55 protein-coding genes and 8 tRNA genes (2 of these 63 cut by a window edge) are annotated in these 57,671 nt (G+C 40.9%); 32 read left to right on the top strand and 31 right to left on the bottom strand.

The annotated features are described in order from the left end of the window. The 3 genes from rpsR to HWV03_RS01870 all read right to left on the bottom strand — a co-directional run. On the bottom strand, window positions 1–76 hold the 5' end (the start) of the coding sequence (rpsR, locus tag HWV03_RS01880) for a 30S ribosomal protein S18 (protein ID WP_006030173.1). It extends 152 nt beyond the left edge of the window; 76 of the gene's 228 nt are visible here — the first part of the coding sequence; the start codon lies at window positions 74–76; the stop codon falls past the left edge of the window. Window positions 77–158: 82 nt separating this feature from the next. Then, complete coding sequence (gene rpsF, locus HWV03_RS01875; protein ID WP_211678238.1) at window positions 159–527, bottom strand: 30S ribosomal protein S6; 369 nt, start codon at window positions 525–527, stop codon at window positions 159–161. Window positions 528–734: 207 nt separating this feature from the next. Next, on the bottom strand, window positions 735–1,211 hold the full coding sequence (locus tag HWV03_RS01870) for a GNAT family N-acetyltransferase (protein ID WP_211678237.1): 477 nt from the start codon (window positions 1,209–1,211) through the stop codon (window positions 735–737). A gap of 173 nt (window positions 1,212–1,384) precedes the next feature. On the opposite strand from HWV03_RS01870, the gene HWV03_RS01865 reads away from it, so the two are divergent. Further along, window positions 1,385–1,951: an RDD family protein gene (locus HWV03_RS01865; RefSeq protein WP_211678236.1), complete on the top strand. Its 567-nt coding sequence runs from the start codon at window positions 1,385–1,387 to the stop codon at window positions 1,949–1,951. Between the two features lie 201 nt (window positions 1,952–2,152). On the opposite strand, the gene rlmB is transcribed toward HWV03_RS01865, so the two are convergent. From rlmB to artP, 8 genes are all read right to left on the bottom strand, one after another. Beyond that, window positions 2,153–2,905, bottom strand: coding sequence for a 23S rRNA (guanosine(2251)-2'-O)-methyltransferase RlmB (rlmB, locus tag HWV03_RS01860; RefSeq protein WP_045111999.1), 753 nt, complete (start codon window positions 2,903–2,905; stop codon window positions 2,153–2,155). A gap of 35 nt (window positions 2,906–2,940) precedes the next feature. Next, a complete protein-coding gene (rnr, locus tag HWV03_RS01855; RefSeq protein ID WP_211678235.1) occupies window positions 2,941–5,460 on the bottom strand; it encodes a ribonuclease R in 2,520 nt (839 codons plus the stop codon). 184 nt (window positions 5,461–5,644) lie between these two features. Then, window positions 5,645–6,442: a tetratricopeptide repeat protein gene (locus tag HWV03_RS01850; protein ID WP_211678234.1), complete on the bottom strand. Its 798-nt coding sequence runs from the start codon at window positions 6,440–6,442 to the stop codon at window positions 5,645–5,647. Between the two features lie 155 nt (window positions 6,443–6,597). After that, window positions 6,598–7,536: a malate dehydrogenase gene (gene mdh, locus HWV03_RS01845; RefSeq protein WP_211678233.1), complete on the bottom strand. Its 939-nt coding sequence runs from the start codon at window positions 7,534–7,536 to the stop codon at window positions 6,598–6,600. 251 nt (window positions 7,537–7,787) lie between these two features. Continuing rightward, entirely contained in the window at window positions 7,788–8,453 is a 666-nt protein-coding gene (artM, locus tag HWV03_RS01840; protein WP_211678232.1) for an arginine ABC transporter permease ArtM, read from the bottom strand. After that, window positions 8,450–9,124 (bottom strand): arginine ABC transporter permease ArtQ, encoded by a 675-nt coding sequence (gene artQ, locus HWV03_RS01835; RefSeq protein ID WP_211673822.1) that lies wholly within the window; start codon window positions 9,122–9,124, stop codon window positions 8,450–8,452. The genes artM and artQ overlap by 4 nt, the downstream gene beginning before the upstream one ends. 135 nt (window positions 9,125–9,259) lie before the next feature. Then, the gene (locus HWV03_RS01830; protein WP_211678231.1) at window positions 9,260–10,003 is read right to left on the bottom strand and encodes a transporter substrate-binding domain-containing protein; all 744 of its coding nucleotides are present in this window, start codon (window positions 10,001–10,003) and stop codon (window positions 9,260–9,262) included. Window positions 10,004–10,020: 17 nt separating this feature from the next. Further along, a complete protein-coding gene (gene artP, locus HWV03_RS01825; protein WP_211678230.1) occupies window positions 10,021–10,761 on the bottom strand; it encodes an arginine ABC transporter ATP-binding protein ArtP in 741 nt (246 codons plus the stop codon). Between the two features lie 323 nt (window positions 10,762–11,084). Here artP and argR point away from each other — a divergent pair, with 323 nt between their 5' ends. After that, window positions 11,085–11,546, top strand: a complete 462-nt coding sequence (gene argR, locus HWV03_RS01820; RefSeq protein ID WP_211678229.1) for a transcriptional regulator ArgR — start codon at window positions 11,085–11,087, stop codon at window positions 11,544–11,546. A 62-nt stretch (window positions 11,547–11,608) separates the two neighbouring features. On the opposite strand, the gene HWV03_RS01815 is transcribed toward argR, so the two are convergent. The 7 genes from HWV03_RS01815 to nudF all read right to left on the bottom strand — a co-directional run bounded on the left by HWV03_RS01815 (window position 11,609) and on the right by nudF (window position 19,882). Continuing rightward, window positions 11,609–12,679, bottom strand: a complete 1,071-nt coding sequence (locus tag HWV03_RS01815; protein WP_211678228.1) for an ABC transporter ATP-binding protein — start codon at window positions 12,677–12,679, stop codon at window positions 11,609–11,611. Beyond that, window positions 12,679–14,310, bottom strand: coding sequence for an ABC transporter permease (locus HWV03_RS01810; RefSeq protein ID WP_211678227.1), 1,632 nt, complete (start codon window positions 14,308–14,310; stop codon window positions 12,679–12,681). Before HWV03_RS01810 ends, HWV03_RS01815 begins: the two co-directional genes overlap by 1 nt. Before the next feature lie 148 nt (window positions 14,311–14,458). Further along, window positions 14,459–15,478, bottom strand: a complete 1,020-nt coding sequence (locus HWV03_RS01805) for a Fe(3+) ABC transporter substrate-binding protein (RefSeq protein WP_211678226.1) — start codon at window positions 15,476–15,478, stop codon at window positions 14,459–14,461. Window positions 15,479–15,651: 173 nt separating this feature from the next. Then, window positions 15,652–17,541: a DNA topoisomerase IV subunit B gene (gene parE / locus HWV03_RS01800; protein ID WP_211678225.1), complete on the bottom strand. Its 1,890-nt coding sequence runs from the start codon at window positions 17,539–17,541 to the stop codon at window positions 15,652–15,654. A gap of 21 nt (window positions 17,542–17,562) precedes the next feature. Then, entirely contained in the window at window positions 17,563–18,150 is a 588-nt protein-coding gene (gene yqiA / locus HWV03_RS01795) for an esterase YqiA (RefSeq protein ID WP_211678224.1), read from the bottom strand. Between the two features lie 26 nt (window positions 18,151–18,176). Further along, the gene (gene cpdA / locus HWV03_RS01790) at window positions 18,177–19,001 is read right to left on the bottom strand and encodes a 3',5'-cyclic-AMP phosphodiesterase (RefSeq protein ID WP_211678223.1); all 825 of its coding nucleotides are present in this window, start codon (window positions 18,999–19,001) and stop codon (window positions 18,177–18,179) included. A 245-nt stretch (window positions 19,002–19,246) separates the two neighbouring features. Continuing rightward, window positions 19,247–19,882, bottom strand: coding sequence for an ADP-ribose diphosphatase (gene nudF / locus HWV03_RS01785; RefSeq protein ID WP_211678222.1), 636 nt, complete (start codon window positions 19,880–19,882; stop codon window positions 19,247–19,249). A gap of 282 nt (window positions 19,883–20,164) precedes the next feature. Between nudF and HWV03_RS01780 the strand changes: the two genes are divergently transcribed. Continuing rightward, window positions 20,165–21,502, top strand: a complete 1,338-nt coding sequence (locus HWV03_RS01780) for a TolC family outer membrane protein (RefSeq protein WP_211678221.1) — start codon at window positions 20,165–20,167, stop codon at window positions 21,500–21,502. 155 nt (window positions 21,503–21,657) lie between these two features. Further along, entirely contained in the window at window positions 21,658–22,614 is a 957-nt protein-coding gene (gene lpxL / locus HWV03_RS01775; RefSeq protein WP_211678220.1) for an LpxL/LpxP family Kdo(2)-lipid IV(A) lauroyl/palmitoleoyl acyltransferase, read from the top strand. Between the two features lie 81 nt (window positions 22,615–22,695). Here lpxL and glnE read toward each other — a convergent pair whose 3' ends face one another. Then, window positions 22,696–25,560: a bifunctional [glutamate--ammonia ligase]-adenylyl-L-tyrosine phosphorylase/[glutamate--ammonia-ligase] adenylyltransferase gene (gene glnE / locus HWV03_RS01770; protein ID WP_211678219.1), complete on the bottom strand. Its 2,865-nt coding sequence runs from the start codon at window positions 25,558–25,560 to the stop codon at window positions 22,696–22,698. Between the two features lie 178 nt (window positions 25,561–25,738). Between glnE and HWV03_RS01765 the strand changes: the two genes are divergently transcribed. The 5 genes from HWV03_RS01765 to HWV03_RS01745 all read left to right on the top strand — a co-directional run bounded on the left by HWV03_RS01765 (window position 25,739) and on the right by HWV03_RS01745 (window position 29,031). Beyond that, window positions 25,739–26,635, top strand: coding sequence for a DUF350 domain-containing protein (locus HWV03_RS01765; RefSeq protein ID WP_211678218.1), 897 nt, complete (start codon window positions 25,739–25,741; stop codon window positions 26,633–26,635). 153 nt (window positions 26,636–26,788) lie between these two features. Next, window positions 26,789–27,202, top strand: a complete 414-nt coding sequence (locus HWV03_RS01760) for a YjfI family protein (protein ID WP_211678217.1) — start codon at window positions 26,789–26,791, stop codon at window positions 27,200–27,202. 23 nt (window positions 27,203–27,225) lie between these two features. Then, window positions 27,226–27,918 (top strand): PspA/IM30 family protein, encoded by a 693-nt coding sequence (locus HWV03_RS01755; RefSeq protein ID WP_211678216.1) that lies wholly within the window; start codon window positions 27,226–27,228, stop codon window positions 27,916–27,918. 127 nt (window positions 27,919–28,045) lie between these two features. After that, window positions 28,046–28,687: a hypothetical protein gene (locus HWV03_RS01750; protein WP_211678215.1), complete on the top strand. Its 642-nt coding sequence runs from the start codon at window positions 28,046–28,048 to the stop codon at window positions 28,685–28,687. Window positions 28,688–28,710: 23 nt separating this feature from the next. Then, window positions 28,711–29,031, top strand: a complete 321-nt coding sequence (locus tag HWV03_RS01745) for a hypothetical protein (protein ID WP_045112025.1) — start codon at window positions 28,711–28,713, stop codon at window positions 29,029–29,031. Between the two features lie 67 nt (window positions 29,032–29,098). Here HWV03_RS01745 and HWV03_RS01740 read toward each other — a convergent pair whose 3' ends face one another. Beyond that, complete coding sequence (locus HWV03_RS01740) at window positions 29,099–30,592, bottom strand: CYTH domain-containing protein (protein ID WP_211678214.1); 1,494 nt, start codon at window positions 30,590–30,592, stop codon at window positions 29,099–29,101. 276 nt (window positions 30,593–30,868) lie between these two features. On the opposite strand from HWV03_RS01740, the gene HWV03_RS01735 reads away from it, so the two are divergent. The 3 genes from HWV03_RS01735 (at window position 30,869) to HWV03_RS01725 (ending at window position 33,654) form a co-directional block, all read left to right on the top strand. After that, window positions 30,869–31,549 (top strand): TIGR00153 family protein, encoded by a 681-nt coding sequence (locus HWV03_RS01735; protein ID WP_211678213.1) that lies wholly within the window; start codon window positions 30,869–30,871, stop codon window positions 31,547–31,549. Window positions 31,550–31,572: 23 nt separating this feature from the next. After that, window positions 31,573–32,847, top strand: coding sequence for an inorganic phosphate transporter (locus tag HWV03_RS01730; RefSeq protein WP_211678212.1), 1,275 nt, complete (start codon window positions 31,573–31,575; stop codon window positions 32,845–32,847). Between the two features lie 159 nt (window positions 32,848–33,006). Continuing rightward, window positions 33,007–33,654, top strand: coding sequence for a TIGR04211 family SH3 domain-containing protein (locus HWV03_RS01725; RefSeq protein WP_211678211.1), 648 nt, complete (start codon window positions 33,007–33,009; stop codon window positions 33,652–33,654). Window positions 33,655–33,809: 155 nt separating this feature from the next. Here the strand turns inward: HWV03_RS01725 and yaaA are convergent, their stop codons facing one another. The 3 genes from yaaA to HWV03_RS01710 all read right to left on the bottom strand — a co-directional run bounded on the left by yaaA (window position 33,810) and on the right by HWV03_RS01710 (window position 36,814). Then, on the bottom strand, window positions 33,810–34,589 hold the full coding sequence (yaaA, locus tag HWV03_RS01720; protein ID WP_211678210.1) for a peroxide stress protein YaaA: 780 nt from the start codon (window positions 34,587–34,589) through the stop codon (window positions 33,810–33,812). A 63-nt stretch (window positions 34,590–34,652) separates the two neighbouring features. Next, window positions 34,653–35,768 (bottom strand): PilT/PilU family type 4a pilus ATPase, encoded by a 1,116-nt coding sequence (locus HWV03_RS01715; RefSeq protein WP_274609799.1) that lies wholly within the window; start codon window positions 35,766–35,768, stop codon window positions 34,653–34,655. A gap of 11 nt (window positions 35,769–35,779) precedes the next feature. Continuing rightward, window positions 35,780–36,814, bottom strand: a complete 1,035-nt coding sequence (locus HWV03_RS01710) for a type IV pilus twitching motility protein PilT (RefSeq protein WP_211678209.1) — start codon at window positions 36,812–36,814, stop codon at window positions 35,780–35,782. A gap of 30 nt (window positions 36,815–36,844) precedes the next feature. On the opposite strand from HWV03_RS01710, the gene HWV03_RS01705 reads away from it, so the two are divergent. From HWV03_RS01705 to hemW, 6 genes are all read left to right on the top strand, one after another. Beyond that, window positions 36,845–37,540, top strand: a complete 696-nt coding sequence (locus HWV03_RS01705; RefSeq protein ID WP_211678208.1) for a YggS family pyridoxal phosphate-dependent enzyme — start codon at window positions 36,845–36,847, stop codon at window positions 37,538–37,540. 56 nt (window positions 37,541–37,596) lie between these two features. Continuing rightward, window positions 37,597–38,424: a pyrroline-5-carboxylate reductase gene (gene proC, locus HWV03_RS01700; RefSeq protein ID WP_211678207.1), complete on the top strand. Its 828-nt coding sequence runs from the start codon at window positions 37,597–37,599 to the stop codon at window positions 38,422–38,424. Between the two features lie 41 nt (window positions 38,425–38,465). Continuing rightward, a complete protein-coding gene (locus tag HWV03_RS01695; RefSeq protein ID WP_211678206.1) occupies window positions 38,466–39,011 on the top strand; it encodes a YggT family protein in 546 nt (181 codons plus the stop codon). Window positions 39,012–39,128: 117 nt separating this feature from the next. Continuing rightward, window positions 39,129–39,557 carry a DUF4426 domain-containing protein gene (locus HWV03_RS01690; protein ID WP_211678205.1) on the top strand — a complete coding sequence of 143 codons (429 nt, stop codon included), beginning with the start codon at window positions 39,129–39,131 and terminating at the stop codon, window positions 39,555–39,557. A gap of 135 nt (window positions 39,558–39,692) precedes the next feature. Next, window positions 39,693–40,307, top strand: a complete 615-nt coding sequence (locus HWV03_RS01685) for an XTP/dITP diphosphatase (RefSeq protein ID WP_211678204.1) — start codon at window positions 39,693–39,695, stop codon at window positions 40,305–40,307. Between the two features lie 50 nt (window positions 40,308–40,357). Further along, window positions 40,358–41,494, top strand: coding sequence for a radical SAM family heme chaperone HemW (hemW, locus tag HWV03_RS01680; RefSeq protein ID WP_211675605.1), 1,137 nt, complete (start codon window positions 40,358–40,360; stop codon window positions 41,492–41,494). A 185-nt stretch (window positions 41,495–41,679) separates the two neighbouring features. On the opposite strand, the gene glsB is transcribed toward hemW, so the two are convergent. From glsB to trmB, 3 genes are all read right to left on the bottom strand, one after another. Beyond that, the gene (gene glsB / locus HWV03_RS01675) at window positions 41,680–42,597 is read right to left on the bottom strand and encodes a glutaminase B (RefSeq protein WP_211673795.1); all 918 of its coding nucleotides are present in this window, start codon (window positions 42,595–42,597) and stop codon (window positions 41,680–41,682) included. 162 nt (window positions 42,598–42,759) lie between these two features. After that, entirely contained in the window at window positions 42,760–43,098 is a 339-nt protein-coding gene (locus HWV03_RS01670) for a YggL 50S ribosome-binding family protein (RefSeq protein ID WP_211673794.1), read from the bottom strand. Between the two features lie 12 nt (window positions 43,099–43,110). Next, on the bottom strand, window positions 43,111–43,836 hold the full coding sequence (gene trmB / locus HWV03_RS01665) for a tRNA (guanosine(46)-N7)-methyltransferase TrmB (RefSeq protein WP_211673793.1): 726 nt from the start codon (window positions 43,834–43,836) through the stop codon (window positions 43,111–43,113). A 151-nt stretch (window positions 43,837–43,987) separates the two neighbouring features. On the opposite strand from trmB, the gene mutY reads away from it, so the two are divergent. From mutY to HWV03_RS01610, 11 genes are all read left to right on the top strand, one after another. Beyond that, window positions 43,988–45,061 carry an A/G-specific adenine glycosylase gene (gene mutY, locus HWV03_RS01660; RefSeq protein ID WP_211678203.1) on the top strand — a complete coding sequence of 358 codons (1,074 nt, stop codon included), beginning with the start codon at window positions 43,988–43,990 and terminating at the stop codon, window positions 45,059–45,061. A 1-nt stretch (window position 45,062) separates the two neighbouring features. Then, on the top strand, window positions 45,063–45,332 hold the full coding sequence (locus HWV03_RS01655) for an oxidative damage protection protein (RefSeq protein WP_067045706.1): 270 nt from the start codon (window positions 45,063–45,065) through the stop codon (window positions 45,330–45,332). Between the two features lie 64 nt (window positions 45,333–45,396). Further along, a complete protein-coding gene (locus HWV03_RS01650; RefSeq protein WP_211678202.1) occupies window positions 45,397–46,554 on the top strand; it encodes a murein transglycosylase domain-containing protein in 1,158 nt (385 codons plus the stop codon). A gap of 125 nt (window positions 46,555–46,679) precedes the next feature. Then, window positions 46,680–46,755, top strand: a tRNA-Phe gene (locus tag HWV03_RS01645). Window positions 46,756–46,833: 78 nt separating this feature from the next. Then, window positions 46,834–46,909 (top strand) — tRNA-Thr (locus HWV03_RS01640). Between the two features lie 3 nt (window positions 46,910–46,912). Then, window positions 46,913–46,988 (top strand) — tRNA-Phe (locus tag HWV03_RS01635). Window positions 46,989–47,045: 57 nt separating this feature from the next. Next, window positions 47,046–47,121 (top strand) — tRNA-Thr (locus HWV03_RS01630). Between the two features lie 3 nt (window positions 47,122–47,124). Next, window positions 47,125–47,200: transfer RNA gene (locus tag HWV03_RS01625), tRNA-Phe, on the top strand. Window positions 47,201–47,250: 50 nt separating this feature from the next. Beyond that, a tRNA-Thr gene (locus HWV03_RS01620) sits at window positions 47,251–47,326 on the top strand. 3 nt (window positions 47,327–47,329) lie between these two features. Beyond that, window positions 47,330–47,405 (top strand) — tRNA-Phe (locus HWV03_RS01615). Window positions 47,406–47,411: 6 nt separating this feature from the next. After that, window positions 47,412–47,487: transfer RNA gene (locus HWV03_RS01610), tRNA-Asn, on the top strand. Window positions 47,488–47,708: 221 nt separating this feature from the next. On the opposite strand, the gene HWV03_RS01605 is transcribed toward HWV03_RS01610, so the two are convergent. Beyond that, on the bottom strand, window positions 47,709–48,353 hold the full coding sequence (locus HWV03_RS01605; protein ID WP_211678201.1) for an OmpA family protein: 645 nt from the start codon (window positions 48,351–48,353) through the stop codon (window positions 47,709–47,711). 267 nt (window positions 48,354–48,620) lie between these two features. On the opposite strand from HWV03_RS01605, the gene HWV03_RS01600 reads away from it, so the two are divergent. Further along, complete coding sequence (locus HWV03_RS01600) at window positions 48,621–49,412, top strand: RelA/SpoT domain-containing protein (RefSeq protein ID WP_211673789.1); 792 nt, start codon at window positions 48,621–48,623, stop codon at window positions 49,410–49,412. Window positions 49,413–49,511: 99 nt separating this feature from the next. On the opposite strand, the gene HWV03_RS01595 is transcribed toward HWV03_RS01600, so the two are convergent. From HWV03_RS01595 to HWV03_RS01580, 4 genes are all read right to left on the bottom strand, one after another. After that, the gene (locus HWV03_RS01595; protein WP_211678200.1) at window positions 49,512–49,850 is read right to left on the bottom strand and encodes a hypothetical protein; all 339 of its coding nucleotides are present in this window, start codon (window positions 49,848–49,850) and stop codon (window positions 49,512–49,514) included. A gap of 107 nt (window positions 49,851–49,957) precedes the next feature. Continuing rightward, window positions 49,958–50,821, bottom strand: a complete 864-nt coding sequence (gene rpoH, locus HWV03_RS01590; RefSeq protein WP_211678199.1) for an RNA polymerase sigma factor RpoH — start codon at window positions 50,819–50,821, stop codon at window positions 49,958–49,960. A 452-nt stretch (window positions 50,822–51,273) separates the two neighbouring features. Continuing rightward, window positions 51,274–53,175 (bottom strand): DmsC/YnfH family molybdoenzyme membrane anchor subunit, encoded by a 1,902-nt coding sequence (locus HWV03_RS01585; protein ID WP_211678198.1) that lies wholly within the window; start codon window positions 53,173–53,175, stop codon window positions 51,274–51,276. Window positions 53,176–53,211: 36 nt separating this feature from the next. Further along, window positions 53,212–55,401, bottom strand: a complete 2,190-nt coding sequence (locus tag HWV03_RS01580) for a molybdopterin oxidoreductase family protein (RefSeq protein ID WP_211678197.1) — start codon at window positions 55,399–55,401, stop codon at window positions 53,212–53,214. Window positions 55,402–55,798: 397 nt separating this feature from the next. Here HWV03_RS01580 and cobA point away from each other — a divergent pair, with 397 nt between their 5' ends. Together cobA and nirB are read left to right on the top strand one after the other, a co-directional pair. Next, window positions 55,799–56,617, top strand: coding sequence for a uroporphyrinogen-III C-methyltransferase (cobA, locus tag HWV03_RS01575; protein ID WP_211678196.1), 819 nt, complete (start codon window positions 55,799–55,801; stop codon window positions 56,615–56,617). An 11-nt stretch (window positions 56,618–56,628) separates the two neighbouring features. Further along, a protein-coding gene (gene nirB / locus HWV03_RS01570) for a nitrite reductase large subunit NirB (protein ID WP_211678195.1) crosses the window boundary here: on the top strand, window positions 56,629–57,671 show its 5' portion. 1,492 nt of this gene lie beyond the right edge of the window; the window shows 1,043 of its 2,535 coding nt (coding positions 1–1,043); its start codon is at window positions 56,629–56,631; the stop codon falls past the right edge of the window.

The following is a 57,671-nucleotide window of genomic DNA, read 5'->3' as shown; positions in this document are numbered from 1 at the left end:
TATCTTTATAATCAATCTCCGTAACACCTTCAGAAGTGAAACGACAGAATTTACGACGACGGAAAAAACGTGCCATAATTAAAATCTCCTAAAATCTTCTCAAATAATTGGATAACTAAATGCTATCCAACAAACAAATACCTATAGCTAAAACGCTATTATTTAGCAGCTGGTGCTTCAGTAGCAGCAGGCGCTTCACGGCGTTCTTCTTTAGCTTTAGCCATTGGAGAAGCTTCAGTAACTACACCTTTAGTACGTAGGATCATGTTGCGGATCACTGCGTCGTTAAAGCGGAAGTTATTTTCTAGCTCATCAATAACATCTTGGCCAGCTTCAATGTTCATAAGAACATAGTGAGCTTTATGAAGTTTGTTGATTGGGTATGCTAATTGGCGACGACCCCAGTCTTCTAGACGGTGGATAGTACCATTTGCTTCAGTGATTACAGCGCTGTAACGCTCGATCATGCCTGAAACTTGTTCACTTTGATCTGGGTGAACCATAAATACGATTTCGTAATGACGCATCGTAAGCTCCTCACGGGTTTAATCAGCCTCGGCTCTGGCTTAGTCGGTCCATCGAGGCAAGGAACGTATAAAAAATTGACTAATTTTGAGACCGCGAATTATATAGCGTCACTCCCCATAATACAACTCGACAATGAAGATAATCGAAAATAGTTACATTAATACTTAAAGTAACTTGGGTATCGTGCATGCTATTAGTCTTGTTTGTTATGATCTTTTAAAATGCTCAGAATTCGCTTGCCAGCGCATACCAACGTGGGGAATTCCATCTTCCAAATATTCTGCCGTCACAGTAGCAAACTCATAACCTTGATAATAATGCTGTAAATGAGCCTGTGCAGAAAGGTATACATCTTGATCAGGCCATGTTGATTTGGCCACACTCATTCCGCGTTCAAGCAACTGATGACCAAGACCCTGTCCACGGGCTGACGCAGCAGTCACAACACGACCAATCGCCACATCTGGGTAACTAACTCCCGCCGCTAAAATACGCAGATAAGCAAGTAACTCACCTTTCATACTATAATGCAGAATATGACGCGTATCAGGATGCATATCTAAACCATCAATATCTTGATAAGCGCAATCTTGCTCGACAACAAAGATAGCTGCGCGTAATTGCAATACATCATAGAGTTGCAAACTGGACAACTCACTAAACCGATAACACATCCAAGTCATAATCAATCCCATATACTAAAATTAAAATCACCTAACATAATAACAATATTATTTACGCTGTGAATTAAAATTTGAATTTGTAAATAAGTGCGAGTAAATCTTGATTATTACGCTAAGGATTGATTATCATCTATGTCTGAATTCCAGTTAACTAACTAATTTATAGAAGTCATATGCAACCTGAACCTTCGTCATCACGTCAATATGTTGAACTTGCTACGTTAGCTCAACGCTTTCAAGCAGCAATATTAGATAAAGTCATTTTTCCGACTGTAATGTTAGTCCCGTTTATTCTCGGTTTTGATTTACTTAATTTAAGTGCCGGTATCGATGAAAACTTTACGATTTCCTTTGCCACTCAAGTCAAAGTATCTTTACTTGAGATTGTGTTATTCATGGCGTTAAACAGTTACCTACTTAAAGAATATGGTCAAACCCTAGGTAAACGCATTGTTGGTATTGCGGTAGTGGGTGAAAATGGCCAACGCCTCAGCTTACAAGACATCATCCTCAAGCGTTACCTGCCATTTTGGATTGTCGCTTACCTACCATTTTTTGGCTTTGTAATTACGATCAGTAATTTCTTGGCTATTTTTAGAGGTGATCAACGTCGCTGCCTACATGATGAGTTAGCAAAAACATTAGTAGTGAAGATGCCAAGAGGCCGTAAAATTGCGAGTAGCGAAGCGCATATCGATAGTGACGGTAAAAGTGAAGCCTCAGACGTAATGGATGCTTAATCGTGAGCGAATTAAGCTAAGTAGTGCCATCACGCTGTAAACTATAGTCAGTAAAAACTTTAGTTCATAAACAAGAGTTAATAAAAAAGCGTCCATTGATTGGACGCTTTTTTTATATCAACTCATTGTTTTAAAACCGATTGGTTAAACCGATTTACTAAGCCTATTTACTAGACCTATTTACCAAACAAGCGCGTAGGATTATTTAGCCTGACGTTGACGTACAACTTCAAACAAACAGATACCAGTAGCTACTGATACGTTCAAGCTTGAAACACTACCCGCCATTGGGATGCTAATTAGTTCATCACAATGTTCACGCGTTAGACGACGCAGACCTTTCTCTTCCGCACCCATCGCAATAGCTAATGGACCCGTTAGTTTAGGCTGGTATAAATCTTGTGTTGCTTCGCCCGCAGTACCCACAATCCAGATACGGCGTTCTTGTAACTCACGCATAGTACGTGCAAGATTTGTCACCGCAATCAGTGGCACTGTTTCTGCTGCGCCACAGGCTACTTTACGAACCACTGATGTCAGTTGTACTGACTTATCTTTAGGCACGATAACAGCATGGACACCTGCCGCATCAGCACTACGTAAACAAGCACCTAGATTATGCGGGTCAGTAACGCCATCAAGAATCAATAATAATGGCTGTTCTTCTTTTTCTTCAATACGATTAAGTAACGTATCGAGATCAGATTCATTTAGTTTTTTACCTTCTTTAACGCGCGCTAATACACCGTTATGACGGCCGCCGTCACACTTCTTATCAAGTGTGTTACGGTTAACCAATTGCACTGCAATACCAATATCATTTAATTCTGCTATTAATGGTGTTAGACGATCATCTTCACGTCCTTTTAATGCATATACTTCAATGAAGCGCTCTGGTTCATGCTCCAATAATGATTTAACTGCATGAATACCGAAAATTAGTTCACTGCTCATTGTATCTCTCTACCTTGTTACTATTATTACCATTGCTATTTATTGGCTTTTTTCTTTGAACGTTCAGCTCTGCCCGGGCGTGATTTAGCCTTGGCTTTTACTTTCTTCTTTGCTGGTTTAGTCTTGCCTTTCGGTTTAACTGCATCAACTGGTGATGTGCCTTTTTCAACAGCATCGCCTGTTTGAGGCTGTAGCTTAGCAGCAACGCGTGCTTTATCAGCCGCACTTACCACTACATCACTATTAGTTTTTAACTTTAATTTAGTCTTTTTGTTCGGCTTCGCTTTTGCGCCTTCAGGTTTACGTTTACCAGAAAATTCTGCTGGTTTACGTTTACTGCGACGGCTGTGTGTTACTGCACCCGCTAGCTCAAGATCAATCTTCTTATCGTTCATGTTGATCGCTAAGACTTTCACCTCAACTTGATCACCAATACGATATTCAACACCGCTTGATTCTCCACGTAGCGTTTGACGACTACCATCGAAATTATAGTAATCACCACGTAAACTAGACACGTGCACTAAGCCATCGATGTTAAGGTTTTTGATTCGAACAAAGAAACCAAAACCTGTTACAGCTGCAATCACACCTTCGAATGTATCACCAAGATGATCTTGCATGTATTCACACTTCAAGAAATCTGATACATCACGCGTTGCATCATCGGCACGACGCTCTGTTAATGAGCAATGCTCTCCGAGTGTCTCAACATCCGACACTTGGTAGCAATAACCACCAGTGCTAGTCCAGCGCTTCGTTAAGGGTTTACCTTCTTTAACTGCCGCTTGGTTAGCAATTTCAAACTTGATCGCACGGTGTAATACTAAATCAGGATAACGACGAATTGGTGACGTAAAGTGACCATACGCAGTTAATGCTAAACCAAAGTGACCATTATTTTCTGCTTGATATACTGCCTGTTTCATTGAGCGTAGCAGCATTGTTTGGATAAGTTCTTTATCAGGACGATCTTGAATTCGACTAATCAAATCAGCGTAATCTAGCGGTGTTGGTTTCAAACCACCCTTTAACTCTAGACCCGTCTCACTTAAGAAGCTTCTGAAGTTAACCAGTTTTTCTTCACCCGGAGTATCGTGCACACGTAATAATGCCGCAGCTTTATGCTTGCTAACAAAACGTGCCGATGCAACGTTCGCTAAAATCATGCATTCTTCAATTAACTTATGCGCATCGTTACGTACAACCGGTACGATCTTGTCAATTTTACGATGTTCATTAAATACGAAACGTGTTTCTAACGTTTCAAATTCAATGGCTCCACGTTCAGAACGTGCTTTTTTCAACACGTTATACATGTTATGTAATTCGTGAAGGTGTGGCACTACCGCTTGGTATTCATCACGCAGTTCTGTATCACCATCAAGAATATTAGCTACTTTGGTATAGGTTAAGCGAGCATGTGAATTCATCACAGCTTCATAAAATTTATAACCCGACAAACGACCGGCATCAGAAATGGTCATTTCACAAACCATACATAAACGATCAACATGTGGATTCAGCGAGCATAAACCATTCGATAATACTTCTGGCAGCATAGGGACAACTTGCTCAGGGAAGTAAACCGAGTTACCACGGCCTTGTGCTTCTAAGTCTAAATCTGAATTAGTTTGCACATATGAACTTACGTCAGCAATTGCTACCCATAAACGCCAGCCACCGCTTTTTTTACGTTCACAGAATACAGCATCATCGAAATCTCGCGCATCTTCGCCATCAATAGTTAACAACGGTAGATCACGTAAATCAACACGATTTAGTTTTGCATCTTCAGGGACTTCTGGTGACAGTTTTGCCATATCATCAAGAATATGTTCTGGCCATACATGCGGAATATCATGCGTACGGATCGCCACTTGAATCTCCATACCTGGTGCCATATTTTCACCCAGTATTTCGATCACTTTACCTAACGCAGGTAAGTTATAAGTTGGACGTTTTACAATTTCTGTCACAACCATTTGACCAGCACGAGCACCAAGACGTTCTTCATCACTAATACGTACTTCTTGTTTAATACGACTGTCATCTGGACGTACAAAGGCAATACCTTTTTCCAGATAAACACGACCAACAAGTTGCAGTGGCTCAGCATCTAATAAACGTACGAAACGTGCTTCTTTACGGCCTTTAAACTCTTCTTTTACAGGTTGTGCAAGAATACGATCGCCATGGAATAACGTCGACATTTGACGGATAGAGATAAATAAATCTTTACCACCATCATCAGGACGGAAAAAGCCAAAACCATCGCGGTGGCCCAATACCTGACCTTCCAGCAAATCTAAGCGTTCAGGTAATGCATAAGTTCTGTTTCGACAAAAAACCAGCTGTCCATCGCGCTCCATCGCACGTAAGCGACGACGTAAAGCTTCTTCGTGCTCTTCACCTTGTAATTTTAATCCAGCAAATACTTGCTCACGATTAATCGGCTTATCTAAGCTACGAAGATAATCAAGAATGAATTCTCGACTAGGAATAGGATTATTATATTTTTCCTGCTCACGCGAGTGGAAAGGGTCTTTACTCATAGAAAGTCCAAATTGGAAGGAATAAACGGTCAGATTATATACCCAAACTACCCTAGGATACAGTTTTGTACCATAAGTAAGTCGGTATACAAGAAGGATAGTGCCAAATGAGCACAGGATCGAATCGGATCTAACTCTAATTGACTATTCAGTTAGCTTTAATGAGGTACTTAACTCGTCATACTTACTGATATTTAGCGGCATGTTTTGCTGCTGTAACCACACGTTCAGGCATTAAGTTTTCTAATTGCGCTAATAATAGGGTTAATTTTTTGTGCATCTTAACATCAGCCGTCACAGTATTATACAAATAACTGTATGCCATTTGATAATCATAAGGACTGCCGTAGCCTTGAATTAATAGCTCCGCCCATTGTATTTTCGCCGGTAAAAAACCTAATTTAGCTGATTGTTCAAATAGCGGTACAGCACGCTCGATATCTTGCTGCACAAATTTCCCTTGAACATAGTAACGCCCCAGTTGTTCCAATGCCCGAGGTTGGCCCTGTCTTGCTGCTGCACGCATATAATGAATACCAAGTTCGGCATTTTTATCAACACACACTCCCCAGGCTAACATATCACCCCATAGAAATTGATAAGTCGGTAGCCTCACTAATTCAGCACGCGCTTTAATATCATCAACAAGTTGGCACTCATCTGCACGCACCCGCTTAAGGTGGGTATTTTCCGCAATTAATTGATTAAGTTCATCATCACTATATAGCTCAATCGCGCTGGGGAATTCAGTGAATGTGGGAGCTGCTTTAGCTGCTTTTTCCGCCTCGACTGCACGTTCGCCACGGTCTGTAATACGTTGCTCTTTTTCACCAACAGGTTTGCTGAATGCGACGGTCTTGGCACTCGTTTCTGCAAATACTGGCATTGCAGCAGCCAAAAACACACTCGTCGCCATGACTAATAATACCGTTTTCACATAATGACAAATTGTCGTTAACCTAGCTGTCGGTGTTATAAGCATATCAATCAACCTAAAAGATAATTTCCAGCGAAAAAACTACTGTGGTAATAGTTATATCGACCGACGTGTCGTTTTCTTAAATAAAAAAGCCCAAGTTAAAAATAACTTGGGCTTCAATTCTCATCATCTTTGACCTAACAGGCTAGATGTAATGATTAACCAGCAACGAATTCTTCACCTAATGTGATGTTCGCTTTTAGTTCTTCTAGCATTGCATCGCGTGCGTTCGTTTCAAATTCGCTTAAGTCACCGTATGCTAATACTTCTTCAACGCCGTTCTTGCCTAGTAGTACAGGTTGTGCGAAGAATGTTGCGTGCTCAGAACCACCGTCAACATAAGTACATTCAACGATACCTTTTTCGCCTTGTAATGCGCGAACAAGAGAAAGACCGAAACGTGCAGCTGCTTGACCCATAGAAAGTGTCGCAGAACCGCCACCCGCTTTAGCTTCAACAACTTCAGTACCAGCGTTTTGAATACGTGGTGTTAGCGTCGCAATTTCTTCAGCTGTAAATTCAACGCCTTTAACTTGAGAAAGTAGCGGAAGAATAGTAACACCTGAGTGACCACCGATAACCGGTACTTCAACGTCAGCAAGTGAAATGCCTTTAAGCTCACTTACGAAAGTTTCAGAACGGATAACATCCAGCGTCGTAATACCGAATAGTTTACGCTTGTCGTAAACACCCGCTTGCTTAAGTACTTCAGCAGCGATTGGCACAGTTGTGTTAACTGGGTTAGTAATAATACCGATACATGCGTTTGGACATACTTCAGCACATTTAGCGGCTAAATTTTTGATAATGCCAGCATTGATATTGAATAGATCTGAACGGTCCATGCCTGGCTTACGAGCAACACCCGCAGAGATAAGTACCACGTCAGCACCAACAAGTGCATCTGTAGGATCTGTACCAGCAAAACCAGCAATAGTAACGTCTGTAGGGATATGGCTTAAATCAACAGCAACACCTGGAGTTACTGGTGCGATATCATAGAGTGATAGATCTGAACCAGCAGGTAGTTGAGTTTTCAAAAGTAGGGCTAAAGCTTGACCGATACCACCAGCAGCACCTAATACAGCGACTTTCATAGACGTCTCCATTATCTTAATTGTTTATGTAGAATACAATATTCACAAATTCCTTTAATCACAGCTACCTTACTGCAACATTGACTAAAAAACAATTAACAACACGAATATGCACGGTAAATAAATGAATTACGTATGGGTTTTAAGAGTTTCGCTTTCTATCATTAGCGATTCACTTTCAGGTGAAATAATACAATTTACTCACTGATATCGCTATCAATAACGATATCAGTGAGTAAGAAATTCAGAAATTAAGATTGGAACGCGAGGGCTTTTTTCTCTAACTGTTTAAAGATCAATACCAAGATACCATTCATGCCTAAGTAGATAATACCCGCAGCAGAAAAGGCCATTAATGCATCATAGGTTTGACCATTGATTTGATTGGCATAACCCATCACATCCATAATCGTAATCGAACTTGCTAATGATGTACCTTTGAGTACCAAAATCACTTCATTAGAATAAGACGGTAATACCCGGCGTATCGCATGTGGCACGATAACCGCCAGTGTCTGCCTGCGGTTCATGCCGAGGGCTTTACATGCATCCCATTCACCACGTGGTACCGATTCAATAGCACCTTTAAAGAGTAACGATGAATAGGCAGCCGTATTAAACGATAACGCAATAATGGCGCAGATTTTAGCCTGACGCAGGTAATCCCATAAGAAGCTGTCTTTGATCCACTCAAACTGTGATGGACCACTGTATACCAAAAATATTTGAATCAATAACGGGGTGCCGGTAAAGACCAAAATAATAGACCGTGATAATAAGTTTAATCCTGGGATCTTATTGATCATCGCCAGCGTTAACAACGCCGCTATCATAGACCCAAACAATAAGCTGTAAAAGGTAATTTCAAGGGTAGTACTCAAACCGTCAAATAATAACCAGAAGTGATCTAACGTCATTTTGCTACTCCAGCATCAAAACGGTTAATGTAACTATCAAGGTGCTTTAACAACCATTGACTAATCAAAGTGATAATCAGGTAAATCGCTGCTGCGGCCACCAAAAAGGTAAAAGGCTTATAAGTACTACCTGATAATAAATCAGCTTGTTTCATTAAGTCCGTCACACCAATCAAAGAGACTAACGCGGTATCTTTTAGCAGTACCATCCACTGATTGCCTAAACCCGGCAATGCTAAACGCCATGCTTGCGGTAAGGTAATACGCAGAAAACAACGCACAGGTCCCATACCAAGCGCTTGTGCAGCTTGTTGTTGACCTTTCGGTACCGATTGAATAGCCGCACGTAATGTTTGCGATGCATAAGACGCAAAAATTAGCGACAGTGCCACCACACCACTCCAGAACGGACTGATGTCATAAAACTCATCGGTTAATAGAAATAGGATATGCGTGCCACCGAAGAAAATGAAAAATACGATCAATATCTCAGGTAAACCACGTAATACAGTAACAAATAAGCTAATCGGCTTGGCAATAAGTGGGTTCTTTTGCATTTCTGCAACACAGAATAAAATAGCGAGAACCAAGCCAACCAACAATGATGTTAGCGCGAGGCCAAGGGTGATTTTTGTTGCATCCAATAATAATTGAAGCTGCAAAAGATCCATAAAAACTCCGGACGTAAAAACAAAAAATGCCCCTAAAAGGCACTTTAAAATAAATTATCTCGTTATCACAATAACGGGGCTATTATGCCCTAATATTGCAATGTAACTCAGGTCGAGATTAAACACTGTTATCTATTATTTAGCAAAGTATTTTGCGTAAATCTTATCGTAGATGCCGTTCGCTTTAATCGTTTGTAAACCTTTGTTCAATTTAGCTAATAATTCAGTATTACCTTTACGTACTGCGATAGCAAAACCAGCACCAAAGTATTTCGCATCAGTCACGGCTTTACCGACTGTTTCGTAGTTACCACCGCTGTGCTTCGTTAACCAATCGTGCGCCACTGCAGAGTCTGCAAATACACCATTGACACGACCATTTTTAAGGTCTAAAAATGCTTTTTGGTATGATGGGAAGTTAAGTAGCAATACCTTTTCATCTGCGTAAGTATCTATCATGTAAGCTTGGTGTGATGTACCATTTTGTACACCCACTGCTTTACCTGCTAAATCAGAAACAATATTATATTTGCCTTTTTCAGCCACTAGTACCGCTGAATTTTCATAATAGACATCAGAAAAATCAACTTGCTTTTGACGTGCAGGCGTTACGTCCATTGCTGCAATTGCCGCATCATAACGACGGAACTTTAGGCTTGGGATCAAACTATCAAATGACTGGTTAGCAAAACTACACTCCGCTTTTAATTCAGTACAAACTGCGCGGGCGATATCAATATCAAAACCTTGGAATTCGTTGTTTTCATCCATCATTTCAAACGGAGGATACGTCGCTTCAGTAACAAATTTTATTTGTTCTGCCGCTGTGACTTGTGCCGCAGCAGAAGTTAGAATTAATGCTGTGAGTAATTTTTTCATTTGGTACGACCTTATTCCTAATGTTTTAAATAATTTGTAAACTGTGGCGTTTGTGGTTGCTGAAAGTGCTCAGCCCCCCCAAATTCAACAATTTCACCGCTTTCAAGATAACAAACCTGACTAGCGACTTTACGCGCGAAGTCCACTTCGTGCGTAACAACAACCTGCGTAATACCTGTGATGGCTAATGATGTAATGATTTCAGCCACTTGATTAGTTACCTCTGGATCTAACGCCGCAGTCGGTTCATCAAATAACAATACTTCTGGTTTCATCATTAAAGCACGTGCAATCGCGACACGTTGCTGTTGACCACCTGATAAGGCCAATGGAAATACATCGGCTTTATCAGTTAGCTGTAATTGCTCAAGGATCTTCATGGCCTCTTTACGAGCGTGTTGTTTTGTTTGCTTTAAAATCTTAACGGGTGCTTCAATTAAGTTATCCATCACAGACATATGCGGCCATAGGTTGTATTGTTGAAATACCATGCCTACTTTCTGTCTCAACATCTGGCTACGTTTAGCTAATTGCTTATCATTAAGTTTACCTGAAAAATCAAATGTTTCACCAGCAATACTGATAGTGCCATTATCTGGCGTATCAAGTAAGTTAAGCACGCGCAATAGAGAACTCTTGCCAGCACCACTTGGACCAAGTAGCACTAAGGTCTCGCCTTTCGCACATTTAAGGTCGATGTTTTGTAATACATCAAGTTGACCCCAAGATTTACAGATGTTTTTTAGTTCGATGCTCATAATGATAACTGAATATAATTGCACTAGATGCGAATATAGTAACCGAATAAACTTCAATATCAACATAAATATTCACTTTAATTTGGTTTTTATGCACCGAAGCCACATTAACCAAATAAACTAGATAAAATATACCCTGCTGGTATCATATGCATAATTATTCAGTTCATCGCTAACCTGATCCATTTACTCATTGCATTAATAACTTAGTAGCAAACTTTATAAATGAACGATAAAATTAATGACGGTATCATTATATAACCACATTGATTTTAAGATTAGCAACTTGAATTATAGATGAATCAACTGACATGGTAACAAGTATGAGTGAAAAACAAGATCAGTTAGTAAAAGCATTTAAAGGATTATTAAAAGAAGAGCACCTGGGTTCACAAGGTGACATCGTTGATGCGCTTAAAGAACAAGGTTTTGACAGCGTGAACCAATCGAAAGTATCAAGAATGCTCAGTAAGTTTGGCGCAGTACGCACACGCAATGCCAAGGATGAAATGGTTTATTGCCTACCTGCGGAGTTAGGTGTCCCAACGATTAGCAGCCAGTTAAAAAGCTTAGTATTAGATATTTCCCATAATGAATGTCTTATTGTGATCCAAACAAGCCCTGGCTCGGCACAATTAATCGCTCGTTTATTAGATTCATTAGGGCGTACTGAAGGAATTTTGGGGACGATAGCAGGCGATGACACTATTTTCATTACCCCGACTAGCACCACTATTATTGCAGAAGTAGATAGTGCAGTAAAAGAGTTGTTTGAGTATCTGTAATAAGCGTATTAATGTTTGGCGCAGCGACGATTCGCACGCCAAACATTATTTTAGTTAATCACTTAATCTAGCTCAAATAATACTAAATCATGGCTTTCTACAGCCACATTAACCATATCACCAACAGTCATGGGCTGCTGCATGGATACAGATAATTCCAACTCGTTCTCAGTCAACATGCTTGTGGCTATACCAATCGTACAATGAGTCGTTATACCTAAAAATTGTTGTTGGGTGATCGTCGCAATTCCCTGCTCTGCGATAACTAATTTTAATTGTTGTGGTCTTAATGCTAACAGTTTTTGTTCACCAACCGCCGCTGTTAATTTTTGCTCACTGCTAATAACACCTAATACTGTATTTACACTGTACTCATCTACGACCACTGCATCTAAATAGTTAACCTTACCTAAGAAGTCCGCGACAAAGCGTGTCGCAGGTTGGTTATATAGCTCACTTGGTGTCCCTAGCTGCTCAATCTTGCCTTGATTAAAAACCGCTAAACGATCAGCAAAAGCAAACGCTTCTTCTTTACTGTGAGTAACAAAAATAGCGCTCATGTTGTAGGATTTAAGCAAACCTCGCATCTCTTCAATTAAATGATGACGAACCTGGCTATCAATATTAGAAAAAGGTTCGTCCAATAATAACAACTCTGGCGAACTTGCTAACGCCCGGGCAATTGCAACGCGTTGTTGCTGACCACCCGATAGCTGGTGCGGATAACGATCGGAGAATTCACTTAAGTTAACGAGATTAAGCATATAATCCAGTTTCTCTTGTTGTTTAGTTTTACTCTGTTTATGCAAACTAAACAGCACATTGTCAGTCACTGTCAAATGTGGAAATAAAGCGTAATCCTGAAAGATCATACCGACATTACGCTTTTCTGGTGCCAGATTAAATCGGCCATTATCAACGACATTACCGTTAATTTCGATGCGACCTTGCGTGGGTGGTAATAAGCCCGCGATCAATTTTAACGTCGTCGTTTTACCACAACCACTTGGGCCTAATAAACACAGAATTTCGTTTTTACCTAAACTCAGATCAAGCCCCATTAAAATATCGACGCCAGCATAACTACAATGCAGATCAGAAATACGTAAAGCAGGTGAAGAAGATAGTGTCATCAGTGCTGTTGCTCCAAAGAACGGTTCAAGAAAATAAGCGGAATTAATCCAACTAACACAATCACAATGGCCGCTAATGCAGCCTGCTCTAACATTTCATCAGAAGCAAACTGAAATACGTAAGTCGCTAGCGTTTCATAGTTAAATGGACGTAATAACAAAGCCGTTGGCAACTCTTTCATTGATTCAATGAAGACTAACAAAAATGCTGCCAATACACCTTTCCGGATCAAGGGAATATGAATTTTACGGATCATACTATGTGGGCGGTGTCCCAGCGTGCGCGTGACCATATCTAGTGACGGCGATATTTTATCAATACTGCTTTCAATAGAACCCACCGCGATCGCTGAAAAACGAATAAGATAAGCAAAGATAAGCGCAAAACTAGTGCCAGTAAAGACCAGACCCGGTGTCCAGTCCCACAACAATTCAGTCATATCATTTAATAAAAAGTCGGCCGACGTTAACGGAATAATAATACCAATAGCTAATACAGTACCGGGTAATGCATAACCCATGGTGCTGATGCGTGCAGGAATAGTCGCATATTTAGAACCGACTAAACGACGGTATAAACCCAATAATATTGAACAAAGAACCGCTAAACCAGCTACGATAACCGCAAGAATTAAGCTGTTTGCACTGTATTGAAAGAACTCCTCAGTCCAAGATTCAGCAAAGTAATGCCATGCATAATTAACTAATACCGTAAACGGTAATAAGAAACCAGCAAACACCAACAACCAGCACCAAACCATCGCCAACAACTTGGCACAGCCCGTTAACTGATAACGCACCTCTTGCTCATGCAGCATGCTTTTTTGAAATACTTGTTGTTTACGACGTGCAAAACGCTCTAAACCGACAAACAATAAGATCACCGATAACGTCATCACCGATAATTGTGCGGCAGCCGTTAAACTACCGTGACCAATCCAAGTATCATAAACCGCAGTGGTTAACGTATTTACCGCGAAATAATTCACCGTAGCAAAATCAGCAACAGTCTCCATCGCGATCAGCGATAAACCAACAGCAATTGCAGGACGCGCAAGGGGTAATGACACACGAATACAGCTCGATAGTGCTGAACTGCCGAGTACACGGCTTGCTTGGATAAGGCTAGTTGACTGCTCCAAAAATGAAGTTCGCGCTAATAAATAGAGATAAGGGTATAGTACCAGCGCTAATACAGTGGCAGCTCCGGGTATCGTTCGAATATCAAAGAACCAATAATCACTGGCACTCTGCCAGTCAAACACAGCGCGTAAGGCAATTTGTACCGGACCTGCATAATCAAACATATCAGTATAAATATAGGCCACAATATAAGCAGGCATAGCCATCGGTAACATCAATGCCCATTGTAAAATTTTACGTCCAGGAAAATTACACATGGCGATCAGCCAAGCAGCTGGTAAGGCAATAATACTACTGATTAAACAAACGAGAAAAACAAGGATGAAGGTATTTTGAACGTAGTCGAGAAGAACTGTATCTACAAGGTGTTGAAAAACATCTGCACTGGGGCCAATTGCCTGATAAAACAACGCGGCAATAGGTAGCGCTAACATAATCGCAATAAACCAACTACTAGAATGCCAAGAAAAGGCTAACTTATGATTCATGAACGGAAAAATAACTCCTGTTTAGATACGCGAAAAGGCTGGTCAGTTACTAAGTAACTATACCAACCTTTAAATCAGTCCGTTAACAGCCTATTCAGGCCGTAACATTAACTGTTAACCCCATGTAATATAGGGTCTATACGCTATTTTACAAGTCGAATTTAACTTCATCAAGTAGTCTTAGTGCAGCTTTACGATGTTTTGCAATCTCTGCTACAGGCATGTAGTCAGCATTGAACTCACCCCAAGATGAAACTAGTTCAGATGCTTTGGTGCCCGCTTTAACTGGATACTCCATGTTCACTTCAGCATACATTTGTTGTGCTTTTGCACCAGATAGGTATTCCATCAGTTTAACCGCGTTACCTTTATTCGGTGCGTATTTAGCTAATACCATACCAGAAACGTTTACGTGCGCGCCGTGGTTTTTTTGGTTAGGGAAGTTAATGTTAACAGATTCAGCCCAAGCAACTTGTTTTGGATCTTTCAACATTTTGCCTAAGTAGTAGCTATTACCAAGAGCAACGGTACAAACGCCTTCTTTAATCGCTTTAACTTGTGCACGGTCGTTACCTTGTGGTTTACGTGCAAGGTTAGCTTTAACACCTTCTAACCATACTTTTGCTTCAGCTTCACCGTGATGTGAGATCATCGATGAGATAAGTGCTACGTTGTATGGGTGTTTACCTGAACGAGTACAGATTTGACCTTTATATTTAGGGTCTGCAAGTTCTTCATAAGTGATGTTAGCAACGTCACCATAGGCTTCACGTGAAGTATAAATATTACGTACACGTGTCGTTAGTGCAAACCATTCGCCATCAGGATCACGGTATTGCGCAGGAATGTTATCTTTTAATACGTCGCTTGATACAGACTGAGTAACACCGCTCTCAACAGCTTCAACTAAACGGCTGATATCAGTTGTTAGTAATAAGTCGGCTTTTGATAAACGACCTTCACGTTTCATTCTATCTGCAAGTCCTTTCTTCGCAAATACAATGTTCACCTTCACACCAGTATCTTTAGTGTATTGTTCAAGGATCGGATTAAGCAAATTAGCTTGGCGATTTGAATAAATATTAACTTCTTCACCAGCAAAAGCAGTAGCGCTCATTAGTGACGTTGTTAATGCCAAAGCAGATAAACCAAATATTCCCTTTTTCATCCTTACCTCTAAATACGAATTGTTTACATTATGAATGGAGTCTATAAGAATATAAAAAGATTCACAAGTGTAAATGATAATAACTCTCAAAAAGAGGTAGGGGATACATGGCTGCAAGGACTGCAACCATGTTGTGGTTCGTAATAAGGATTCACTTATATGTTAATCACGGCCTAGCTATCGCTGAGCATGTCACCTTTATCTTCTAACCAAGTACGGCGATCCGCAGAACGTTTTTTGGCAAGCAGCATATCCATCATCGCCAGTGTTTCATCTGCGTTATCAATCGTTAAACGGACCAAACGACGAGTATTAGGGTCCATAGTGGTTTCCCGCAATTGTAGCGGATTCATTTCACCCAGTCCTTTAAAGCGTTGTACGTTGATTTTACCGCGTTTCTTCTCGGCTTCAATACGGTCGATGATGCCATTTTTCTCGGATTCATCTAATGCATAAAAGACTTCTTTACCAATATCGATACGATATAACGGCGGCATTGCGACAAACGCATGCCCGGCTTCAACCATAGCTCTAAAGTGTTTATAGAACAAAGCGCATAGTAGAGTCGCAATGTGTAGACCATCGGAATCGGCATCGGCTAAGATGCAGATTTTTCCATAGCGTAAACCAGAAATATCATCCGAGTCGGGGTCAATACCCAGCGCCACCGAAATATCATGCACCTCTTGTGAAGCCAATACTTGCGCAGAATCGACTTCCCACGTATTTAAGATTTTACCACGCAATGGCATTACCGCTTGGAATTCACGATCTCGGGCTTGTTTCGCAGAACCACCAGCAGAGTCACCTTCCACTAAGAATAGTTCAGAGCGCATAGGGTCTTGACCCGAACAATCGGTTAATTTACCCGGTAATGCAGGTCCACTGGTCACGCGCTTACGCGCCACTTTCTTACTGGCTTTTAAACGCTTCTGGGCATTATTAATACATAAATCAGCCAATAATTCAGCCAGGTCGGTATTTGAGTTTAACCATAATGAAAACGAATCTTTAACCACACCAGAAACAAATGCAGCACACTGACGTGATGACAAACGTTCTTTGGTTTGTCCCGCAAATTGTGGGTCTTGCATTTTAACCGACAAGATATAAGAGCAACGATCCCAAATATCATCAGGCGTTAACTTCACCCCACGTGGCAATAAGTTACGGAATTCACAGAACTCACGCATGGCATCGAGTAAACCTTGGCGTAAACCATTCACGTGGGTACCGCCAAGCGCAGTTGGAATCAAGTTAACATAACTTTCGGTAACCGATTCACCACCTTCAGGTAGCCAAATAACCGCCCAATCAGCCGCTTCATTATTGGCAGAAAAACTGCCGACAAACGGCACTTCGGGTAATGTTGCCCATCCCTGTAACGATTCCATTAAATAGTCTTGCAGGCCTTTTTCGAAGCACCATACATGTTTTTCTTTATTTACTTTATCGTCAAATTTAATGTTTAAACCGGGACACAATACCGCTTTCGCACGTAAGTTATGCATCAAACGCTTAGACGAAAAATTACCCGAATCAAAATAACTCGCATCTGGCCAGAAATGTACTTTAGTACCGGTATTACGGATACCAATGGTGCCAATCACTTCGAGTTCAGACACTTTATCGCCATGCTCAAACGCGATTTGATAAATTTGGCCACCACGTCTAATGGTAATTTCTACACGTTTAGACAACGCATTTACAACCGAAATACCAACGCCGTGTAGACCACCAGAAAATTGATAGCTATCGTTCGAAAATTTACCACCGGCATGTAACTTAGATAAAATCAGTTCAACACCACTTACACCTTCCACTGGGTGAATATCCACTGGCATACCACGACCGTCATCACTCACTTCTAGCGACTGGTCGGCATGTAAAGTAACCGTAATGTTCTGGGCATAACCCGCTAACGCTTCATCGACACTATTATCGATAACTTCTTGGCCAAGGTGATTAGGACGTACAGTATCAGTATACATTCCGGGTCTGCGACGTACTGGTTCGAGACCATTTAGGACTTCAATCGAGCCCGCATTATATTCTTGTGTCATGAGTTTCTTTTGTGCTGTTCGTTACATCGGTTTGAATGCAAGAAAGGTTAAAATATCGCTAAGATAGCGTTCAAATCCAATAAAAGCATGATCGCCACCCTGCTCTACCGTCAATCTCGCCATTTCGTATTTTGTTGTTGCTTGGTTATAGTCTAACACTTCATCATCGGTCTGTAATAGTGCCCAGATAGTTTCTGGGTGAACTAATGCCAGACAATCCAGTGCCCGTAGCTCATCAATGTGTTGCTCAGCTAAATTAAATTTAACTTGGGTATAAGGGTTCGTATTTTCCCCTAAATAGTCCACCAGCAATTCATAAGGCTTTACGGCGGGATTAATAATCACCGCTGGGCAATTAAATTGTTGGTTCACTTTAGTCGCATAATACCCGCCGAGTGAACTGCCGACTACCCCAAGCTGATGCATTGGGTAACGTGCAATAAGTTGTTCTATCTGTAGCCAAGCGTCTTGAGGATAAGGTGAAAGATTCGGTATTTCAATTGTAATATCAGGGTGGTGCAATGCAAGATAGTCTGCCATTTGCTGTGCTTTAACCGATTTTGGTGAACTATTAAAACCGTGCAAATAGAGTAGTAGCGTGGAAGCCATTTGTTCATTTACCTCTAGCAGTATTGTTAGTAACCTTTAGACTCTAGATCGGGATTAAAATCATGATTAGACAAACGCCAAACCTGACTGTTAATAGTACCATCACTGTGTAGTTGTAAATAACGCCAGCCAGGCGCTCGCCCATCAAGAGTAAATTCATCACAATGTGGTTTAAATTGGAAACAAGTCGACGGAGACGCCATAAAGTGAATACCATCATAAGTCTGGTCTAACTGCTGGTGCACATGACCAAATAACACATGCCGTGCTTTAGGGTGTTTTGCTAACACCGCTAAAAACGCCTCTGGATTACGCAAAATATGCTGATCTAACCATTTACAACCCACAGGATAAGTATTGTGATGTAATACCACCAATGCATATTTATCAGGATGTAAGCTCAGTCGCTCGTCAAGTAATTCAAGTTGTTCAGGCGATAAATAACCCGACGGAGAACCCGTTAATTGTGAATCTAATAAAATAATCTGCCAATCACCAACAACTTTATATTTATCCGACAGGACACCTTCAGATTTTAATGCACCGGCCATGAGTGGAATATTGTCATGATTACCAGGTAACCAATAACAAGGTTTATCTAAACGTTTAATATGCTGAGCAAAGTATTGATAAGAAGCTATGCTGTTATCTTGGGAAATATCGCCCGTGGCAAGCACAGCATCAAACGGTTGTTGATTCTGCAAAATAGCATCGATAACATGGCTAAAGCTCTGCTGTGTTTTAACGCCAAGAAGATCCTTCTCAGCCGTTGCAAACAAATGAGTATCCGTCACTTGTAATAAATTAATGACGTTATGCTTTGCTGTTAATTTAGAAATGTCCGCGCCCACAATAATCTTTAACCCTTGTCCTTTATCTGTTATTTGTTGCCTAGTAATGTCGAATAATAACTACACTGACTTGTAACCACATATCAGCGAGTCAGATTGAAAGATCCTTAAGACTATTAAAGAATACCTAATAGGACTTAATAAATCTGCTGTCCAGCACACACTTCCACGATTTCGGATACGAAACCGGTAACATCATGAGAGATTCAAACAACTTAGCCTAAAGGGTATAAAGCATTGTAGCCCTAGAGCCAAGACTTTTGCAATGTTTCAAAATTCAATTGTAACCACTGGATACCAATAATCGTCGTCGCGTTATTTATTCGCCCTGTTTGCACCATATTATAAGCAGTTTCTCGGCTCACCACGTGCACTCGAATATCTTCACCTTCGCACGCTAAACCATGAACGCCTTCAGCAGTACTGCTATCGACCTCGCCCACATATAGATCTATCGCCTCACTGGTGCCACCAGGACTGGCGAAGAACTGCATAATAAAATCACAACGGCCAACGGTTAAACCCGCTTCTTCTTCGGCTTCGCGTTTAACCACCTCTGCAGAGTCTTCACCTTGTTTATCTATCATACCAGCCACTAACTCCAGTAACCAAGGTTGCGTGCTGGATTCAATCGCAGGGATTCGAATCTGTTCTATTAATACCACTTCATCGCTCACCGCATCATAAGGTATGACTGCAGCAGCGTTACCACGTTCAAAAACTTCTCGCGTAATTTCACCACTCCAATCACCCGAAAACAACCTATGTTTAAAGGTATAGGTGTTTATTTTAAAAAAACCGTTAAAAACCTGCTGCTTGTTTATAATCTCAATATCCGTAACATCATACTCGGATTTTATTTCTAACTTTCGACTTTTCATTTACATATCCTAAAATATACTGATAATGACAAGTTACGGTGAATACCATGTTGGCAACTAGGGTTTAGGCACGATACCTAGTAAATATACTAATAATACCATATCGGCATTGATTCAACGTTTAAAACTCGAGCTTCGAGATAACACCTAGTATAAAATTAAAAAACATCCGATTAATCTAGCTATCTCTATTTGGATAATTATTAGTTTGACTAAGCAGTTATCATTATTTATTGTTATGCGAGTTCATAACGGCAACTATTTACACTAAGGTAACCACCAATGAAGTTTAATAAGATTCTTCTAGCCTGCGGTCTGGCATTTTTTGCAAACTCAGCAAGTGCAGATAATTTACAACAAATATTTGAACAAGCCCTGACCAAAGATCCACTATATTTAGAAGCGCAAGCAAATCGCGATGCAGCACTAGAAAGAATTACTGAACAAGAAGCAGCAAACTTACCACAAATTGGTTTAAATGCTGACCTTGGTTACACAATGACAAGCGATTATCGAACTAATACAACCTCTAATGGTAACGCGTTAACGAGTACGGTTGGTCTTCGTTTGACCCAGTCATTATATGAAGAAAGTAATTTCATTAATGTTAGTCAAGCCGCTAAACAAGCAGAGCAAAGTGAACTTGCCGTTCAAGCTGAGCTGCAAAGTCTTATCTTGCGCGTATCGAATGCTTACTTTAATGTATTAAGAGCCAACGATACCTTAGAATTTTCTAACCGTAATAAAGACGCGGTAGAACGTCAACTAGAACAAACGACCCAACGTTACAATGTGGGTCTAACCGACAAAACTGACGTATTAGAAGCACAATCAAGCTTCGATTTATCAGTAGCAGAAGTAATTAACGCTGAAAATACTCTCGCCAACAGCTACGAGTCATTAACCGAAATAACCGGTTTAACGCATACTAATATTTCACCACTGAATACTGCGCGTTTTAGCCCAACAGCACCAAATGGCCAGCGTGATAATTGGTTAGATACTGCCAACAACCAAAATTTATCAATCCAGATCCAACGTATTGCTAAGCAAATTGCAGAAGGTAATGTCGATCTAGCGAACTCTGCAGATAACATGTCATTGAACTTAGTCGCAAATGCCGGTTCTAAATATACGGATTATGGTAATGATAATAACAGTGGAACAGACGCTGAAAATATCGTTTCATCAGGTAATGTGGGCATCGAATTTAGCATGCCGCTATACACAGGTGGCGCTGTAACTTCAACAGAAAAACAAGCCGTTTATAAAGTAACAGCCAGCCAAGAACAATTAACTAAAGCAAGCCGTGAAGTTCAAACCAAAATTCGAACTTATTATAACAACGTGACGGCCGCGTTAAGTTCTATCAAGGCCTATGAGCAAACGGTTAAATCATCTGAAAGTGCATTAGAAGCAACTCAAGCAGGCTTTGGGGTAGGTACACGTACGATTATTGACGTGTTAAATGCAACTAAAGGTTTATATCAATCGAAGCAATCATTATCCGGATCACGTTATAACTACATCATTAGTATGTTACAGTTAAAACAAGCCGCTGGAACCTTGAACGCTGAAGATGTGAATTTAGTTAATGCTGGGTTAAAAGCAAAATACTAAATTAGAATGTAATACAGAATAATAAGGCGACCCACCAGAGTCGTCTTTTTTATATCTAAAATCGCATATGCCAGCTCAATATGCATCTATTAACATTTAATTATCAATCACTTATAAATGCAAATAGAGTTAACTCGTATTAATGAGAATTTTTCATGACAGATAAAATTAAAACCGATAAGCCGATAGTCACCAAAGAAAACACGAAATTCAAACTCAGTTTTTTACATCCTAAACACTGGCCATTATTGTTCGCAGCTACTTTTTTATGGCTTATTTCTTTATTACCGAATAAGGCGCAAAGTATATTTGGTCGTGCTTTAGGCCATTTGGTTGCAAAAATATTACCCCGTCGTTTAAAAATAGCACAACAAAATCTAGCCTTAAGTTTCCCAGAAAAATCTGACAGCGAAATTAAAGTCCTAGCAAAAGAGAATTTTAAATATACTGGTTTAGCGGTTGTTGATACTGCCAATGCTTGGTTCTGGCCAGATTGGCGTATTAAGCAGAATATGGTTGTCGAAGGTCAGGAGCACATAGATCAAGCAAAGGCTGACGGTAACGGTATGCTAATACTCGGAGGTCACTTTTTATCACTGGAAATGTCGGCACGTATTTTTGGTTTATTACGACCAACCTATGCAATCTATCGCCCGAATAAAAACCCATTGATGGAATACTTACAATGCCGTGGTCGCACACTCTCAAATAAAGGTTTGCTTGACCGCCGAGATATCAAAGGCATGTTACGTGTACTCGATGAAGGTGAGCCATTATGGTATGCGCCGGATCATGATTATGGTCCTCGTCGAAGCGTATTTGTACCATTTTTTGCGGTTGAAAAAGCCTGCACCATTACTGGCACCACGCTTTTCGCCTCAGGTAATAATACGAAAACCTACCCTGCGTCTTCTAGTCGCTTTCCAGATGGTCGTTATAAGTTAACCATTCGCGCATCATTAGAGAACTTCCCAACGGGCGACGAAGTTAAAGATGCCACGATCTGCAATAAAGAATGTGAAAAATCTATTTTAGAGCAAGTGCCACAATACATGTGGCTGCATCGTCGCTTTAAAACGCGTCCGGAAGGTGAGCCGAGCTTGTATAAATAATTGGTTACATAACAAAATAAACAAATAAAATCCTATTGATAAAACACTGTAATATAAGTATCAATAGGATTTTTTATTTAACTACAGTGCAAACAACTGTTGCCAGTAATCAGTAACAACTTTACGTTGTACAACAAATTCACTATTCGCAACAACACCTTTCTTGCCTAATAAATTAAGTCGATGGATTTCATCACGCATTTGGCAATAGCTTGCGGTTAAGCTAGTTCCCAACTCCTCAGTAATGAGTCCTTCAGATACGCAACGACTAATAATACGGACATTATCAGGCCAGAGTTGGATTTTCGGCATCTGCGCAGCATAATTCAATACAATATACTGCATCATGAATTCGATATCGGTAATGCCGCCCTCTGACTGCTTTATATCAAACTGATCAGCATTGGTTTTTAACAAATGCTCACGCATTTTCAAACGCATTTCGACCACTTGTTTTTTCAGTTCTGTGGTATCACGAGGTTTGGCTATAATACTACGTTTAACCTCAGTGAAACGACTTTGAATCAACTTATCGCCATAGACGATACGGGTACGCACTAACGATTGATGCTCCCAGGTCCACGCTTCTTTACATTGATAATCCAAGAATCGAGATACCGGACAAGCAAGTACTCCAGAGCTACCCGATGGGCGTAAACGCATATCTACGTCATACAAAATGCCAGTGTTAGTACGCGTACTAAAGATATGAATAATACGTTGTGCTAATCGTAAATAAAATTGACGGCTATCGATCTCTTTTGCACCGTTGGTCACGCCTGCGGCTTCACAATTATGAATAAACACCAGATCTAAGTCCGAACCATAACCTAACTCGATACCACCAAGCTTGCCATAGGCGACAACAGCAAACCCTTTTTCACCGCTTTCAACCACATTGTGGGGAACGCCATGTTTCTCTTCTAATTGTTGCCAAGCTAGATTGACCACATTATCAATCACGGCCTCCGCCAACCATGTTAGATGGTCACTCACCTTCATTAAAGCTAACTCACCACCAATATCCGCAGCCGCAATACGTAACAATTGAGTCTGTTTATATTGGCGTAGCGCTTCTAATTGCTGTTCGTGATCTTCTTCAGGAATACGCAGCATAAATTGGCGCAACTCACTACGATATTCATGCAATGGCGTTGGGTGATACAGGTGCGATGGCACCAACAGCTCATCTAATAGTATCGGGTGACTCGACAGCTGTTTTGCCACCATCGAACTTGCCCCACACAAGCGTAATAACTGTGTTAATGCTAAGTCATTCTCGGCTAACAATTCTAAATAAGCAGTACGGTTTAAAATTTTGCATAACAAGGCAATAATACGCGGTAATAACGCAACAGGATCATCCGATTTTAAGATCGAAAATAACAGTTTAGGTAATAATTTTTCAATCGTTTGTCGACCCCTAGGACCTACTGTTTTGCGTTCGTAATCAGTTTTAAAATGATTTAAATCTCGAACAAAATTCTGCGCATCTTGTTCTAACAAACCATATTCTGCAAGCAACGTTATTGCTTCGTCTGTTGAGAGCTCTAAATGCCATAAATCTAACGCAGGTTGTGATTCTTCATTATCATCGTCGTCGCCACCAATCACCTGACTGAACTCACGATGAATATTCGCCATTACTTGATTGATATAAATATAAAAGCTATTCCAGTCAGCATAACCTAACACGCTGATTAAACGGCTACGATCCAATTCTGATTGCGGTAACGTTTGGGTTTGCGCATCATTAATTTGTTGCAGAATATTTTCTACTTGGCGTAAACAACAATAACTTTCGGTGAGCACGGTATAGCTTTCTGCTGATATTTCACCCAGCGACTGCAAGACTTTAAGCGTCGCTAACAACGACTTAATTTGTAATATCGGCTCTCGCCCTCCTCGAATAAGTTGGAAAGTTTGTGCCACGAACTCCACTTCACGAATCCCACCACTACCCAGCTTAATATTGTCTTTCAAACCTTTACGACGCACTTCGGCTTTAATCATAGCCTTCATATTACGCAGGGCATCAATCGCACTAAAATCGACATAACGACGATAGATAAACGGGCGTAGCATTTTTTCCAATTCGACTCTGGTTTCTGCATTACCACCCAAAGCACGGGCTTTCACCATGGCATAGCGTTCCCAATCTCGGCCTTGGTTTTGGTAATATTCTTCAAATGCGTTAAAGCTCATGACTAAAGGGCCTGAATCACCAAACGGACGCAAACGCATATCCACGCGGTAAGCAAAACCATCGGCGGTGACTTGATGTAATGCCGCAATTAACCGTTGACCTAAACGTTGGAAGAATTTCTGATTCACAACAGTACGTCCCGCACCAACAGTTTCACCCGTTTCTGGATACGTAAAAATAAGATCAATATCAGATGAGAAATTGAGTTCACCGCCGCCTAATTTACCCATAGCTAATATGACCAACTGCTGCTTAATGCCCTCGTGATTAACGGGTGTACCTTGCTCTTTACATTGCAGTTGATATAACCACTCTAGAGCACCTTCAATTAAACAGTCAGCAAGGTGAGAAGTATGGGTTAAACTTTCACTCAGCGTTGCAACTTGTAATAACTCTCGCCACGCGATAATACACATATGAAAACGGCGAAATTGACGAATAGTACGCAGTAATGCAGGTTCAGAATCACAGGCCGCAAGCTGAGTGGCTAATTGCGCTTCCACCAGCGCTGTGCGTGATGATTGAGTGAGTAAGCCTGATTGCCAAATATCACGTAATAGATCGGTATTATTAATACAACTTTCAGCAATAAAATCACTTAACGAAAAAACCCGCTGGCTTTGAGCTATCTGCTCTGCGGACAACAGGGTTAAATCACTCTTGTTACGCTCGCACCAACGTTGCCAATAAACCCGACCAGTATCCGCTAATACATCAACAATTTGACCTTCAGTACTCATAAACGACATCCATATAATTAGGCTTGTGATCCAATTAATTCAACAATTTATATTAAGAATAGAGATATAGACACACCATGTCTTACATGCTATTACTTACCGATATAAATTAACCTAGTAAATTTATCATTAGTAGGGGAATTATGGCAGCTAAAATCGTAAAAGAAGGTAACCTTTAATGTCTGTTTTTGAAACGCTCTTATCGTCGGATCTGTTACTATTTTTAATTGTTGACCTCATAATCGCTCTCGCCCTACTCTCTGCAATGCGGTTTTTCACCGGTGCCCTAGATAACATAGATACCACCGATGAATTAGCCAAGCGGGACAATTTTGCTTTTGGTATTAGTTTAGCTGGAGCCATCCTTGGCTTAGGTATCGTACTTTCTGGAGCCATCACAGGCGAAAAAGCCGCTACCCTACCAATCGAAATATTAGGCATGAGCCTGTACGGCTTAGCAGGACTGGTATTAATTAAACTTGGCCGTTGGATCCATGATCGAGTATCGCTCAATCAACTCGATAAAAATACTGAAATAGCGCAGCGTAATGTTGCGGTAGCGATTGTAGATGCCTGCGCCTCAATTGCCACCGCAATCATTATTCGTTCAACATTAATCTGGGCTGAAGGGTTAGAAGTCATCACCTTTATCGCTATATTTAGCGGTTTCTTGATCTCCCAAACACTAATGTTACTCATGACCCGCTACCGTGAGCACCGTTATTCACGTGGTAATCTTGGTACCACCATGCAACAAGCCTTTACCGACAATAATATTGCCGTTGCCGTGCGCCACGGGGGTTACCTGATTGGTGTCGCGATAGCAGTGACGATAGCCAGTAACTATATTTATTACGATACCGCCAATCTCATGACCACCTTAGGTTCTTGGATGCTGTTTAGCTTGGTCATGCTAACGGCTTTTACTATTCTCGCTATCATAGCTAAAAAATTAATTCTTAATGGCGTGGATATTAATAAAGAAGTTGACCTACAAAATAACATAGGTGTCGCGACAATGGACATGGCAATCAACCTCTCTATTGCCTTGATCCTCACAGCGTTATTAATTTAATCTCGACAATGAACTTTACGGTCACTTATCGGACAAAATAAGATACCGCGAATATATAAAATACAATAAATAAGTTTCACGCCACTTGACATATTATGTCTAGGGGCTTAAAGTTAATCTCACTTAGACATAATATGTCAAAAAAGGAACAAGATGAACATACATAATATTGCAAATTATCTTAATGATCTTGGCGACAAGTCTGACACAGGCTATAAATTTGACTGTACACCAATTCCCGGTGATGTTGATGTACTACGTGTCGACGTTGAAGGTCGTGAAGAAATTCCAATTTTTGTTTCTGTCACTGATGAGCAAGTTCTTTGTATTGCTTATCTATGGGGCGAAAACGAAGTTAAAACAGAAAAACGTGTCGAAATGCTAGAAGCGATGTTAGAACTTAACATCCCAATGCCGTTGTCATCATTCGCTAAAATTGATGATATGTATGTGGTATACGGCGCATTATCAGTACAATCAACTATTGCTGATGTAGAGCATGAACTCGTAGTATTAAGTGATAACAGTCTCGAAGTAATTACTGAATTATCAGATTATTTAGTTTAACCCCTACTTCTGAGGAGAAGTTTATGAGCATTTTTAAGAAGATTATGACCGCGATCCGTGGTGGCGCCCGTGAAGTAGGTGAAGGCATCGTTGATGCCAACTCAATGCGTATCTTTGAACAAGAAATTCGTGACGCCCAAACCCATTTAACCAATGCTAAACGTAATTTAACGGATGTAATGGCAAAACAAATGCAATCAGGCCGTGAGCTAGAGCGTGTAAAAGCCAACTTAACTGAACACGAAGGTTATGCTGTACAAGCATTAAATGCCGGTAACGAAGCCCTAGCATTAGAAGTAGCTGAAAAGATTGCCCAGCTAGAGCAACAAGTTATCGAACAACAGCAAAATTTAGATAGCTTCACGAGCAGCGCTGCAAAGCTAAAAGATTTAGTCAAGAAAAGTGAGCGTCAATTGGCAGAGCATCAGCGCCAATTAACAATGGTGAAGACTACAGATAGCGTGCAAAAAGCAACATCAGCTATCACTGACAACTTTAGTGCAAGTAATTCAAAACTACTCAGTGCGAAAGATTCGTTAGAACGCATTAAGCAAAAACAGCAAGACTTTGATGATCGTATGCTTGCAGCTGATGAGCTACAAGCTGAAGGCAGCGACCAATCATTAAAAGCAAAACTTGCGGAAGCGGGTATTGGCCAGCAGCAAAGTAACGCTAATTCGGTACTAGATCGCTTAAAAGCCAAGCAAAATAGCTAAGTTTAACGACTAATCGATTAGTGAAATAAGCCCCAATAGGAGCAGTCATCGTGATAACACGTGCTGTTCCTATTTGTCATTCTGCTATATCTTAATATGCCAATAGCTTAATACTTTAGGATCCATGATGAGTTTCTTCAAAAATTTATTTAAAAAATCTGCACCAGAAAGCCCAGCCCGCGAACTCAACCACGTCAGTAAGTTAATTATTGGTGATATCATCGAGTTTAGTGACAGCTTTACTTTACCGACTGAAGTACGCCGACAAAAATTTGAAGTTATTGCAATTGAGACACTTGAATTTGAGCACCAACATTACCCGCGCTTTAAGCTACAAGGCGAGCAACAAACCTATGTTTGGTTATCATTACCTGGCTACGACCAGAACAATTTCCAGTTAAGCTTAGAGCTTACTCGCGAAGAAGTCTCACAATTATTTGATTTAGAATTATTTAGTGACGTATTCGAAGAAGGCTTTACCGAGTTAAGTACTGAACAACCGGTATCGTTAGGAGACTGGCACGCTGACCGTTATTACCAGCAAGATATCGCCACCGTTGGTTATCACCATAGAACAGACTTCAGAACAGCAGCACCTTCACAATATGCCGATGAAAACCCAGGTCAGCAATTTGAGTTTTATCATTTACATGATGCCAAAGAAAGTAAGTTAATCGATATAATGGTACTTAATAACGGCGACACTGACGTGTACTTGACCGTACAGCTTGGTAATGACAGTATTACAGGATACTGGCCAATAGCATAAACACAGTACAAGGCAGATTGAAGATGGTTAAATCACGTGAATTACCGGAAAGATGGCAATCATCACAAAAAGCGATGAAAGCAGTGCAAGTCGCATTCGATATGGATGAAAAAATCCAATACAAGATCCGGAAAGCAGCATTAGATAATAATTTAAGCCCGTCAGAACAGATCCGGGATATTCTCGGTTTAACTATTAATAAACGACCAAAAAGGCCTCGTTTAACCGTATCTTTAAATAACCAAGACTATATCGAGCTGGCTGAAAAATATGGTTTACAACCAGAGCAACAGTTAGAAATTAAGAAATTAGTCATTGAAGATCTTGTCAGGTTTTCAAATTAATAGCACGATTATATAGCGAACAAATGAGTAACAATCAGTGACATTGGCAGCCACTGATTGTATATTTTTATCCTTCCAACCAATACGGCCGCATCGTTAATGCTTGATGGCGAGTTTGCTCTAATGCATCCAATAACGAACATTGTTTACGCACTAACACCTTTTCGATTTGTTTAGCAATTGCTTCCGGCTGTTGTTTTGCAACCCCCATGAGTATCTGCAATACCGCTAAATCATCAATACCCTGTAATATATCCTGCCAAGGTAAGCGGAATTTATCACGCTTCTCTGTTGAATAATGGTGGCTAAAACAATGCCCGATTAATAAATTTTGCTTCAATTTCGCATGTAATAGTAAGTACGCATCGGCATCTAGTTGTGGCGCAGACAATGACGAGTCCAGTACGCTCTGCCAACTGGCTTCTAAATGCGTATTAGCAAACGCAAGAACATTGGCACTATCAAGCTTTACGCTGCTTAAACCTTGGTTCAGTAACTGGCTAACGGATAACATAATGCTGGCGTATCTTGATGTATTAAATAGCGTTTCAATGTCCGTAAAATCAATATAACTCTGTTGTAATGCCTGTAATTCCTTAGTAATACGTTTATATTCAGGGAACTTACGAATAAACTGTCTATTATTGGTCATCGCTTGCTTTAACTGTGACGCACTACCTACCGCCGATAACTGCTGCTGTAACCAAACCAATTCTGTTTGCTTTAGCGCGATTTCAGGCAGTATATGTGCATAACTGAGTAGCGTTTGTTGGATCAACGCTACCGCAGACACAACTTCAACCAAGGCATTAATATTTTGGGTTTCTAAATACTGTTGCTCATGATGTTGCCAATGTGCATAACTTTGAGTCAATGTCGTTAAAAATATATCCCCTAAGTTTTCAGTTTCTAATACTGGCATTTTTAGCGCCAACGGTTTAATTTTAGGCGTATATAAACCTGCAAGTTGATAACCTCGTTTAGCTTTACTGACATTACCCAAACGTACATTACCCAGTTGCGTGATCTGCTGCGCTAACGAAAATAGATCAGCAATATCGCCGCATACTAATTCCAATTCAATTTCACAAATCGGATAGCTTTGTTCGCCACTGCGCGCCATGCCCTGATCGAAAACCACTTCGATTTCCGCTTCATTCGGCAGCTTGACATGCCACATAGTACGTTCAAAATCAGTGGTGAATAAATCCACTAGATCCATTTGTAACTGATCAACGTCGGTATTTTCGGGCCAAATTTCAGTCGGGAAATCACCTAAAGTCGGAAAATCGCCTTGTAATGGTAAATTATATTCTGGACGCTGATGTAATCCACCACGGACAATACCTGCGGTCTTAATGGTTTGCTCAGCAAAATTTAAACTTTTACGTGTGCGCAAACCAAAATCAAACTGACGAAATTGGGATGTCGTTGTATCAAAATAAGTATTAGATAAAGGCTTAACAGCCTGCTCGATTATCACATAGTCCGCTAATAACACGACTAATTGGGATTTAACCTGTGGTTTAGCAACAAATTTTATTTCAACTTCCGTACTCATCCGGCCTCGCTAGACTCATAAACGATAAAAATAATGTCAGATACAACAGAATATCTAACACTTTAAAGTATAAAATTTACCAATTATTTTAAAACCTGTCTAAGGTTAAATCTTTAATTTGCGAATAAGATTTCCTATAAAAACAAAAATATATTGATTTTGGTCTCATTCAATCACTAATAAGGCAATTTTTATATTGCAAACTCGTGAGAGTGGTTTAACATTCCCGACATCTTCAAAAGTGTCAACTTATTGTCACATACATGGATTATGGCTATGCCAGTAAATACAATTTTAGGACTTTTTGCTAAGTCTCCGATTACCCCGTTACAAGAACACATCACGAAAGTGCATGAGACTTGTGAATTACTTGTGCCATTTTTTGCTGCGACTACGCAACAAGATTGGAATAAAGCGGAAACTATCCGCCAACAGATCTCACAATGTGAACGAGATGCTGATGTATTAAAACGTGAAATCCGCTTAAAGCTACCACGCGGTATCTTTATGCCTGTCGATCGTACCGATATGTTAGACCTACTGACTCAGCAAGATAAGATCGCTAATCGTGCGAAAGATATTGCTGGTCGTGTCATCGGTCGGAATCTACAACTGCCAGTAGAAATCGCTGATGATTTCACGCGGTACCTAAAACGTTGTATTGATGCAACCGCGCAGGCTAAAAAAGCCATTAATGAACTCGATGAGTTACTAGAAACAGGCTTTAAAGGTCGTGAAGTTGATCTTGTTGAAAATATGATCAACGAACTCGATTGTATCGAAGATGATACTGATTCAATGCAAATCGTACTTCGTCAAAAACTGCGTAAAATTGAAAGTGACTACAATCCAATTGATGTTATGTTCCTTTACAAAATCTTAGAATGGGTTGGCGGATTAGCGGACCAAGCTGAAACTGTTGGCGCACGTCTCGAACTAATGCTAGCGCGTAATTAAGATCACTAATAGGTATATAAATAATGGAAATCATTCAAGCATACGGTCCTTATCTACTGTTTATGGCGGCTGCTTTTGGCCTTTATATGGCATGGGGCATTGGTGCCAATGACGTAGCAAATGCGATGGGGACCTCTGTCGGTACCAAATCACTAACCGTAAAACAAGCGATCTTTATCGCTATCATTTTTGAATTTGCTGGGGCTTATTTAGCCGGTGGAGAAGTAACCGATACCGTTCGTAAAGGTATTGTTGACCTTGCTGTATTTAAAGAGCAAGGCCGCCCAGATGCATTAGCATTTGGTATGATCGCTGCACTACTCGCAGCAGGCACCTGGTTAATGATCGCATCAATTTTTGGCTGGCCGGTATCAACAACTCACTCAATCGTGGGTGCTATTGTTGGTTTTGCACTAGTCAGCGTGGGGCCTGAAGCCGTACAGTGGGGTAAGGCAGGTGGTATCGTAGGCAGCTGGGTTGTCACACCAATACTCTCTGGGCTCATCGCTTACGTCACTTTTATGAGTATTCAGAAACTCATATTTGATACCAAAGATCCACTTGCTAATGCTAAACGTTACGTGCCTTTCTATATGGCTTTAACAACATTTGTTATTGCAATGGTTACAATTAAAAAAGGTCTAAAACATGTAGGCTTACATTTAACTACAACTGAAGCTTTAGTTGCTTCGACAGTAGTCAGTCTACTGGTTGCTATTGCTGGCGCCATTTACATCAGCAAACAAAATTACAGCCCAAGCAATGACAAAGACATGCATTTCTCAAATGTAGAAAAAGTGTTTGGTATCTTAATGATCATTACTGCTTGTGCAATGGCATTTGCCCACGGCTCTAACGATGTAGCCAATGCGATTGGTCCATTAGCTGCGGTTGTATCAATTGTACAAAACGGCGGCCAAATTGCTGAAAAAGCAGCGCTAGCGTGGTGGATTTTACCACTCGGTGGTTTTGGCATCGTAGTTGGTCTAGCAACAATGGGTCATAAGGTGATGTCTACTATCGGTACTGGTATTACAGAATTAACACCAAGCCGTGGTTTTGCAGCGCAGCTAGCGACAGCGACAACGGTAGTTATTGCCTCAGGTTCAGGTTTACCTATCTCGACAACACAAACACTCGTAGGGGCTGTGCTAGGCGTAGGTATGGCTCGTGGTATTGCGGCACTGAATCTCAATGTAGTCAGAACGATCGTAGTATCTTGGGTTGTCACACTGCCAGCGGGTGCCATACTCGCAATTATCTTCTACAAGATTTTAGAGGCGATCTTTGTCCTGTAATTGATTATAGAATTATGAAAAAGCCATCAATTTTTTGATGGCTTTTTTTTTAATCCACTAAATTTCTATTTTATGGTGGGAAAACATCATCTGAGGCTTGTCGAAATTCGATTTTATATTTATTATGCCTATCAGAATATTTCGTCTACGGGACAACTTGTGAAGATTAAACAACTCATTTTAGCATCATTGTTAACACTCGTTAGCTTATCGAGTGTGGCAAAAGAAACACGTTATATTAGCGATGACGTGTCTATATTTATGCATTCAGGTCCGGGCACTCAGTATCGTATTATTGGTACGATAAAAGCCGGTGAAGCTGTAACCTACTTACAAACCGATGCAAATGCTAATTTTGCACAGATCACCACCAGCAAAAACAAAACAGCTTGGATTGACGGTAAATCACTTTCTCGCCAGGTAAGTTTAAAAGTACGTACACCAAAGCTACAAGCTGAACTGGAAAAAACCAAAGACGCGTTGGCAAAGATAAACAATAAAAACTCGGCGGCAATGGCAGAGTTAACAAATGCGAACCGTGATGAGCTCGTCAGTAAAGAAGCTGATATTGCAACACAAACTAACAATATTGCGTCATTAACCGCTGAAAATACCGCGTTAACGGCAGAAGCGGTACGTTTACGTGAAGAGAATGAACAATTATCAGCACGCCTAGATACCAAAGAAGAAGATGCGCAACATCGTTTCATCATTTTAGGTGCATTAATTCTTGCTGCGGGCTTAATTGCTGGGTTAATCATCCCATCAATCAGCTTCCGTCGAAAGAAAAATAACGGCTGGGACTAATTCGGTAAGTTGCCTGACGCGGTACTCAGTCTGATGCACGAACTACACCGCTAATTGCCAGATACAAAAAAGGATATTCATATGAATATCCTTTTTTATTAACGCTGATTTATAACCATGACCGAAATTAAATATGGTTATATAATGCTATCTCGTTATTTAAAGATTTCATCACGCTTAAACACCAATTCAATATCCGTTGATTCGGCATCACAATAGTAATAACCATCAGTATCAAACGCCGTTAACTGTGATACATCAGTTAATTGATTCTCAATAATGTACCGCGCCATTAAGCCACGTGCTTTTTTAGCATAAAAACTAATGATCTTGAATTTACCCGCTTTGCAGTCTTTAAATACTGGTGTAATCACCTGCCCTTTTAAGCGCTTCTTTTGCACCGCTTTAAAGTACTCATTTGACGCTAAGTTAATTAACACTTTATCGCCTTGTGCAGCGAGCGTTTCATTGACTTTATCTGTGATGATATCGCCCCAGAACTGATACAAGTTAGTACCACGTCCATTGGCAAGCTTAGTGCCCATTTCTAAGCGGTATGCTTTAATCAGATCAAGCGGTCGTAACAAACCATATAAACCAGATAAAATACGGAAATGTTGCTGCGCAAACGCCATATCAACATCACTAAAAGTTTCTGCGTCTAAACCCGTATAAACATCACCTTTAAAGGCAAATACAGCTTGTTTAGCGTTGTCGGGTGTAAACTCTGCTGACCATTCAGTAAAGCGGGCAACATTTAGTCCAGCCAACTTATCACTAATTTTCATTAATGAAGACAAATCCATTGGCGTTAATTGACGACAAACATCAATCAATTCTGCCGAATGTACAGTTAAGTCAGCTTGGCTATACTGCTCAGTTATAGACGGCGTCTCAAAATCGAGTGTTTTAGCCGGTGATACCACGATTAACATAACTCTTCCTTACTTTTCTTAAACTGATGTTTATTATATTGCGATGAATTTTATAGCCCGTCATTACAAAGCTTCAATCGTCACCCCGTCAAGCATACTATCACTGCCTGCTTGGCCTTGATTTAACTTAATCATTAAGCGTAAATCATTTGGCGAGTCAGCATGATGTAAAGCCTCGGTATAACTAATCATATTGGTATTATAAAGTGCTAGTAACGCTTGATCGAAGGTTTGCATTCCCAGCTCGCCCGATTTTGTCATCACTTCTTTAATTTTATGCAGTTCATTTTTGCGGATCAATTCACTGACCAAAGGTGTATTCAATAAAATTTCAAATGCACCACGCCGGCTTGAACCACCCTGTACTGGGATTAATTGCTGCGCCACAATGGCTTTTAAATTTAGTGACAAATCATATAACAACTGAGCATGCTTTTCTTTTGGTACTAAGTGCAAAATACGATCGATAGCCTGATTGGCATTAGTTGCATGCAGCGTTGCCATACATAAATGCCCAGTTTCCGCAAACGCCAAGGCAAACTCCATCGTTTCTTGCGAGCGGATTTCACCAATCAAGATCACATCTGGCGCTTGACGTAATGAGCTCTTCAGCGCATCTTCAAAAGACTCGGTATCAATTCCTACTTCACGCTGAGTAACAATACAACTACCATGTTCATGGACAAACTCAATCGGATCTTCAATCGTTAAGATATGACCTGATGAGTTTTGGTTACGATAACCCACCATGGCTGCTTGCGTGGTTGATTTACCAGAACCCGTCGCACCAACAACCAACACTAAACCACGCTTCTCTAGCGCTGTGTGTTTTAATATTGGTGGCAAGTGTAGCTCATCCATTGCTGGTATATCGGTTTCAATACGACGGATCACCATACCCGCTTTTTCTAATTGCCAAAATGCGCTGACACGGAAACGACCAATATCCGGCATGAAAATACCGAAATTAGATTCTTTGGTACGGTAAAAAGAAGCATATTCATCCTCAGACATGGCTTCTTTCACCAATGCTAATGATTGCTCAGCCGTTAATTTATGTTCCGAGAGCGCACGTAATGAGCCATGTACTTTCACTGTGGGTGCAATACCCGCCGAAATATACATGTCAGAACCAGTAAGCTTTTTCATCGCACTAAAGAGTTGTGGTAGCATCCCCATGTTATTAATCCTTAAAAACTTTGTTGATCAACAGCTCGAATGCGCGCTTCTTCGCTCGTGACAATACCCATATTAACCAATTCACGTAACGACTGATCTAATGTTTGCATGCCATGCATCATACCCGTTTGGATCACGGAATACATCTGCGCAACTTTATCCTCACGGATCAAATTACGAATAGCTGGTGTACCAAGCATGATTTCATGTGCCGCAACTCGACCGCCACCGGTACGTTTTAATAATGTCTGGGAAATTACCGCACGTAATGATTCCGACAGCATCGAACGAACCATATCCTTCTCTTGCCCTGGGAATACATCAACAATACGGTCAATGGTTTTTGCTGCCGAGGTAGTATGCAAAGTACCAAAGACCAAATGCCCCGTTTCAGCGGCGGTTAATGCCAAACGGATGGTTTCTAAATCACGCATTTCACCGACCAAAATAATATCGGGATCTTCACGTAATGCAGACCGTAATGCGGCATTAAAGCTCTTGGTATCCCGAAATACTTCACGCTGATTAATTAAGCTTTTTTTATTTTGATGTACAAATTCAATCGGATCTTCGATTGTCAGAATATGTTTATGCTGATGCTCGTTAATATGATCAACCATCGCAGCCAGTGTCGTTGACTTACCAGATCCCGTTGGTCCGGTCACTAATACTAAACCACGTGGTAGTTCCACCAAATCATGGAAAATATCTGGCACACTTAATTCTGCCATGCTTTTAATTTCACTTGGAATAGTACGAAACGTTGCGGCTGGACCACGGTGTTGATTAAATGCATTCACACGAAAACGAGCAACGTTATTAATTTCAAAAGAAAAATCGACTTCCAAATGTTCTTCATAGTCTTTACGCTGTTTATCATCCATAATGTCATAAATTAGCGCATGTACTTGTTTTGCGTCAAAAGCAGGTAAATTGATTTTACGTACATCACCGTCCACACGGATCATCGGAGGAACACCCGAAGAAAGGTGTAGATCTGATGCGTTATGCTTTACACTAAATGTAAGTAACTCTGTAACATCCATATTCTTTTTAACCTCATTGCAAGTAACATTATGAATAGTATATCAACACGATTACAACAGGTTCTAACTCAAATTGAAAATGCGGCAAGCACATCTTGCAAAAAAAGGTGTGAAATTAACCTGCTTGCAGTAAGTAAAACCAAACCCGTCGAACAAGTGATGGCAGTTTACGCACTCGGACAACGTAAATTTGGTGAAAACTACCTGCAAGAGGCCATAGAAAAAATTACTCATCTACAGCAAGACAGTAATTATGACGATATCGAATGGCATTTTATTGGTCCAATTCAATCGAATAAGACGCGTCCAATTGCCGAGCATTTTGATTGGGTTCAAAGTATCGACCGTTTAAAAGTAGCGCAACGACTCAATGATCAACGTCCAGCAGAGATGGAAAAATTAAACGTTTGTATTCAAATCAATATCAGTGCCGAAGACAGCAAGTCTGGCGCTGATTTGCAACAAGCACGGCTGTTAGCTGAACAAGTGGCTAATTTACCAAACTTGGTATTACGCGGGATCATGGCTATTCCAGAAAAAACTGATGATCTCGACAAGCTTAAATCACAATTTAACCAGCTTGAATCGTTGTATTTATCACTTCAGCACCAATATAACCAAATAGACACTTTATCAATGGGTATGACCAACGATATGGAACTTGCGATTGCGCAAGGTAGTAACATGGTACGTGTTGGCACAGCCATTTTTGGCGCACGCGGCTGATCACTCCGTTTTATGGAATTAAACAGTAACGAGCAAGTATAAGGAATTAAACTGTAATGATCATGAATAAAAAAATCGCCTTTATTGGTGCAGGGAATATGGCAAGCAGCCTTATCGGCGGTATGATCACAGATGGTTATCCTGCAGAGTTAATTTATGCAGCAAGTCCGACACGTACTCGATTAGATGTATTAGCAGAAAAATTTTCGATTAATACTACGCAAGACAATCACGCTGCAGTGGCTGCGGCAGATATCATTATTCTGGCGGTAAAACCGCAATTGATGGCGGATGTTTGCTCTCACCTTGCAGAACAAAGTGCCAATTACCGAGGTAAATTATTTGTCTCAGTGGCAGCCGGCGTAACGGTCGAGCGTTTACAAAGTTTATTAGCTGACAATCAACCGATTGTACGGTCGATGCCAAATACACCAGCCTTAGTACAAAAAGGCATGACGGGTTTGTTCCCATCACCAGAAGTATCTGATAACGATATCAAAACCATAGACCAGATCATGATGGCTGTAGGTAAAACCTGCTGGGTAGATAATGAAGCTGATTTAAATACCATTATTGCCGCAACAGGCAGTTCACCGGCTTATTTCTTCCTATTCATGGAAGCAATGCAAGAAAGCATTATCGGCATGGGCTTCAGCCAGCAGCAAGCAAGAGAGTTAGTCCAGCAAGCGGCGGCTGGTTCAGCCGAACTAGTCATCCAAAATCCACACATTGATTTAGCCACATTACGCCAAAATGTCACCTCTAAAGGTGGTACGACAGCTGAAGCACTTCGTACTTTTGAAGAACAAAACCTACGCGGTACTGTCAATAAAGCAATGCAAGCAGCGGTTTCTCGCGCTGAAGAAATGCAAAAACTATTTTAACGATTAACCAACTCACAACCAATTAACTTGAAGGGTAATTTATGAACGCGGCTAACTTTTTGGTCAGTATCTTATTTGAAACATACATTCTTATCATACTACTACGTGTATGGTTACAAATGGCCCGTGCTGATTTTTACAATCCAATGAGCCAATTTATTGTTAAAGCCACGCAACCAGTTGTCGGACCATTACGTCGTGTGATCCCAAGCTTAGGTGGCTTAGACCTTGCCTCAGTGGTATTTGCTTATGCAGTAGCCTGTGCGATGATTTACACCCTATTCGGCCTGCAAACAGGTGCTGTAGCGCCTATCCAAGATGTATTAATCTTAGCTGCTATCAAACTTGTTAAGCAATGCTTCAGCTTAGTATTCTACGTATTAATCTTACGTGCTATTTTAAGCTGGGTTAGCCAAGGCAACAGTCCTGTTGAAAACGTGCTGTCACAGCTAAGTGAGCCAATTTTAGCGCCAATTCGTCGTTTTATACCAGCAATTGGTGGTCTTGACTTATCAATGCTAGTTGCTATTTTAGGTCTACAATTTTTACAAATTTTAATTGGTGATCTCACCGGTCTACCGTTCTAAATAAAACCAATATCAATGCAGGGAAAAGCCTTGCATTGATATTTATCCATTCAAGTTAGCTATACTATTTATATCCTATACATATCCTATTTGCTCAAATTTAATTTCGGAGCCAACATGCCAGCATTATTTAAATCTTTATTACTCTCTATAACCTTACTCGTCTCTGCAGCAGCCAATGCAGAACAAATGCAAAAACTTGGCAATTGGGATGTGCATTACATTGCTTTCCCAAGCACATTTTTAACCTCTGACATCGCATTGGATTATGATATAGACCGTAGTAACTACTTAGGTATTATCAATATTTCAGTGCTTGATAGCGATACCCTAAAAGCGCAGGCGGTGACAATGACAGTGACGGCACGTAATTTACTCGGTAATATCCGCGAATTAGAGGTGCGTGAAATACGTGAACAAGACGCGATTTACTACATTGCGGAAGTACCACATCGTAACGAAGAAACTTACCGTATCAAGGTGACATTAACCAGCGGAAACCAAACACAAGAACTAAAATTCCAGCAAAAATTTTATGTGGATTAGGCTTTATCAGTGTTCGGTGATCCTGTATAACCTGATTTCAATGTGATATGCCCATTTTGAATTCACTTACTCTTTTTTAACAAATAACTCTCTTTTTAATAAATCATTCTCTTTTAACAAATAATAAGGCGCACCATGTCTAAAGTTGTTCTCGCTACTGGTAATCTAGGTAAAGTTCGTGAAATGTCAGCACTGCTTGCTGAATTTGGTCTGGAAGTACTGCCACAAAGTAATTTCAATATTGTCGACGCTGATGAGACCGGCACCACCTTTATTGAAAATGCCATCATCAAAGCGAAACACGCGGCTGCATTAACTGGCCTACCAGCTATCGCTGATGATTCAGGTCTAGCTGTTGATGCGTTGCAAGGCGTACCGGGGATTTACTCTGCACGTTATGCCGGTGTTGATGCCAGTGATCGCGATAACTTGCTTAAACTATTAGATGCTCTTAAAGGTGTTCCAACGGCGCAACGTACTGCACGCTTCCATTGTGTATTGGTCTACATGACCCATGCTGAAGATCCGACGCCGTTAGTCTGTCACGGCAGCTGGGATGGCGTTATTACTGAACAACCAAGTGGTGAAGATGGTTTTGGTTACGATCCTATTTTCTTTGTTGAATCGGAAGGCTGCACATCAGCAGAACTGACTAAACAACGTAAAAGTGAACTGAGCCATCGCGGCCAAGCGTTAACCAAGTTGTTAGCAGCAATGCATGAACAACAAACCCGATTAGCTGTAAAATAATGACCGATACCATGATGACGACTACAACCAATACAGTAACAACACTGCCAATGCGACTACCGCCGTTGAGTTTATATGTGCATATTCCTTGGTGTGTTCAAAAGTGTCCGTATTGTGATTTCAACTCACATACCCAGAAGGGAAAGATCCCGGAAGACGAATATATTCAAGACTTGCTAGCGGATCTGCGCTGTGAGTTACCCCGCGTATTCCAGCGTTCTTTGCACTCGATTTTTATTGGCGGCGGTACACCGAGCTTAATCAGTTCAGAAGGGATTGCCAAAATACTTAACGGTATTGAAGCTATGATCCCGTTTAGCGAAAATATTGAAATCACCATGGAAGCGAATCCAGGTACGGTTGAAGCTGATCGTTTTCACGGTTATGTAGCCGCGGGGATAAATCGAATTTCAATAGGTGTGCAAAGTTTGCAAGCCGAAAAACTCAATCTATTGGGTCGGATTCACGATCCAGATGAAGCGATCCGCGCTGCCAACATTGCTACCGAATCAGCGCTAAACTCATTCAATTTGGACCTGATGCATGGCCTACCACATCAAGATCTGAATGATGCCTTATATGACTTAAATAAAGCGGTCGAATTAGCGCCTTATCATCTGTCTTGGTATCAATTAACCATTGAGCAAAACACCCAGTTTTACTCTAAACCACCAACCTTGCCCGACGAAGATATCCTCTGGGATATTTTTGAACAAGGTCATGCGTTGCTAAGTGAAGCCGGTTATGAGCAATATGAAATATCAGGCTATGCGAAAGCTGGAAAGCAGTGCCAGCACAATTTAAACTATTGGCGTTTTGGTGATTATATCGGCATTGGCTGTGGTGCTCACGGTAAGCTTACGGAACCAGAAACAGGTCAGATAGTCCGCCGCAGTAAAGTAAAGCATCCACGCGGTTATATGGACGCTGACAAAGCCTTTTTAGACAATGAACATGTTGTAGCTCAAGACGAACTGCCCTTTGAGTTCTTCATGAATCGCTTTCGCTTAATCGAAGCAACACCCAAGCAGGACTTTTGTGACTTTACTGGATTACCACTATCCACGATTAGTGAGCAGATTAATGCCGCGGTGAAGAAAGGTTTACTGACTGAAACCGAAACCCATTGGCAAGTGACCAAACTTGGCCATCGTTATCTAAACAGCTTATTCGATCTGTTTATTTAATTGGCTATTAGCCTTTGCGGTAATCCTCGCAGCAGTAGAAATCACATGTAGTACCTAGAAAATAAAAAGGGGTGCAATAATTAATTATTGCGCCCCTTTTACTATTTTTAATCACTTAGATTTAACTACTTTTTTTCAATCACTGAATTCAATGAATAACAGCCACCCACGAGTAACCGTGATCGTTAGAAAATAGAATGACCAAAACGCTCACTAAACAATTCTAACAATGCTGTACCCGCTAATGAATTACCCGATTCATTCAGTTCTGGCGACCACACACAAACCGATAATTTCCCAGGAATAACAGCAGCAATACCACCGCCAACCCCACTTTTTGCAGGCATACCAACCCGGAAAGCAAAGTCACCAGATTCATCATATAAGCCACATGTCGCCAGTAACGCATTTAAGCGGCGAGTACAACGCTCACTAACCAAGCTCTTGTTGCGATGACAAGGTATACCTTTTTTCGCTAAAAATGAAAATGCCGTGGCCAATTCCACGCAATTCATATTAATCGCACAATAGCTAAAATAGCTCTGTAATACCGTTTCGACATGATTACTAAAGTTGCCGTGTGATTTCATCAAATAAGCAATAGCGGCATTACGTGCCATGTGTTCAAATTCAGAATCTGCTACGTCATAATCAATATAGATATCAGTCGAGTTGGCCAGTTTCCGGAGTAATTCCAACATCCGTTGTTTCGGTGCAGAAAGGCGACTTTGCAACATATCAGCCACCACCAATGCGCCAGCATTAATAAACGGATTACGCGGTTTTCCTTTTTCAAACTCTAATTGAATAAGTGAATTATATGCTTGCCCAGAAGGTTCACGCCCAACCCTTGTCCATAACTCATCTTCAGAAAAACGCGTTAATGCCGCAGTCAATGCAAATACTTTCGAAATACTTTGAATTGAAAAACGTATATCTGCATCACCCGCTGTAAATACATCACCGTTAGCCATACACACAGCAATTCCCAATTGATTGGGATTCACATTGGCCAATGCAGGTATATAATCGGCAACATGGCCTTCGCCAATTAACGGGCGTATTTCGTCGAGCAGTTCTTCTAAAGATGCGTTAGAGAGCATAGATAACCTATTTTAAATGCAGTGTTCGATGTGCTGTAGATAAGCGGGAACAAAATGAAAGAAAAGGGAAATTGTCTGTGCGTAGAAATAAGACAACAAATAACCGACCGTTTAAGGAGATATATCTGAAAAACAGTCGGTTTTAGTGGCTAGTAAATGGGCTTATTCGCCTTCTTCACCATACCACAAATCAAATAATGGGCTAACAATTAGGTTTTTAACACCTTTTGCTTCTAACCAAGTTTTCACTTCTTCACGTTGCTCTTCAGTACATTTACCGTGGGTCTCAGTACAAATCATACCATCCCATTGTAAGTTTCCGTCTGCAGCAAACGCCAGTTTGTTTGGATCGATAACTTCAGCAATGAAACCATCTAAGATAGCGTCAACCTGCTCTTCAGTTGTACCCTCTGGGAAATCCCAAGAAAGATCAAAACCTAGCTCTTGGAATTCATCTACACGTAGTTTCTTACGTAGACGACGATTACGATTTTTAGCCATTATTACCTCGAATTACTTAGTACGTTTATAAATAATATCCCAAACGCCGTGCCCTAAACGGTGACCACGTTGTTCGAATTTAGTTAATGGACGCCAATCTGGACGTGGCACAAAATGCCCTTCTGTTGCGGTATTTTCATAACCGGGTGCAGCAGCCATTATTTCAATCATATGCTCGGCATAGTTTTCCCAGTCCGTCGCCATATGGAAGATACCACCTAAGCTAAGTTTTTGGCGAATACTTTCTGCAAATTCTGCTTGTACAATTCGACGTTTGTGATGGCGCTTCTTATGCCAAGGGTCAGGGAAGAATAGCTGCATGCCACCTAGACCATTGTCAGGGATACAATCCGCTAGAACTTCAACAGCATCATGGCAGAATACACGTAGATTCGTTACTCCACGTTCACCGGCAGCCATCAAACATGCACCTACACCAGGAGAATGAACTTCGATACCAATAAAGTTTTTCTCTGGTGAATTAGCTGCCATCTCAACTAAAGATGCGCCCATACCAAAACCGATTTCTAGTGTTACTGGGTTGTCGTTACCGAAAACCTCATTGAAATCGAGCATGCCCATGTCATGATCTAGACCCATAGTCGGCCAAAAATCTTTCATAGCGGCTTCCTGGCCTTTAGTTAAACGTCCTTCACGTAAAACAAAACTTCTCACTTTACGGATACGTTTACCGTCTTCTGTTAATTCAGGTTCTGCTATTCTTTTATGTTCAGTCATTTTTTATCCAGTCGCCGTTATGACAGTTTCATCGCCATAAACATTATAAATTTATCTATTAATTCGGGCATTATCCAAAGATAGCTGAATTTGGCAAGTTTTGTGTGGCATAATTTCACCCTAAACTCCCCACATTTGCTAAAAATACCCGATGAAATCGCCATTAGAGAATAATAAAGACACATTTGCTCCACGGGCACTTGCTTGGTTTAAAGACTTTGGTCGTAAAGATCTGCCTTGGCAGCAATACCACGAACCTTACCCTACTTGGTTAAGTGAAGTGATGTTACAACAAACCCAAGTCAGCACTGTGATCCCTTATTTCACCACTTTTATGGAAAAGTTTCCCACAGTTACCGATTTGGCTAATGCGCACATAGATGAGGTATTACATTTATGGACAGGGCTCGGTTATTACGCTCGAGGCCGTAATTTACATAAAGCGGCACAATTGATCCGCGATGAATATCAAGGCCAGTTCCCAACCGAATTTGAACAAGTATTAGCATTACCCGGTGTCGGGCGTTCAACCGCGGGCGCAATTTTGTCATTATCGTTAGATCAACCACACCCTATATTAGACGGCAACGTAAAACGCGTTTTAACACGTTGGGGGGCCATTGAAGGTTGGTATGGCAAGAAGGCTGTTGAAAATACGCTGTGGGCACTATCAGAAGAACTGACACCGCAACAACAAACCGCTAATTATAATCAGGTGATGATGGATCTGGGCGCGACAGTGTGCACCCGTAGTCGACCTGATTGTGATATTTGCCCAGTGAATGAAGATTGTAAAGCACATGCTATGGGTACACCAACAGCATTCCCAACCCCTAAACCTAAAAAAACAATCCCAGTCAGAACCGTGCAAATGTTATTACTAAAACAAGGTTCTACACTGTGTTTACAGCAGCGCCCACCGGCAGGTATTTGGGGGGGATTATGGTGTTTCCCTGAACGCGATGACAATTTATCGCTGGAAGAACAGCTAGCACAATTTGGTATTAGTGAGTTTACTAGCCAAGAGTTGCCTGGATTTAGACACACTTTCAGTCACTTCCATCTTGATATCAGCCCATTGTTAGTAAAAATAAATGCCACAACAAGTACGCAAATAATGGAACCTCAAGGGACTCTTTGGTATAACATAGAGCAACCGGCAACTGTGGGATTAGCAGCTGCAACTAAAAAATTATTAACATCTCAAGCATTGAGAGAGGCATAACATGGCTAGAATGGTTTTCTGCACACGCTTACAAAAAGAAGCGGAAGGTTTACGTTTTCAAATTTACCCAGGTGAAGTAGGCAAGCGTATTTTTGATCATATTTGCCAAGAAGCATGGTCAGAATGGCAGCAAAAACAAACCATGCTGTTGAATGAAAAAAAATTAAACATGATGGATGAAAATGATCGCGCATTTCTAGAACAAGAGATGATCAAATACCTGTTTGAAGGTGAAGACGTAATCATTGACGGTTTTACCCCAAAAGCCTAATCCAATTGCCTAGCGTGATACTCTAGCGCTAGGCAAGTTTTAACCCAGAGAACAGTTTATCCACATGGCTATATTCCGTATTCTATTAATCGCTATCAGTTGCAGTGTATTAACCGCCTGCTCGATGAGTGAGTATCAACATTCCGTCGAACTCGCCAGTCTTAATAACGCATCACAAGCGTTAGAGCGCCTATCTTATCAACAAGCTGATTACCGCGCTAAAACAGAAAGAGCCGACGAAAAAGACAATACCGCACTTAGAACCTTAAAAGACAATTATCGTCAGCAAGTTATCGAACTTTGGGGTGATACTAAGCACTCGTTTTCGACGAATTATCGCTATATCAAATATACCAACAATTACCACAGCCGCTCAATTATCGATTTTCAACAAGGTAGCGTCCGTGTCGAGACACTCGCGCAACCAAATAGTCAACAATACCTTAAACAGGCAATTGAATACACGCTACTTGCCCCTGAACGCCCTAAATACACAGATTTCTACTCCAGCTACAGCTCTGAAATTAAAGGAAAGCCCTTTCTTTACCTACAAGTTAAAGACAATGAGGGGAAATCAATAAAATGGCATTGGCGCGCTTCTCATTATGCTAACTATCTTATTAAGCATAATCGTAAGCAAATAACGATGAATGGTCGCTCGGTAGACGCCGTAACGTTTACGTTAACCGCTAACCATACCAGAGTGCGCATGCAGCGCTACCAAGCCCAGATTAAGCAATCAGCGCAACACTATGGCATTGATAGCAACATAGTCACCGCCATGATCCAAGTCGATAGCTTGTTTAACCCCTACGCATTAAATCGCAATGGCCGTATTGGCCTAATGCAGATATCAAGTTCAATTGGCAGGGATGTATTTCATCAACAAAAGAAATATCCTTTTAAGCCACAACCAAACTGGTTATTTAATAACAATAACAATCTAGATATCGGCATTAGTTATTTAAATCTATTAGATAAACAGTATCTTAAAAATATTAGCAACCCAAAATCTCGCTACTATGCCACGCTAGCAAGTTATATTGCTGGACCTCAAAATATGCTGCAAACCTTCTCGAAGAACAAAAATGAAGCACTAAGTATAATAAATGGCTTATCTTCTTATGAGGTTTACCAAAGTTTCACTAATGCGCAGTCTCGCGCTGAAATAAAAAACTATGTGTACGAGGTAAACCGTCATTTTCGTCAACTTAGCCGTTAAACGTCAACAAAACACACGTATTGATGATTAATCAGACAGCGCATAGGGTTAACGCATATTATTTTCACTAAACAGGGTGAAACAGTTGACGGATCGGCCTAAATTCTATTTAATAGCGCTCCATTGCCCGAATAGCTCAGTCGGTAGAGCAGAGGATTGAAAATCCTCGTGTCCCTGGTTCAATTCCGGGTTCGGGCACCAAAATTTGGAAAGAATAAAAAAGTGTAATATTGACTTGTTTTTTAAAATGAAGATGATATTATGCGACACGCATTTAGTGCCGACTTAGCTCAGTAGGTAGAGCAACTGACTTGTAATCAGTAGGTCGCCAGTTCGACTCCGGCAGTCGGCACCATTTGCCCGAATAGCTCAGTCGGTAGAGCAGAGGATTGAAAATCCTCGTGTCCCTGGTTCAATTCCGGGTTCGGGCACCATATTTAAAAGGTAGAGATATTTCATTAATAGGTATCTTTATTTAAAACGCATTTAGTGCCGACTTAGCTCAGTAGGTAGAGCAACTGACTTGTAATCAGTAGGTCGCCAGTTCGACTCCGGCAGTCGGCACCATTTGCCCGAATAGCTCAGTCGGTAGAGCAGAGGATTGAAAATCCTCGTGTCCCTGGTTCAATTCCGGGTTCGGGCACCATATTAATAAATAAAGATATATACCACTATCTTTATAAAAAAGCATTTAGTGCCGACTTAGCTCAGTAGGTAGAGCAACTGACTTGTAATCAGTAGGTCGCCAGTTCGACTCCGGCAGTCGGCACCATTTGCCCGAATAGCTCAGTCGGTAGAGCAGAGGATTGAAAATCCTCGTGTCCCTGGTTCAATTCCGGGTTCGGGCACCAAATAATTCCCCTTTAGTTCAGTTGGTAGAACGGTGGACTGTTAATCCATATGTCGCTAGTTCAAGTCTAGCAAGGGGAGCCAATTAAAAAGACCCAGTTATTTATATAACTGGGTCTTTTTTTATCCAAAATTTAGTCCTGCCTCGTATTTTAATTTAATAATCCTGATATGAATACTACTCCTGCATTAGCTAAGCGCTTTAATCTATCAATACAAAAAACCGAACACTTGGTTCGGCTTATGATACAACCAACAACAATCAATATGACGTCAGCTCGTAACTCTGTATGTTTTGAAACTAATTAACTCGCAGTAATAGTAATTTCTACACGACGGTTCGCAGCACGACCATCTTTTGTTTTATTTGACACAATAGGACGACGTTCACCATAACCACGCGTAGATAAACGACCTGATTTAATACCACGTTTATTAAGGTATTCACTCACTGATTCAGCACGCTCCTCAGAGAGTGTTAAATTCGACTCAGCACTGCCTATACTATCCGTATGACCAACAATACGTAGTGATGACTTAGGATACTCATTCAGAATTTTAGCAACGCTGTTTAAGCTTGAGTGAATATCGTCACTTAAGTTATAACCCGCGGTTTTAAAACCAATACCCTTAGCCATAATCAACTGCAGTTCGTTTTCACCAACACGCTTAACTTGCACACCAGACCCCGTCAGCTCTTGGCGTAATGCTTCTTCTTGACGATCAAAATAGTAACCAATACCGCCACCGATTGCAGCACCACCAACGGCCCCATATATCGCTGCATTTTTCTTGCCCGTTGCAGCACCGATTAATGCACCTGCAATTGCACCACCAATGGCAGACTTCGTTGCGGTATTCGTTTCGTCTTCACCTGTTGTCGCATTTTGACGAGCGCAGCCAGAAAGAGCAGCAACAATCATTACTGCAGTTATTGTTTTTTTCATCATTGAATAAGCCTTAATTATAGAAACGATATTTGGGTATGAGTGTTCGCGAACACGCTAACTTAAATAAAATACAAGCGCTCCGTCATATTTACTAGTTAATAAACGGATTCCATGTGAATAAGTGATATCACTCTCACTATTCGCCAAGCTTCGTCACTTCTTACACAGCTTTACACTGCCTCACCTTGAATTGTGACTGGGCGCACTCATCTATTACTAAGTATCAGCATACAATGATGCAAATGCTTTTTCTCAAAAAGGATACCTATGTATAGCTTTCTCAGAACATCATTAATTTTAGTATTAATGCTAGCAGGTAAAGCGCCGCTTGAAGCCGCGACCATGCTTAGCCTTAGTCAAACCTCTAATAACGGCAGTGCAACTAACCGAGTTCGCACACAAATAAGCAAAGACTTAGCCGGACTTTATCAATTGTCTGATATTAGCAGCAGCAATATCATGCAACCTTACAGCGATTTTGACTCACTTTATTCATTAGCTGAATCAGCACAAGATGAGTTAGCGACCCTAACTCAACAAATCGCATTAATGTCACAGACAAGTGCTGTGATTCCTGCAATCAAAAGTATTGAAAGAGCAAAAGCTAAGATTGCCAACAAACATGATGGCGCAGTAGAGAAAATTACCGATTTAGCCCGTAGCTCGCTTGTAGCCAAAAACAGCCATGAATTACTCAGTGCTTATGAATTACTTGAACAAGAAACCGATATCATCCAAGTGAAAAACCGTTTTAACAGTCCAAAACAAAATGGTTACCGTGATATAAATTTATTAGTACGATTACCAAAAACACAGATGATAGTAGAAGTGCAGTTACATGTAGATCGTATTGAAGCAATTAAGAATGGTCCTGAACATGACAATTACGCCAAGATCCAAGAAATCAACCATAATGCCAAACAGCAGCAACGTGAAATATCTGAAATTGAGTTATTTAAAGTTGCGCAGTTAAAAGAAGAATCGAGCAATTTATACCAAGTGGCTTGGCAACAACAGTTAATGGTTGAACTAAAGACTAGCTTTAAACAGATGGCATAATGCTTATTAACATATCAGAGTTAGCATGTCTTAGTTACAAAGGGCCCAATCATAACACTCATGATTGGGCCAACTCTCTTCTAAACTTAACGCGAGGGTTTATGCATAACCCCACTTCCAGTTAAATCGAATTTGATCTTGCAACCCAAAACGTGTCATTAACCAAGGTACCATAGGCATCACTTTAAAATGCGCACTTTTCTTCAGGACACTTTTACCTGTGCGGAAGAAGGTAACCTCTTCACCGCTATTTAAGAGTCGCACAACAATCCTTTTTTGCTTGCCTTCTTCCGGTATTACAACTTGTGCTAGGTTATATTCATGTGTCATTCCAGACCCGTTATAAACCAAAATAATTTGATCTTCAGTTAACTTATTACGCTCTAAGTAACTTTTAAGCTCACTACCCTGAAAACCAAATAAGGGATCTCTATTCATGTTTCTTTCCATCTATAATCAAATACAATTAAACGTTTATTTATTTTCTTGCCAAAAAAAATGAGGTCTCCATTGGAGACCTCATTTTTAACAATTCTGTGTGCTCGTTATTCTGCAATAAACTCTCGCAGTTTTTTCATTGCATTTTTTTCTAACTGACGTACGCGTTCTGCAGAAACACCATAACGATTAGCTAAGTGTTGCAGTGTTGCTTTGTCTTCCGCTAACCAACGAGATTTAACGATATCTTGACTACGGTCATCTAATTCAGAAATTGCGTTAGTTAAACGCTGAGATGCACTTTCATCCCAGTTTTCACGTTCAACTTGTTGTGCAACATCCGAAGCGTTATCTTCTAAATACTGAGCTGGCGAAAAACTCATTGAACCTGAATCTTTATCGCTATCATCATCAGCATACAGATCAAATGCTTGATCTGAGTAAGACATTCTTGATTCCATTTCAACTACATCTTTAGTCGAAACGCCAAGGGTCTCAGCAACGGTTTGCACTTCAGCATTGGTAAACCAGCCTAAGCGTTTTTTTGATTTACGTAGATTAAAGAATAGTTTACGTTGCGCTTTAGTCGTCGCAACTTTCACTACTCGCCAATTACGCAGTACAAATTCATGAATTTCCGCTTTCACCCAATGTACAGCAAAAGACACCAGTCTTACGCCAACAGCAGGATTAAATCGTTTTACAGCCTTCATTAAGCCGATATTACCTTCCTGGATAAGATCCGCTTGAGAAAGGCCATAACCTGCGTAACCACGAGCAACGTGAACAACAAAGCGCAAATGCGACATGATTAACTGACGTGCAGCATCGACATCACCTTCATTCTGCAAGCGTTCGCCTAGTTCCTTTTCTTGTTCAGCAGTCAACATTGGAATACTATTCACACCTTGGATATAGGCTTCAATGCTCCCCTGAGGAACTAATGCCATACTTTGCATATCTTTGCTCATCAACAACTCTCCCGTTATTACACATTAATCCGCGAGATCTTATCACGACTAATGCTTATCGACAAATTCGATAATCCGCGTAACCCCACAAATAAAATATATAATATTGACTATTTAATATTTAAAATTCAGCTTGCTGATAAATAACTAAAAAAACAGTTACCTTATCGATGGCTGTATTATTTATGTACAATCTAGTTTAACCCTAGATTATCAAAGCTCTAGTTTAATTACAGAAAATTACAATAGCATGACAAATTAAAATAAATCAATCGGCTAATGCTAATACTTTAGTATGACTTTAACTTATCGATAAGATTCAATACTTCGCTAAACGTCTCTAAATTAGTATTCTTTTCAAAATAAAAAGAGCAGCAAGCGCTGCCCTCATCACACCTTCCTACAATTTATTCCAAGTCAGATACCATGTACTACAAGCCAAATACAGTCTATTAGTGTAAGTCAGGTATAACACCAACTTGTGGCATATCTGCTAAACCAACATCACGCGCATGCTGCTCAAAGCCTTTATTTTTCCAGAAAAATGCACCTGGCATTGTGGTCGGAATAACAAGTACATAAAACAGCGCTCGGCTTACAGTTGACGCTAATGCAATTGATGCAATTGGCAATAACCATAACAGGCTTAACAAACCTGATGGCGCGAATAGTGCCAGTAAAGTTACTACAAAGATATTAATGGCAACAGTAAGATTACGTAATTTATACGTTTTACCAAATGTTGTGCATTGTACATAATGCGAAGCTGCACCTTCCCCCTGCTCTACATTGAGATGTTTCGCATGTGAATAAAGGCCAAACGCTTCAATCACTAAACCCGTGATTGCAATAGGTGCTAACTCAGTCAGTAATGGATAAAGCTCAGCGCCACCGATCACAGCGACGAATGCCGTTAATAGCGTGCCAAGTGCGATTGCAGAACCAACAAACGAACAAGCAGTTTGCCAATGATCCCAGAACGGACGCGCCTTAATACGATAACTGCGGTACATGTAGTACAAGCCTCCCGTGGTACCCACTAACGCCAGTGCACCAAAGAGTGACGCTACATAAGTAAAGAAGTGCATATCAAAGAACCATGCTACACCTTGGAAGAAAGTAAATGCCCCCATGAACCCAAAGAATAAGGCCACGCCTAAGCCCTCTCGACTGACAGGAGAGTGTGCTAAGTTGTTAAAGCCACGATAAAAGCGCTTAGGTTTACCAAGATGAAGTGTCGACATTAATAAGCCGATAGCTTGCATCGCCATTAATATAACCAGCAATGATAAACCCGCGCCTGATTCTGAAAATCCAGTTAAGCTTTCAATACCCAGTAATGGGCCAAGGAAAATAAGCGCAAATGCACCCATCGCAGCTTGTGAAAAAAGTGTGAATATCACCAATGGGTTTTCACGTGAACTCAAGCGTCCCAGATTCCACGATTGCTCTTTACCGTCTTTTTCATCCACAACAGAGCGGAATGACCCATCATCTTGTTTATGGTATTTAAGTGGCATGTTATCAGTACGCGTCATTTCACGCTGAGTACTGGTGGTCTGCTGGAAACGAATATTCGGATTGGTAATACTGGGATCAGGAAAGCCCGGAATAGATGTTTTCGCCTGAATACGGTTCTCAGGTGTATTTTCCACCACACCAAAGTTAAGTGCATTACCGAGACATGCAGAGACACACGCCGGTTTTAACCCGACTTCCAAACGGTCTACACACATATTACATTTTGTTACCTGACCTTTAATTGGATCAAGTTGTGGGGCATTATATGGACAAACCCAAGTACAATAACCACAGCCAAAACAAGTATCAGGGTCTTGTAACACAGCTCCGTATTCAACGTGTTTGGTATAAGCTTTGGTCGGACAACCTTTTAGACAAACCGGATCATCACAATGGTTACACGCCATTGAAATATTAATACGTTTGTAATCCGGATAGCTACCACTCTCGACATAACCAACACTACGGAAGGCAATATGTGCAGGGTTGTCATTTTTTTCACTACACGCGGCCTCACAAGCATGACAACCAATACAGTTATCCGCAGTAAAGTGGAAAGCATGCTGTTTATTACGATTAGGGTTATCACCTACCGCTTTATTTTCATTAATATTCATTGAACGACCAACGGGTAGCTTCCCTTCGGTACGTTCGATTAAGTCAATTTTTTTACCGTATGTATTAACATCAAATATTTCTACATCTGATAATTTTGCGTAATGTTGCTCACCAACACGTTGTTCAAAGATAGGCGTACCATCTTTAACAACCGGTTTTTCTGCCGCACCTATTTGATCAAGGCGGTCTCTAAACTGTTCTAATTTATCTAACATAATTTATCCCTCTTATGTTATCGCGTTGCGCTTAACTTAGTACGTACGTCGTTCGCGGTTCATTTTAGCCGCCAGTTTCTGGTCTACATGTTCAATACGAATTGAACTCTGCTTAAATGCAGGCTGACGAGAATGCGGATCAAGTAGACCTAACGACAAGCGATTAACACAATCATGGAAATGGAATGGAATAAATACCGCGTTTGGTGCGACGCGCTGCGTTAATTGCACCATGACCACCGCATCACCACGACGCGAAGCCAAACGTACATAACTTTGATGTTTGATACCAAGCTTAGCTGCAGCGTCTGGATTCATTTCCATATACGGCGTTGGGCTATATTTGTTGAGATTACCCATTTTACCGGTACGCGTACGGGTATGAAAATGTTCAACCACACGGCCACTGTTTAACCAGAATGGGTATTCATCGCAGGGGTGTTCATTATTATCAATCCAAGGCAGTGGAATAAGATTCGCTTTACCCGTAGGGGTTGGGAACACGCCATCACTATATAAACGCGGATTACCAGTATTGCTTTCATCTCCTTCACGGAAGGGCCATTGAATACCACGTGCTTTTTCAATCTTTTCGTAAGTCATACCGGAAATATCAAGATTACGCCCAGCGCCTTTGGACAACGCTTTCATTTCTTCAAATGCTTCTTCAGTCGTCACAGGAAAAGTGATTTTTTGACCATTTTCAAAACGTTTAGATAATTCAGAGAAGATCCAAAAGTCAGATTTAGAGTTACCTTTTGGTGCTTGCACATTACTCACGCGGTTAACGCGGCGCTCGGTATTGGTGAATACCCCCTCTTTTTCTGCCCATACCGCTGCAGGTAAAAACATGTGTGCATATTGGGTGGTTTCTACGTCTTGATACGCATCCTGCACCACTAAGAAATCTAACTTCTCTAATGTTTTACGAATACGCGAGGTATTAGGCATCGACGTCATTGGGTTGGTAGCCACCAGCCATAGGCCTTTAATTTGACCCGTTTCAATAGCAGGGAAAATATCGGTTTGTGCTAAACCACGTTTTTTCGGGAAGAATTCAGGGTCGATGCCCCAAAAATCAGCAATATCGTTACGGTCCTTTTCCTTCTCTAGTAAACGATAACCTGGTAGGCCCGAACAAGAAGACCACTCACGAGTGCCCATTGCATTACATTGGCCTGTAATAGACAAACTAGTACCACCGGGCACTCCAATGTTACCAGTAATAAGAGATAATGAATTACAACCCGTGATAGCATCACTACCGTGAGTACTTTGATTAAGCCCCATCGTCCAGATACTCATTGCACGACCCGCTTTGGCAAATAAACGGGCTACATGACGAATAGTATCTTCATCAATACCACATATTTTAGCTGCTGACGTTGGGTCAAAATCTTCGACGCATGCTCTTAACTCTTCAATGCCATTCGTGTATTTTTCAATATAGTCTTTATCTTCTAGACCTTCTTTTAAGATCACGTGCATTAATGAATTTTGTAATACGATATCGGTACCAGGACTAATGGGTAAATGAATATCAGCAAACTGTGCAAGCATAGTGACACGTGGATCAACCACGATAAGCGGGAAGTTACGTTGTTCTTTGGCTTCTTTTAAACGCCAATAAATAACCGGGTGCTGCTCTGGTAGGTTAGAACCCCAGGCAATAAGGCAATCGGTGTGTGAGAAATCATCGTAACAACCGGGAGGCCCATCCGAACCAAATGAACGTTTATAACCCGATACGGCGGAGGCCATACATAAAGTTGTATTACCATCGTAATTGTTCGTGCCTATACAGCCTCGCGCTAATTTACCTAAAGTATAAAACTCTTCGGTTAACAACTGCCCAGTAGAAACAATCGCAAATGAGTCTTTACCGTATTGCGCTTGAATCGCTTTAATTTTATCGCCCATGGTATCGAGCGCACTGTCCCAACTCGTTTCTTTATACTGATCATGAATGTGATCACGCACAAGCGGATTATTACCTCGGCCCGCCGCGTCAAATAATTCATGCTCAAAGATACCTTTAATACACAATTTACCTCTGTTGACATCAGCATCAGCAACGCCTCGACTCGCAACAGCATTCCCTTGCTCATTCATACCGATCTCGATAGAACAACCTGTAGAACAATACCCACACGTTGTATATTTCCATTCTTTTACCTGCTTATCCGCAATACGAATAGGCTTTTGATCCTTGCGTCCGAAAATCATAAGACGTCTCCATTGAATTGCTCAACACATTGTTTATTGTTTTTATAACTTTGTTATAAATACAGGTGAGCAATAACTAAGCCACCTTACTTTAATTCACCATAAAAAGGATGATGTTCTTCTTTAACTGCATAAACACAGAGTTCTTCCTGTCATTTACCCACACGTTCCACCATTTTAACGACATCTGTTCTCAACAACTCCAACTTAACTGCACCATGGCTGTGCGTGAATGAAAAAACTGGTGCAACATCACAGTACTTAATCATCTAAAAACCCTTATATAAAACAAGGCATATAAACAAAACCTTAAATATCAATAACTAACGACCACCCTACAGAGTTGGCATTGTCTTTGCGTTAGTAAGTACAGAGCAGTACTACAGGGATGTGAGTCATGACAGTTGAATTAATTACCAAAGCGCAATCAAAAAATAACAACACGCTAGGTCAAGTGGCATTAGTAGGAGCAGGTCCGGGGGATCCAGAGTTACTCACACTAAAAGCATTAAAAGCAATTGAGAATGCCGACCTGATCTTGTTTGATAACTTGGTTAGCCACGAAATTAGAGCGTTATTTCCAACCCATACCAAAGCTATTTATGTGGGTAAGAAAAAAGCAGACCATTGTATTCCACAAGATCAGTTGAATTTATTCATGGTCGATAAAGCTAAACAAGGTCTGAATATTTGTCGTCTAAAAGGCGGTGACCCGTTTGTATTTGGCCGCGGTAGTGAAGAACAACTTGTGCTCCATGCCCACGATATAAAAACAACCGTCGTGCCCGGCGTAACAGCGGCATCAGGCTGTACCGCCTACGCAGGGATCCCGTTAACCCACAGAGGTTTATCAACAGGCTGTACCTTTATCACTGGACACCTAAAAGATGGCCAGCTAGACCTAAATTGGTCGCAGCTTGCACACCTTGAACACACCTTAGTGTTCTATATGGGACTCGGTAAATTAGCTGAAATCTCAGCGCAACTTATCAGTCATGGTTTAGCCAGTGATACACCTGCAGCCTTGATAGAAAACGGCTCGACACCACAACAAAGAGAATTTGTTGGCACAGTAGCTACATTGCCAACACTCGCGATTGAACACCAATTACAAAGCCCTAGCCTGATCGTGATCGGTAAAGTTGTCTCTCTTGCAGAGCAACTGAGCTGGAGAGATCTAGAGCAAGCGGCAACAAATCAAGAATTAAGCGCATAACGGAGCATGTCATGAAAAGAATTATAGTTGTCGGTAACGGCATGGTAGGTCACCATTTCATTGACCAATTTATTCAGCAAGAAAAGATGGGTGAAGTGCAAATTACCACATTTAGTGAAGAATCTCGCCTTGCTTATGATCGTGTTCAATTAAGTGCTTATTTCAGCGGTAAAACAGCTGATGACTTAATGATGACGTCGCCAGAATACTATGACGACAATGGCGTTCAGTACTTTGTAAACGATAAAGTTGTTGGTATTGATAAAGCCGCTAAAACAGTAACAACAGCACAAGGTCGTGTCGAAAATTACGACAAATTAGTACTCGCGACAGGTTCATATCCGTTCGTGCCGCCAATTCCAGGTAAAGACCAAGACCATTGTCTTGTTTACCGTACAATTAACGATCTTGAAGACATCACTGCATCGGCAAAAGAAAGTAAAGTGGGTGTGGTTATCGGTGGTGGTCTACTGGGTCTTGAAGCTGCAAATGCAATCAAACAATTAGGTTTAGAAACCCATGTTGTTGAATTCGCACCTCGCCTAATGGCAGTGCAAGTTGACGATGGTGGCGGCAAAATTCTTCGTGACAAAATTGAAGCGTTAGGCGTAAACGTACACACAGAAAAAAATACCAAAGAAATTGTTAAAGGTGAAACGTGTCGCTACCGCATGAACTTTGCTGACGGTTCTCACGTTGAAACCGATATGATCATCTTCTCTGCTGGTATACGCCCGCAAGATGAACTAGCGCGTTCTTTCGACCTACAATTAGGCGAACGTGGTGGTATTCAAATTAATGATCAATGTTTAACCTCTGACGAAAGTATTTTCGCGATTGGCGAATGTGCGTTATGGCAAGGGCGTATCTTTGGTCTTGTGGCTCCGGGTTACCAAATGGCGAAAGTCGCTGTAGACCAAATTGTTGGTGCAGGTAATCTTGCGTTCACTGGTGCAGATATGAGTACCAAGTTGAAACTGCTTGGTGTTGACGTCGCCAGTATCGGTGATGCGCATGGCAATGCCGAAGGCGCACAAAATTATGTATTCACCAA

This window comes from Moritella sp. 36 (genome assembly GCF_018219415.1).
Lineage (GTDB): Bacteria > Pseudomonadota > Gammaproteobacteria > Enterobacterales > Moritellaceae > Moritella.
Note: the sequence above shows the minus strand (reverse complement) of the source record. Positions and strands in the feature narration are given on the sequence as shown.

What these genes read in the sequence shown, in the direction of transcription:
- rpsF (WP_211678238.1), bottom strand. Translation starts at nt 527, where the DNA reads ATGCGTCATTACGAAATCGTATTTATGGTTCACCCAGATCAAAGTGAA.
- HWV03_RS01870 (WP_211678237.1), bottom strand. Translation starts at nt 1,211, where the DNA reads ATGACTTGGATGTGTTATCGGTTTAGTGAGTTGTCCAGTTTGCAACTC.
- HWV03_RS01865 (WP_211678236.1), top strand. Translation starts at nt 1,385, where the DNA reads ATGCAACCTGAACCTTCGTCATCACGTCAATATGTTGAACTTGCTACG.
- rlmB (WP_045111999.1), bottom strand. Translation starts at nt 2,905, where the DNA reads ATGAGCAGTGAACTAATTTTCGGTATTCATGCAGTTAAATCATTATTG.
- rnr (WP_211678235.1), bottom strand. Translation starts at nt 5,460, where the DNA reads ATGAGTAAAGACCCTTTCCACTCGCGTGAGCAGGAAAAATATAATAAT.
- HWV03_RS01850 (WP_211678234.1), bottom strand. Translation starts at nt 6,442, where the DNA reads ATGCTTATAACACCGACAGCTAGGTTAACGACAATTTGTCATTATGTG.
- mdh (WP_211678233.1), bottom strand. Translation starts at nt 7,536, where the DNA reads ATGAAAGTCGCTGTATTAGGTGCTGCTGGTGGTATCGGTCAAGCTTTA.
- artM (WP_211678232.1), bottom strand. Translation starts at nt 8,453, where the DNA reads ATGACGTTAGATCACTTCTGGTTATTATTTGACGGTTTGAGTACTACC.
- artQ (WP_211673822.1), bottom strand. Translation starts at nt 9,124, where the DNA reads ATGGATCTTTTGCAGCTTCAATTATTATTGGATGCAACAAAAATCACC.
- HWV03_RS01830 (WP_211678231.1), bottom strand. Translation starts at nt 10,003, where the DNA reads ATGAAAAAATTACTCACAGCATTAATTCTAACTTCTGCTGCGGCACAA.
- artP (WP_211678230.1), bottom strand. Translation starts at nt 10,761, where the DNA reads ATGAGCATCGAACTAAAAAACATCTGTAAATCTTGGGGTCAACTTGAT.
- argR (WP_211678229.1), top strand. Translation starts at nt 11,085, where the DNA reads ATGAGTGAAAAACAAGATCAGTTAGTAAAAGCATTTAAAGGATTATTA.
- HWV03_RS01815 (WP_211678228.1), bottom strand. Translation starts at nt 12,679, where the DNA reads ATGACACTATCTTCTTCACCTGCTTTACGTATTTCTGATCTGCATTGT.
- HWV03_RS01810 (WP_211678227.1), bottom strand. Translation starts at nt 14,310, where the DNA reads ATGAATCATAAGTTAGCCTTTTCTTGGCATTCTAGTAGTTGGTTTATT.
- HWV03_RS01805 (WP_211678226.1), bottom strand. Translation starts at nt 15,478, where the DNA reads ATGAAAAAGGGAATATTTGGTTTATCTGCTTTGGCATTAACAACGTCA.
- parE (WP_211678225.1), bottom strand. Translation starts at nt 17,541, where the DNA reads ATGACACAAGAATATAATGCGGGCTCGATTGAAGTCCTAAATGGTCTC.
- yqiA (WP_211678224.1), bottom strand. Translation starts at nt 18,150, where the DNA reads ATGGCTTCCACGCTACTACTCTATTTGCACGGTTTTAATAGTTCACCA.
- nudF (WP_211678222.1), bottom strand. Translation starts at nt 19,882, where the DNA reads ATGAAAAGTCGAAAGTTAGAAATAAAATCCGAGTATGATGTTACGGAT.
- HWV03_RS01780 (WP_211678221.1), top strand. Translation starts at nt 20,165, where the DNA reads ATGAAGTTTAATAAGATTCTTCTAGCCTGCGGTCTGGCATTTTTTGCA.
- lpxL (WP_211678220.1), top strand. Translation starts at nt 21,658, where the DNA reads ATGACAGATAAAATTAAAACCGATAAGCCGATAGTCACCAAAGAAAAC.
- glnE (WP_211678219.1), bottom strand. Translation starts at nt 25,560, where the DNA reads ATGAGTACTGAAGGTCAAATTGTTGATGTATTAGCGGATACTGGTCGG.
- HWV03_RS01765 (WP_211678218.1), top strand. Translation starts at nt 25,739, where the DNA reads ATGTCTGTTTTTGAAACGCTCTTATCGTCGGATCTGTTACTATTTTTA.
- HWV03_RS01760 (WP_211678217.1), top strand. Translation starts at nt 26,789, where the DNA reads ATGAACATACATAATATTGCAAATTATCTTAATGATCTTGGCGACAAG.
- HWV03_RS01755 (WP_211678216.1), top strand. Translation starts at nt 27,226, where the DNA reads ATGAGCATTTTTAAGAAGATTATGACCGCGATCCGTGGTGGCGCCCGT.
- HWV03_RS01750 (WP_211678215.1), top strand. Translation starts at nt 28,046, where the DNA reads ATGAGTTTCTTCAAAAATTTATTTAAAAAATCTGCACCAGAAAGCCCA.
- HWV03_RS01745 (WP_045112025.1), top strand. Translation starts at nt 28,711, where the DNA reads ATGGTTAAATCACGTGAATTACCGGAAAGATGGCAATCATCACAAAAA.
- HWV03_RS01740 (WP_211678214.1), bottom strand. Translation starts at nt 30,592, where the DNA reads ATGAGTACGGAAGTTGAAATAAAATTTGTTGCTAAACCACAGGTTAAA.
- HWV03_RS01735 (WP_211678213.1), top strand. Translation starts at nt 30,869, where the DNA reads ATGCCAGTAAATACAATTTTAGGACTTTTTGCTAAGTCTCCGATTACC.
- HWV03_RS01730 (WP_211678212.1), top strand. Translation starts at nt 31,573, where the DNA reads ATGGAAATCATTCAAGCATACGGTCCTTATCTACTGTTTATGGCGGCT.
- yaaA (WP_211678210.1), bottom strand. Translation starts at nt 34,589, where the DNA reads ATGTTAATCGTGGTATCACCGGCTAAAACACTCGATTTTGAGACGCCG.
- HWV03_RS01715 (WP_274609799.1), bottom strand. Translation starts at nt 35,768, where the DNA reads ATGGGGATGCTACCACAACTCTTTAGTGCGATGAAAAAGCTTACTGGT.
- HWV03_RS01710 (WP_211678209.1), bottom strand. Translation starts at nt 36,814, where the DNA reads ATGGATGTTACAGAGTTACTTACATTTAGTGTAAAGCATAACGCATCA.
- HWV03_RS01705 (WP_211678208.1), top strand. Translation starts at nt 36,845, where the DNA reads ATGAATAGTATATCAACACGATTACAACAGGTTCTAACTCAAATTGAA.
- proC (WP_211678207.1), top strand. Translation starts at nt 37,597, where the DNA reads ATGATCATGAATAAAAAAATCGCCTTTATTGGTGCAGGGAATATGGCA.
- HWV03_RS01695 (WP_211678206.1), top strand. Translation starts at nt 38,466, where the DNA reads ATGAACGCGGCTAACTTTTTGGTCAGTATCTTATTTGAAACATACATT.
- HWV03_RS01690 (WP_211678205.1), top strand. Translation starts at nt 39,129, where the DNA reads ATGCCAGCATTATTTAAATCTTTATTACTCTCTATAACCTTACTCGTC.
- HWV03_RS01685 (WP_211678204.1), top strand. Translation starts at nt 39,693, where the DNA reads ATGTCTAAAGTTGTTCTCGCTACTGGTAATCTAGGTAAAGTTCGTGAA.
- hemW (WP_211675605.1), top strand. Translation starts at nt 40,358, where the DNA reads ATGCGACTACCGCCGTTGAGTTTATATGTGCATATTCCTTGGTGTGTT.
- glsB (WP_211673795.1), bottom strand. Translation starts at nt 42,597, where the DNA reads ATGCTCTCTAACGCATCTTTAGAAGAACTGCTCGACGAAATACGCCCG.
- HWV03_RS01670 (WP_211673794.1), bottom strand. Translation starts at nt 43,098, where the DNA reads ATGGCTAAAAATCGTAATCGTCGTCTACGTAAGAAACTACGTGTAGAT.
- trmB (WP_211673793.1), bottom strand. Translation starts at nt 43,836, where the DNA reads ATGACTGAACATAAAAGAATAGCAGAACCTGAATTAACAGAAGACGGT.
- mutY (WP_211678203.1), top strand. Translation starts at nt 43,988, where the DNA reads ATGAAATCGCCATTAGAGAATAATAAAGACACATTTGCTCCACGGGCA.
- HWV03_RS01655 (WP_067045706.1), top strand. Translation starts at nt 45,063, where the DNA reads ATGGCTAGAATGGTTTTCTGCACACGCTTACAAAAAGAAGCGGAAGGT.
- HWV03_RS01650 (WP_211678202.1), top strand. Translation starts at nt 45,397, where the DNA reads ATGGCTATATTCCGTATTCTATTAATCGCTATCAGTTGCAGTGTATTA.
- HWV03_RS01605 (WP_211678201.1), bottom strand. Translation starts at nt 48,353, where the DNA reads ATGATGAAAAAAACAATAACTGCAGTAATGATTGTTGCTGCTCTTTCT.
- HWV03_RS01600 (WP_211673789.1), top strand. Translation starts at nt 48,621, where the DNA reads ATGTATAGCTTTCTCAGAACATCATTAATTTTAGTATTAATGCTAGCA.
- HWV03_RS01595 (WP_211678200.1), bottom strand. Translation starts at nt 49,850, where the DNA reads ATGAATAGAGATCCCTTATTTGGTTTTCAGGGTAGTGAGCTTAAAAGT.
- rpoH (WP_211678199.1), bottom strand. Translation starts at nt 50,821, where the DNA reads ATGAGCAAAGATATGCAAAGTATGGCATTAGTTCCTCAGGGGAGCATT.
- HWV03_RS01585 (WP_211678198.1), bottom strand. Translation starts at nt 53,175, where the DNA reads ATGTTAGATAAATTAGAACAGTTTAGAGACCGCCTTGATCAAATAGGT.
- HWV03_RS01580 (WP_211678197.1), bottom strand. Translation starts at nt 55,401, where the DNA reads ATGATTTTCGGACGCAAGGATCAAAAGCCTATTCGTATTGCGGATAAG.
- cobA (WP_211678196.1), top strand. Translation starts at nt 55,799, where the DNA reads ATGACAGTTGAATTAATTACCAAAGCGCAATCAAAAAATAACAACACG.